The 57,671-nt window shown below is 38.9% G+C and carries 51 protein-coding genes and 3 tRNA genes (2 of these 54 cut by a window edge); 35 read left to right on the top strand and 19 right to left on the bottom strand.

The window, feature by feature from the left end; translation table 11 throughout:
• The 5 genes from B5D29_RS03140 to B5D29_RS08675 all read left to right on the top strand — a co-directional run.
• Positions 1-298 carry the 3' portion of an STAS domain-containing protein gene (locus B5D29_RS03140; protein ID WP_078768125.1) on the top strand. It extends 14 nt beyond the left edge of the window, so only the last 298 of its 312 coding nucleotides appear in the window; its start codon lies beyond the left edge, outside the window; its stop codon occupies positions 296-298.
• 11 nt (positions 299-309) lie between these two features.
• On the top strand, positions 310-747 hold the full coding sequence (gene spoIIAB / locus B5D29_RS03145) for an anti-sigma F factor (protein ID WP_078768126.1): 438 nt from the start codon (positions 310-312) through the stop codon (positions 745-747).
• The gene (locus tag B5D29_RS03150; protein WP_078768127.1) at positions 741-1,397 is read left to right on the top strand and encodes a sigma-70 family RNA polymerase sigma factor; all 657 of its coding nucleotides are present in this window, start codon (positions 741-743) and stop codon (positions 1,395-1,397) included. The genes spoIIAB and B5D29_RS03150 overlap by 7 nt, the downstream gene beginning before the upstream one ends.
• A gap of 116 nt (positions 1,398-1,513) precedes the next feature.
• Positions 1,514-2,965: an alanine/glycine:cation symporter family protein gene (locus B5D29_RS03155; RefSeq protein ID WP_078768185.1), complete on the top strand. Its 1,452-nt coding sequence runs from the start codon at positions 1,514-1,516 to the stop codon at positions 2,963-2,965.
• Positions 2,966-3,100: 135 nt separating this feature from the next.
• Positions 3,101-5,077, top strand: a complete 1,977-nt coding sequence (locus tag B5D29_RS08675) for a leucine-rich repeat domain-containing protein (RefSeq protein WP_078768128.1) — start codon at positions 3,101-3,103, stop codon at positions 5,075-5,077.
• Between the two features lie 166 nt (positions 5,078-5,243).
• Here B5D29_RS08675 and glmS read toward each other — a convergent pair whose 3' ends face one another.
• Positions 5,244-7,058, bottom strand: coding sequence for a glutamine--fructose-6-phosphate transaminase (isomerizing) (gene glmS, locus B5D29_RS03165; RefSeq protein ID WP_078768129.1), 1,815 nt, complete (start codon positions 7,056-7,058; stop codon positions 5,244-5,246).
• Positions 7,059-7,397: 339 nt separating this feature from the next.
• Positions 7,398-8,471 (bottom strand): M24 family metallopeptidase, encoded by a 1,074-nt coding sequence (locus tag B5D29_RS03170; RefSeq protein ID WP_078768130.1) that lies wholly within the window; start codon positions 8,469-8,471, stop codon positions 7,398-7,400.
• A gap of 120 nt (positions 8,472-8,591) precedes the next feature.
• Between B5D29_RS03170 and B5D29_RS03175 the strand changes: the two genes are divergently transcribed.
• From B5D29_RS03175 to B5D29_RS03195, 5 genes are all read left to right on the top strand, one after another.
• Positions 8,592-10,079: an alpha-N-arabinofuranosidase gene (locus B5D29_RS03175; protein ID WP_078768131.1), complete on the top strand. Its 1,488-nt coding sequence runs from the start codon at positions 8,592-8,594 to the stop codon at positions 10,077-10,079.
• A complete protein-coding gene (locus tag B5D29_RS03180; RefSeq protein WP_078768132.1) occupies positions 10,079-10,333 on the top strand; it encodes a DUF6171 family protein in 255 nt (84 codons plus the stop codon). The genes B5D29_RS03175 and B5D29_RS03180 overlap by 1 nt, the downstream gene beginning before the upstream one ends.
• A gap of 15 nt (positions 10,334-10,348) precedes the next feature.
• Entirely contained in the window at positions 10,349-10,858 is a 510-nt protein-coding gene (locus B5D29_RS03185; protein WP_078768133.1) for a dUTP diphosphatase, read from the top strand.
• A gap of 117 nt (positions 10,859-10,975) precedes the next feature.
• Positions 10,976-12,367 carry a Trk system potassium transporter TrkA gene (gene trkA, locus B5D29_RS03190; RefSeq protein ID WP_078768134.1) on the top strand — a complete coding sequence of 464 codons (1,392 nt, stop codon included), beginning with the start codon at positions 10,976-10,978 and terminating at the stop codon, positions 12,365-12,367.
• Between the two features lie 12 nt (positions 12,368-12,379).
• Complete coding sequence (locus B5D29_RS03195) at positions 12,380-13,855, top strand: TrkH family potassium uptake protein (protein WP_078768135.1); 1,476 nt, start codon at positions 12,380-12,382, stop codon at positions 13,853-13,855.
• A gap of 43 nt (positions 13,856-13,898) precedes the next feature.
• Here B5D29_RS03195 and B5D29_RS03200 read toward each other — a convergent pair whose 3' ends face one another.
• Positions 13,899-14,183 carry a hypothetical protein gene (locus tag B5D29_RS03200; RefSeq protein WP_078768136.1) on the bottom strand — a complete coding sequence of 95 codons (285 nt, stop codon included), beginning with the start codon at positions 14,181-14,183 and terminating at the stop codon, positions 13,899-13,901.
• Between the two features lie 129 nt (positions 14,184-14,312).
• Positions 14,313-15,575: a MocR-like pyridoxine biosynthesis transcription factor PdxR gene (gene pdxR, locus B5D29_RS03205; protein WP_078768137.1), complete on the bottom strand. Its 1,263-nt coding sequence runs from the start codon at positions 15,573-15,575 to the stop codon at positions 14,313-14,315.
• 117 nt (positions 15,576-15,692) lie between these two features.
• Between pdxR and B5D29_RS03210 the strand changes: the two genes are divergently transcribed.
• On the top strand, positions 15,693-16,307 hold the full coding sequence (locus B5D29_RS03210; protein WP_078768138.1) for a TatD family nuclease-associated radical SAM protein: 615 nt from the start codon (positions 15,693-15,695) through the stop codon (positions 16,305-16,307).
• Between the two features lie 186 nt (positions 16,308-16,493).
• On the opposite strand, the gene B5D29_RS03215 is transcribed toward B5D29_RS03210, so the two are convergent.
• From B5D29_RS03215 to B5D29_RS03240, 6 genes are all read right to left on the bottom strand, one after another.
• Positions 16,494-17,213, bottom strand: a complete 720-nt coding sequence (locus tag B5D29_RS03215; protein WP_078768139.1) for a hypothetical protein — start codon at positions 17,211-17,213, stop codon at positions 16,494-16,496.
• Positions 17,210-17,665: a hypothetical protein gene (locus tag B5D29_RS03220; protein ID WP_078768140.1), complete on the bottom strand. Its 456-nt coding sequence runs from the start codon at positions 17,663-17,665 to the stop codon at positions 17,210-17,212. Before B5D29_RS03220 ends, B5D29_RS03215 begins: the two co-directional genes overlap by 4 nt.
• 83 nt (positions 17,666-17,748) lie before the next feature.
• A complete protein-coding gene (locus tag B5D29_RS03225; protein WP_078768141.1) occupies positions 17,749-18,471 on the bottom strand; it encodes a hypothetical protein in 723 nt (240 codons plus the stop codon).
• Positions 18,472-18,526: 55 nt separating this feature from the next.
• Positions 18,527-18,733 (bottom strand): hypothetical protein, encoded by a 207-nt coding sequence (locus tag B5D29_RS03230; protein WP_078768142.1) that lies wholly within the window; start codon positions 18,731-18,733, stop codon positions 18,527-18,529.
• 21 nt (positions 18,734-18,754) lie between these two features.
• On the bottom strand, positions 18,755-19,468 hold the full coding sequence (locus B5D29_RS03235; RefSeq protein ID WP_078768143.1) for a hypothetical protein: 714 nt from the start codon (positions 19,466-19,468) through the stop codon (positions 18,755-18,757).
• A gap of 55 nt (positions 19,469-19,523) precedes the next feature.
• Positions 19,524-20,306 (bottom strand): hypothetical protein, encoded by a 783-nt coding sequence (locus B5D29_RS03240; RefSeq protein ID WP_078768144.1) that lies wholly within the window; start codon positions 20,304-20,306, stop codon positions 19,524-19,526.
• A gap of 186 nt (positions 20,307-20,492) precedes the next feature.
• Between B5D29_RS03240 and B5D29_RS03245 the strand changes: the two genes are divergently transcribed.
• Positions 20,493-22,991, top strand: a complete 2,499-nt coding sequence (locus B5D29_RS03245; RefSeq protein WP_078768145.1) for a glycoside hydrolase family 3 C-terminal domain-containing protein — start codon at positions 20,493-20,495, stop codon at positions 22,989-22,991.
• Positions 22,992-23,046: 55 nt separating this feature from the next.
• Here the strand turns inward: B5D29_RS03245 and B5D29_RS03250 are convergent, their stop codons facing one another.
• Positions 23,047-23,391, bottom strand: a complete 345-nt coding sequence (locus B5D29_RS03250; protein ID WP_078768146.1) for a hypothetical protein — start codon at positions 23,389-23,391, stop codon at positions 23,047-23,049.
• A 95-nt stretch (positions 23,392-23,486) separates the two neighbouring features.
• Between B5D29_RS03250 and B5D29_RS03255 the strand changes: the two genes are divergently transcribed.
• A tRNA-Ser gene (locus tag B5D29_RS03255) sits at positions 23,487-23,579 on the top strand.
• 265 nt (positions 23,580-23,844) lie between these two features.
• Here B5D29_RS03255 and B5D29_RS03260 read toward each other — a convergent pair.
• The 3 genes from B5D29_RS03260 to B5D29_RS03270 are packed head-to-tail and all read right to left on the bottom strand — an operon-like array spanning position 23,845 to position 27,210.
• Positions 23,845-24,492 (bottom strand): potassium channel family protein, encoded by a 648-nt coding sequence (locus B5D29_RS03260; RefSeq protein WP_078768147.1) that lies wholly within the window; start codon positions 24,490-24,492, stop codon positions 23,845-23,847.
• Between the two features lie 11 nt (positions 24,493-24,503).
• Positions 24,504-25,841, bottom strand: coding sequence for a TrkH family potassium uptake protein (locus B5D29_RS03265; RefSeq protein WP_078768148.1), 1,338 nt, complete (start codon positions 25,839-25,841; stop codon positions 24,504-24,506).
• A 34-nt stretch (positions 25,842-25,875) separates the two neighbouring features.
• Complete coding sequence (locus B5D29_RS03270; protein ID WP_159443387.1) at positions 25,876-27,210, bottom strand: sialidase family protein; 1,335 nt, start codon at positions 27,208-27,210, stop codon at positions 25,876-25,878.
• A gap of 184 nt (positions 27,211-27,394) precedes the next feature.
• Here B5D29_RS03270 and uvrB point away from each other — a divergent pair, with 184 nt between their 5' ends.
• The 4 genes from uvrB (at position 27,395) to B5D29_RS03290 (ending at position 34,358) form a co-directional block, all read left to right on the top strand.
• Positions 27,395-29,359: an excinuclease ABC subunit UvrB gene (gene uvrB, locus B5D29_RS03275; protein ID WP_078768150.1), complete on the top strand. Its 1,965-nt coding sequence runs from the start codon at positions 27,395-27,397 to the stop codon at positions 29,357-29,359.
• On the top strand, positions 29,356-32,175 hold the full coding sequence (uvrA, locus tag B5D29_RS03280; RefSeq protein ID WP_078768151.1) for an excinuclease ABC subunit UvrA: 2,820 nt from the start codon (positions 29,356-29,358) through the stop codon (positions 32,173-32,175). Before uvrB ends, uvrA begins: the two co-directional genes overlap by 4 nt.
• Before the next feature lie 116 nt (positions 32,176-32,291).
• Positions 32,292-32,924 carry a uracil phosphoribosyltransferase gene (gene upp, locus B5D29_RS03285; RefSeq protein WP_078768152.1) on the top strand — a complete coding sequence of 211 codons (633 nt, stop codon included), beginning with the start codon at positions 32,292-32,294 and terminating at the stop codon, positions 32,922-32,924.
• 36 nt (positions 32,925-32,960) lie between these two features.
• The gene (locus B5D29_RS03290) at positions 32,961-34,358 is read left to right on the top strand and encodes a uracil-xanthine permease family protein (protein ID WP_078768153.1); all 1,398 of its coding nucleotides are present in this window, start codon (positions 32,961-32,963) and stop codon (positions 34,356-34,358) included.
• Positions 34,359-34,422: 64 nt separating this feature from the next.
• On the opposite strand, the gene B5D29_RS03295 is transcribed toward B5D29_RS03290, so the two are convergent.
• The gene (locus B5D29_RS03295; RefSeq protein WP_078768154.1) at positions 34,423-35,157 is read right to left on the bottom strand and encodes a YlmH/Sll1252 family protein; all 735 of its coding nucleotides are present in this window, start codon (positions 35,155-35,157) and stop codon (positions 34,423-34,425) included.
• Positions 35,147-35,824: a tRNA (N6-threonylcarbamoyladenosine(37)-N6)-methyltransferase TrmO gene (gene tsaA, locus B5D29_RS03300; protein ID WP_242941733.1), complete on the bottom strand. Its 678-nt coding sequence runs from the start codon at positions 35,822-35,824 to the stop codon at positions 35,147-35,149. Before tsaA ends, B5D29_RS03295 begins: the two co-directional genes overlap by 11 nt.
• A 130-nt stretch (positions 35,825-35,954) precedes the next feature.
• On the opposite strand from tsaA, the gene B5D29_RS03305 reads away from it, so the two are divergent.
• Positions 35,955-36,890 carry a hypothetical protein gene (locus B5D29_RS03305; protein ID WP_078768156.1) on the top strand — a complete coding sequence of 312 codons (936 nt, stop codon included), beginning with the start codon at positions 35,955-35,957 and terminating at the stop codon, positions 36,888-36,890.
• A gap of 55 nt (positions 36,891-36,945) precedes the next feature.
• Complete coding sequence (locus B5D29_RS03310) at positions 36,946-37,893, top strand: DMT family transporter (protein ID WP_078768157.1); 948 nt, start codon at positions 36,946-36,948, stop codon at positions 37,891-37,893.
• A gap of 22 nt (positions 37,894-37,915) precedes the next feature.
• On the opposite strand, the gene rnhA is transcribed toward B5D29_RS03310, so the two are convergent.
• Positions 37,916-38,353, bottom strand: a complete 438-nt coding sequence (gene rnhA, locus B5D29_RS03315) for a ribonuclease HI (protein WP_078768158.1) — start codon at positions 38,351-38,353, stop codon at positions 37,916-37,918.
• A 151-nt stretch (positions 38,354-38,504) separates the two neighbouring features.
• Between rnhA and B5D29_RS03320 the strand changes: the two genes are divergently transcribed.
• Genes B5D29_RS03320 through ftsH form a run of 5 tightly spaced genes read left to right on the top strand, consistent with a single transcriptional unit; the run spans position 38,505 to position 45,395 of the window.
• Positions 38,505-40,277: a ribonuclease J gene (locus B5D29_RS03320; RefSeq protein WP_242941734.1), complete on the top strand. Its 1,773-nt coding sequence runs from the start codon at positions 38,505-38,507 to the stop codon at positions 40,275-40,277.
• 12 nt (positions 40,278-40,289) lie between these two features.
• Complete coding sequence (gene rplI / locus B5D29_RS03325) at positions 40,290-40,733, top strand: 50S ribosomal protein L9 (protein ID WP_078768160.1); 444 nt, start codon at positions 40,290-40,292, stop codon at positions 40,731-40,733.
• A gap of 18 nt (positions 40,734-40,751) precedes the next feature.
• Positions 40,752-42,119: a replicative DNA helicase gene (gene dnaB, locus B5D29_RS03330; RefSeq protein WP_078768161.1), complete on the top strand. Its 1,368-nt coding sequence runs from the start codon at positions 40,752-40,754 to the stop codon at positions 42,117-42,119.
• On the top strand, positions 42,094-43,410 hold the full coding sequence (tilS, locus tag B5D29_RS03335; RefSeq protein ID WP_078768162.1) for a tRNA lysidine(34) synthetase TilS: 1,317 nt from the start codon (positions 42,094-42,096) through the stop codon (positions 43,408-43,410). Before dnaB ends, tilS begins: the two co-directional genes overlap by 26 nt.
• Positions 43,410-45,395 carry an ATP-dependent zinc metalloprotease FtsH gene (gene ftsH / locus B5D29_RS03340; protein ID WP_078768163.1) on the top strand — a complete coding sequence of 662 codons (1,986 nt, stop codon included), beginning with the start codon at positions 43,410-43,412 and terminating at the stop codon, positions 45,393-45,395. Before tilS ends, ftsH begins: the two co-directional genes overlap by 1 nt.
• A gap of 53 nt (positions 45,396-45,448) precedes the next feature.
• On the opposite strand, the gene B5D29_RS03345 is transcribed toward ftsH, so the two are convergent.
• The gene (locus tag B5D29_RS03345; protein ID WP_078768164.1) at positions 45,449-46,366 is read right to left on the bottom strand and encodes a carbohydrate kinase family protein; all 918 of its coding nucleotides are present in this window, start codon (positions 46,364-46,366) and stop codon (positions 45,449-45,451) included.
• A 160-nt stretch (positions 46,367-46,526) separates the two neighbouring features.
• On the opposite strand from B5D29_RS03345, the gene B5D29_RS03350 reads away from it, so the two are divergent.
• From B5D29_RS03350 to B5D29_RS03400, 11 genes are all read left to right on the top strand, one after another.
• The gene (locus B5D29_RS03350; protein ID WP_078768165.1) at positions 46,527-47,798 is read left to right on the top strand and encodes a dihydroorotase; all 1,272 of its coding nucleotides are present in this window, start codon (positions 46,527-46,529) and stop codon (positions 47,796-47,798) included.
• The gene (gene carA, locus B5D29_RS03355) at positions 47,785-48,873 is read left to right on the top strand and encodes a glutamine-hydrolyzing carbamoyl-phosphate synthase small subunit (protein WP_078768166.1); all 1,089 of its coding nucleotides are present in this window, start codon (positions 47,785-47,787) and stop codon (positions 48,871-48,873) included. The genes B5D29_RS03350 and carA overlap by 14 nt, the downstream gene beginning before the upstream one ends.
• 1 nt (position 48,874) lies before the next feature.
• Positions 48,875-52,060: a carbamoyl-phosphate synthase large subunit gene (gene carB / locus B5D29_RS03360; protein WP_078768167.1), complete on the top strand. Its 3,186-nt coding sequence runs from the start codon at positions 48,875-48,877 to the stop codon at positions 52,058-52,060.
• Between the two features lie 10 nt (positions 52,061-52,070).
• A complete protein-coding gene (locus tag B5D29_RS03365; protein ID WP_078768168.1) occupies positions 52,071-52,802 on the top strand; it encodes a dihydroorotate dehydrogenase electron transfer subunit in 732 nt (243 codons plus the stop codon).
• Complete coding sequence (locus tag B5D29_RS03370) at positions 52,796-53,707, top strand: dihydroorotate dehydrogenase (protein WP_078768169.1); 912 nt, start codon at positions 52,796-52,798, stop codon at positions 53,705-53,707. Before B5D29_RS03365 ends, B5D29_RS03370 begins: the two co-directional genes overlap by 7 nt.
• On the top strand, positions 53,707-54,405 hold the full coding sequence (pyrF, locus tag B5D29_RS03375; protein WP_078768170.1) for an orotidine-5'-phosphate decarboxylase: 699 nt from the start codon (positions 53,707-53,709) through the stop codon (positions 54,403-54,405). Before B5D29_RS03370 ends, pyrF begins: the two co-directional genes overlap by 1 nt.
• Before the next feature lie 18 nt (positions 54,406-54,423).
• On the top strand, positions 54,424-55,080 hold the full coding sequence (pyrE, locus tag B5D29_RS03380) for an orotate phosphoribosyltransferase (RefSeq protein ID WP_078768171.1): 657 nt from the start codon (positions 54,424-54,426) through the stop codon (positions 55,078-55,080).
• A 17-nt stretch (positions 55,081-55,097) separates the two neighbouring features.
• The gene (gene pyrB, locus B5D29_RS03385) at positions 55,098-56,027 is read left to right on the top strand and encodes an aspartate carbamoyltransferase (protein ID WP_078768172.1); all 930 of its coding nucleotides are present in this window, start codon (positions 55,098-55,100) and stop codon (positions 56,025-56,027) included.
• The gene (locus B5D29_RS03390) at positions 56,008-56,427 is read left to right on the top strand and encodes an aspartate carbamoyltransferase regulatory subunit (RefSeq protein ID WP_341465255.1); all 420 of its coding nucleotides are present in this window, start codon (positions 56,008-56,010) and stop codon (positions 56,425-56,427) included. The genes pyrB and B5D29_RS03390 overlap by 20 nt, the downstream gene beginning before the upstream one ends.
• Before the next feature lie 69 nt (positions 56,428-56,496).
• A tRNA-Asp gene (locus B5D29_RS03395) sits at positions 56,497-56,573 on the top strand.
• Between the two features lie 5 nt (positions 56,574-56,578).
• Positions 56,579-56,654: transfer RNA gene (locus tag B5D29_RS03400), tRNA-Thr, on the top strand.
• Between the two features lie 93 nt (positions 56,655-56,747).
• Here B5D29_RS03400 and B5D29_RS03405 read toward each other — a convergent pair.
• Positions 56,748-57,671, bottom strand: partial view of an amidohydrolase gene (locus B5D29_RS03405; RefSeq protein WP_242941735.1) — the 3' portion only. 324 nt of this gene lie beyond the right edge of the window; only the last 924 of its 1,248 coding nucleotides appear in the window; the start codon falls outside the window, past its right edge; it ends in the stop codon at positions 56,748-56,750.

The raw sequence follows: 57,671 nt of genomic DNA on the forward strand, positions 1-57,671 counted from the left end.
CGAATCAAGCGGAAATCTTGTAATTGCATATTTATACGGCGAAATCGACCATCACACCGCTGTTGATATTCGGGACAAGATTGACAACGCATTGAGTTTCATCAAACCACATCATCTTATTTTGGATTTTAAGAATGTGACCTTTATGGATTCCAGCGGAATCGGTCTTGTTATGGGAAGATATAGGTTGTTGATGAATTTTCACGCAAGCCTCGAAATCCGCAATGTCACAAAGCAAACCAAAAAACTTATGGAGCTTGCGGGACTTGGCTCAATTGCAATCATTAAGGAAATATAAGGAGAAAAAGGATGAAAATAAAAAACGAATTTAAGTTGACTGTTGACAGCAAAAGCGTAAACGAGAGTTTTTGCAGGGTAGTGGTTACTGCCTTTGCGTCTGCTCTTGACCCGACAATCGAGGAAATCACCGATTTAAAAACCGCCGTGTCCGAAGCCGTTACCAATTCAATAGTTCACGGCTATGCCGACACTTGCGGAAAGATTTACATAACAGGTCAGCTTTTAGAAAACGATGTGATAAAAATTAAAATCAAGGACAAGGGCAGAGGTATTGCCGATGTCAGCGAAGCAATGACACCGCTTTACACCACAGGCGGAAGTGACAGAGCAGGGCTTGGCTTCACTGTAATGCAGTCGTTTTGCGACAGAGTCAGCGTCACTTCATCACTCGGAATCGGCACAACGGTTGTTTTAACTAAAAAAATCAGCGGTCGTACAAAATGGTAACAAAAAACAGAAATGAAATGATTGAGGACAATATCGGGCTTGTTCATTCTATTGCCAAACGATTTAAGGGCAGAGGAGAGGAATATGACGATTTGTATCAGGCAGGCTGTGTAGGTCTTATCAAAGCGGTTGATAATTTTGATGAATCAAAGGGCTTTCTGTTCTCTACCTATGCCGTTCCCGTCATAATGGGCGAAATTCGGCGTCTTTTTCGTGACGGCGGAGCTGTCAAAGTTTCTCGCTCGTTGAAAGAAAAATCTATCAAGGTGCAGGCTATCAGAGAAAAGTTCATCAAAAAAGAACTTCGAGAGCCGACTCTCAGCGAATTATCCGAACTTTGCGGAATAGAAACGGAAGAATTGTCCGAGGTGCTTAATGTAATCAACCCCGTTGTTTCTTTGAGTTGCACAACAGAGGACGGCGACGAAACAATCGACATTCCTGTTGATGATACGGACAAGTTGTTTGACAGATTATCTGTTCATCACGCAATCAAGGATTTGTCAAATGATGAACTTTTATTGATAAAATATAGGTTTTATGAGGGCAAAACGCAGTGCGAATCAGCCAAACTTTTGGGAATATCACAGGTGCAGGTATCTCGCCGAGAAAAACAGCTCCTTGCAAAATTAAGAACAAGACTTGAATAATATTCATAAATTATATATTGAATATTAAAAAATAATTTGCATTTGTTTTTCATTTATGGTATAATAAATCATTATATTATATTTTTTCGAAGGGAGAACATATGCAAAATATTAATATGGCGTTGTCATTCAATGACCTTGTTGAAAAGGTCGACGGATGGGTGTGGGGATGGCCTCTCATCATTATCATTTTGTGTGCCGGTGTGTGGCTCACAGTCAGAACAGGCTTTGTACAGGTTAAACATCTTGGCAAAGCGCTCAAATTTATGGTTAAAAATGAAGAAAACGGCGAAGGTGAAGTATCATCATTTGCGGCACTTTGTACAGCACTTTCCGCAACTATCGGCACAGGTAACATCGTAGGCGTTGCAACGGCTATTTGCCTCGGCGGTCCGGGCGCACTTTTGTGGATGATTTTAGCCGCATTTTTCGGTATGGCAACCAAGTATTCCGAGGGCTTTCTTGCTATTAAGTACAGAGAGAAAAAAGAAGACGGTCACTATATCGGCGGACCTTTCTATTACATAGAAAAAGGTATGGGCAAAAAATGGAAATGGCTTGCAAAGCTTTTTGCATTTTTCGGTATCTTTGTAGGTCTTATGGGTATTGGTACTTTTACTCAAATCAATGGTATTACTTCCGCTATTCAAAATTTCTTTGACCCTCACAGAGAGCACATTGCCTTTTCAATCGGTGAATACAGCTATTCTTGGGCAGTCGTTATCGGCGGTATCATTGTTACCGTTTGCACAGCTCTTGTTGTCCTCGGCGGTATCAAGAGAATTGCCAAAGTTTCGCAGATTATCGTTCCGTTTATGGCAATCATTTATGTGCTCTTTGCATTGATAATCGTTATTACTCATATCAAGAATATTCCTTCAACGGTTGTTTTGGTATGCAAATCCGCTTTTGCTCCGGAGCCTGTTATCGGTGCTCTCACCGGTATAACAATTAAGGTTGCTATGCAAAAGGGTATAGGCAGAGGTATCTTTTCAAACGAAGCAGGTCTCGGTTCCGCTCCTATCGCAACAGCTGCCGCAAAGACAGATGACACGGTTCGTCAGGGTCTTGTTACAATGACAGGTACATTTATCGACACAATCGTAATTTGTACTCTCACAGGTTTTTCAATTCTCGTTACAGGTGCACAGGACAAGTTCATTGTCGGTGAATTTGAGGGCGTAAAAATCACAACCGAAGCGTGGAAAACAGGTCTTCCGTGGAACGCAAACTTCTCGGCATTCGTTCTTATGATTTGCCTTGCATTCTTTGCGTTCACAACTATTCTCGGTTGGAACTATTACAGCGAGCGTTGCCTTGAATACCTCACAGGCAGCAAAAAACTCATTATTCCTTATAGAATTTTGTACATCGCTTGCGTATTCATCGGCCCGTACCTCACAGTTGCCGCTGTTTGGAACATTGCCGATATATTCAACGGCCTTATGGCTTTTCCAAACCTTATTGCACTCTTTGCCCTCTCCGGAGTTGTCGGCAAAGAAACCCGTGATTATTTCAAAAAGAAAAACCACGAGGACATAAAAGACATCGCAAGGCAAAATAAGTAAATAGCATATAACAAAGACGGCTTTAGTGTAAGTCGTCTTTTTCTTATGCTTATAGTTCTTGCTTTTTAGATATTAGTATGATATAGTAAATTTAATAGACTATGTTATAATTTTATTTTAAAGGGGACTTTAACAATGAAAAAAGTTATTAGTTTATTAATGTCGTTTGTAATGCTTTTTAGCATTATATCCGGAGTTAACCTGAGTGCTTATGCAGAAGAATCCGCAACTTCCGGCAAATGCGGTGACAATGTTTATTGGTCTTATGATATAACAACAAACACTCTCACGATTTCCGGTACAGGTGCAATGTATAATTATAATGGCGATGCATCTTGGGATGAATACTGCGAAGACATTTTGACGGTAAAAATAGAAACCGGTGTAACAACAATTGGAGAGTGTGCATTTGAAGATTGCAGAAGTTTAACAAGCATAACAATTCCAAACAGTGTAACGACAATTGGATGGAGTGCATTTTCACATTGCAGTAGCTTAACAAGTGTGAAAATTCCGGACAGTGTAACAACAATTGGAAAGCGTGCGTTTTCTGATTGCAGTAGCTTAACAAGTGTGACAATACCAGACAGTGTAACAACAATTGTAGAGTGTGCATTTTTTGATTGCAGTAGTTTGACAAGTGTGACAATACCAAACAGTGTAACAAAAATTGGAGATAGCGCATTTAATGGTTGCAGTAGTTTAACAAGTGTGACAATTCCAAACAGTGTAACAACAATTGGAAATTATGCATTTCAATTGTGCTTTAGTTTAATAAGTGTGACAATTCCAAACAGTGTAACGACAATTGGTGAATATGCATTTTATTGTTGCAGTAATTTAACAAGTGTGACAATTCCGGACAGTGTTACAACAATTGGAGAGTGGGTATTTAAAGATTGCAAAAGTTTAACAAGTATTGATGTTGCTTCCGACAATTTAAATTATTCATCAGAAGATGGAGTGTTTTTTGACAAAAACAAGTCAAAATTGATTCAATATCCGGCAGGTAATCAAAGAACAGAATATACAATACCAAACAGTGTAACAACAATTGGAGATAGTGCATTTTGTGATTGCAGTAGCTTAACAAGCATAACAATACCAAACAGTGTAACAACAATTGGAAGTGAAGCATTTTATGATTGCAGAAGTTTAACAAGTGTGACAATACCAAACAGTGTAACAACAATTGGAGTTTGTGCATTTTCGGGTTGCAGTAGTTTAACAAGTATTGATGTTGCTTCCGGCAATTCAAATTATTCATCAAAGGATGGAGTGTTTTTTAATAAGGATAATTCAATATTAATTCAATATCCGGCAGGTAATCAAAGAACAGAATATACTATACCAAACAGTGTTACAACAATTGGAGAGTGGGCATTTTATGATTGCAGAAGTTTAACAAGTGTGACAATTCCAAATAGTGTTACAACAATTGGCGAGTTTGCATTTATTTATTGCAGTAGTTTAACAAGTGTGAAAATTCCAAATAGTGTAACAACAATTGGGAACTATGCATTTGGGGGTTGCAGTAGTTTAAAAGATGTTTATTATTCAGGTTCAGAAGAGCAGTGGAAAAAGATTTCAATTGGCTCTTATAATGATGATTTGTTAAATGCAGAAATTCATTACAATTACTTACTTCCGGATCCACCTGAAACAGGTGGTTCAACAGGAGGCACAACAGGTGGATCAACAGGTGGCGGAGGCGGAGGCTTCGTTCCTGTACCTGCTCCTGAAGAAACAGACAAAAAGGATGACGACAAGAAGCCTGAAACAAAGCCAAACGAAACAACTCCTGCACCAAGCACAATAAAGAAGCCGGCAACAGTTGTTGCAAACAAGCCACAGGCAAAGCAAAAGGCTGTTGTTGTAACATGGAAGCCTGCAAAGAATGTAGATGGATATGAGGTTCAGGTTGCCACAGACAAGAAGTTTAAGAAGAACAAGAAGTCTGTAAAGGTTAACAAGAAAAATGCAAAGAAAAAGACTGTTAAAAAACTTAAGTCAAAGAAAAAATATTATGTTCGTGTAAGAGCATATAAATTAGCTAATGGCAAAAAGGTTTACGGCAAGTGGTCAAAGATTAAGTCTGTAAAAACAAAATAAACCTATTAAGGCTCCTCTTACTTGTAAGGGGAGCTGTCGCACTTTATATGCGACTGAAGGGTTATAAAAGTAAGCGGTGCACCAATATAAAAGAAAAAGCGACATAGTTCAAAAGAACCGTGTTGCTTTTTTGTGCCTTGTTTAATGCGTGATTTTGCAGATAATTTTATTCTACTGTAACAACTTTTGCCAGGTTTCTCGGTTTGTCGACATCAAGTCCCTTGTCAGCCGAAACATAATATGCAAGCAGTTGCATTGCAACAACAGCCGGTATTGCCATAAAGTCGTCATTGAGATTTGGCAAAATAAAATCAGGATTGATGTCTTTTGTCTGAAGTCCGTCTTTTACAAAGCTGATAACCGTTGCTCCTCGTGACTCAACCTCTCTTATGTTCGAGATTTGCTTTGACATCAATTTTTCTTGTGTAAGCAGAGCTATAACAGGAGTTTTTTTGATTATTAACGCAATTGTGCCATGCTTCAATTCGCCCGATGCAAATGCTTCCGAATGAATGTAGCTGATTTCCTTTAGCTTCAATGACGCTTCAAGCAGAGCAGGGTAGTCAAGTCCTCTGCCAATCATAAATGTGTGCTCCGCAGTGAGCAAAGATTGCGACAGATGATGAATTTCGTCCTTGCGTTGAAGTATGTCGTCAACGGCTTGCGGAATTTTTTCAAGTTCGTTTACAAAACTTTTTGTTTCGTCCTCGTTGAAGCAACCACGCAAAAGCGCGGTTTTTGCAGTAATCAAATAGAACACCGCAACTTGAGTTGTGTACGCCTTTGTTGATGCAACAGCAATTTCAGGGCCGGCATTTGTGTAAATGACATTGTCGCTCGTCATTGCTATTGATGAACCTTTGACATTGACAATCGAAAGTGTTTTTGCTCCCTTTGATTTTGCGTATTTCAACGCTTCAAGGGTGTCTATTGTTTCACCGCTTTGCGAAACGCAGATAACAAGCGTTTTGTCGCTTACAATCGGGTCGCAATACATATATTCGCTCGCCATATAAACATTTACAGGAACAGCACAGGCCTTTTCAATCAAATGTTTGCCGATAAGCCCTGCGTGCATAGCCGTGCCACAGGCGATAACCGTGATGTTTTCACATTCCGTAAAAATGCTGTCGTCAACCCCGTCAGCCGAAAAATCAGGCAATCCGTCTTTAATTCTTGAACGGATTGTTTTTTCAATAACTTCCGGTTGCTCGCTGATTTCTTTTTCCATATAAAACGGATAGTGCTTTTTGCTTGAATTGTTGATGTCCCAATCAAGCTCAAGCATCTTCACATCAACCTTGTTGTCCTGAAAATCCCTTACTTCAATACCGTTTTTGCTGATTTCTGCAATAGTCAGTTCAGGCAAAACAAAGTATTCCTTGCTGTATTCGCCGATAGCTGTGATGTCGGACGCAATGTATGCACCGTCATCATTCACACAGCACACAATAGGGCTGACATTTCTGACAGCATATATCACATTGGGAATGTCATCAAACATAATTCCAAGTGCAAATGTGCCCTTGATTTCTCTGACCGCCTTGATAATAGCTTCGCTCGGGTCACTGCCAATGTGATAGTAATTGTCAATCAAAGCGGCAACAACTTCGCTGTCCGTCTGGCTTTTTAGCTTTCCTGCAATACCGAGTTGGTTCTTTATTGAAGCGTAATTCTCAATAATTCCGTTGTGCACAAGTGTTACATTGCCGAATTTGTGCGGATGAGAGTTTGAATCACTCACACCGCCGTGCGTTGCCCATCTTGTGTGCCCAATGCCCGTGTTGCCCTTGATGTCTTTTGATTTTTCATCAAGCCTTTCAACTCTGCCCTCGCATTTTGCAACGATAACCTCGTTGAGCGTGTCGTTGAAAACAGCAATTCCTGCACTGTCGTAGCCTCTGTATTCCAGGGTTTTAAGCCCTTTGATTAATTTACCTCTTGCGTCTGTATATCCTGTGTATCCGATAATTCCACACATAATCATTCCTCATTTCTTATTATAACTGTATGATTAAATCAAAATTTTATACTTAATATTGCTTTGTGAAAAAGGATTTGTTGCTTCGTTGCCGAAGTTTTTGCCTTTTTCTACGCACCAAAGCGTACGAAAGAGCATCCGCCGAATATTTCGATAACTCTTTTCCTCGTCAACCCATAGGGTTCAGGCGCTAACTGTGGCCGAAATTACAGCCGACAGCTTTATATCATCAATAATTAAGTGCAAAATTATCACGCATTAAATTTTCAAGGTACATCCTTGCGGATAAATACTATTTACCACAAAGAAATGTAAATGTCAACCGAATTAACAGTTTGTTTATAGAATTATTAATGATTTGGTAACATTAGAAAGATTTTCTCTGCCTCTCGGAGCAAGATAGCAAACATCTTCAATTCGTATTCCAAACTTGCCCGGAATGTAAATTCCGGGTTCAATTGATGTAACATTACCTACTTCATAAGTGTCTTTGCTTCTCGGTGAAGCGTTGAATCCCTCGTGGATTTCTATTCCCAAGCCGTGACCTAAACCGTGTCTGAAATATTGTGCCATATTCTTTTCGTTAAGGACATCATAAGCCGCCTTGTAAACATCGGCACATTTAACGCCTGCATTGAGTGCCTTTATGCCTGCAAGTTGTGCGTTGAGGACAAGCTCGTACATTTCTTTCATCTCGTCACTTGCACTGCCTACTGCAACGGTTCTTGTCATATCACTGTGGTAGCCTTGGTAGGTTGCGCCAAAGTCAAACAGCACAAACTCACCGCTTTTGATTGTGTTTTCACTCGGAATTCCATGAGGCATAGAAGTTCTTTCACCCGCAAGCAAAATTGTGTCAAAACTCACTCCGTCAGAGCCTTCTTTTGCCATAAGATAGTCAAAATATGCCGCAAGTTCTTTTTCTGTCTTGCCCGGCTTAACATGGTTGAGAAGCTCTATAAATGCCTTTTCTGCAATTTGATTTGCCTTTTTCATCATAACGATTTCTTCGGCATCTTTTCTGTTTCGTTCTCTCATAAGCAGGTCGCCGAGTTCAATCATTTGAGCATTTTTGCAGTGCTTCTTTATATTTTCAAATGCTTTGAGAGAAATTGTGTCGCTTTCGTACACAATGATCTCCGACTTGCTGTTATTTATGATTTTTGCAAGTTCTTCATAATAGCTTGATTTGAACTCAATAACTTTAAGTCCTGTTTTCTTTGCATGATTTTCGGCAGTTTCTGTGTATCTTGAATCAACAAGATGAAATGCGTCACCGTTCTTGAGCACAATAACTATTCCTTCGCTCGGAGAAAATCCGCACAGGTAGTGCATATTTGCTTCATCTAAGAGAACAAGTGCATCTGCTCCCTTTCTTTTGAGTATGTTTACGCATTTTTCGATATTTTGCATTTTTTCACCTCATAAAATATGTGATATTTGTATTATAAAACTTAAAAGATTTTATGTCAATTTATTGACTTTATATTTTTAATATGCTAATTTATTATTATTAGTCTTAAGGAGAAGTATATGGAAAAGTATCTTATTAACCCAAACCAAAAAATTGCAAAAATCAATAAAGATTTGTACGGTCATTTTTCCGAACATCTCGGCAGATGTATTTATGAGGGCATTTTTGTCGGTGAAAATTCAAAAATCCCAAATGTAAACGGTATGAGATGCGACGTTGTAAATGCTCTTAAAGAAATGGGAATACCAGTTCTTCGTTGGCCGGGTGGCTGTTTTGCGGATGAATATCACTGGAAAGACGGAATCGGTGACAAATCACAGAGAAAGAAAATGATTAACACACATTGGGGCGGTGTTGTTGAGGATAACTCTTTTGGTACTCACGAGTATTTTGAACTTTGTCGTCAACTTGGCTGTGATACATATGTCAACGGCAATGTCGGCTCGGGCTCTGTTCAGGAGATGAGTGAATGGATTGAATATATGACATTTGACGGTGTTTCTCCGATGGCAGAACTACGCAGAAAGAACGGAAGCGAAAAGCCGTTCAATCTCAAATATTTTGGCGTTGGCAACGAATCGTGGGGCTGCGGCGGAAATATGGACCCTGAATATTACGGTTGCCTTTTTAAGCGTTATAATACCTATTGCCGTGATTATGATTCAAAGAAGCATATCAGCCGAATTGCGTGCGGACCAAACTCTTGCGATTATAAATGGACAAGAGAGGTTATGGATAAAGTTAAGCATAATGCAAACGGCATTGCACTGCATTATTATACCGTTCCGACAGGCGATTGGGGGCACAAAGGCTCTGCTACTGTTTTTGACAAAAACGAATATGATTCAACTATTTGCAAGGCTTATAAGATGGAAGAACTTATCACAAATCACCTTGCAGTTATGGATAGCGTAAATCCTGAAAAATGGGTTAAGCTCATCGTTGATGAGTGGGGCACTTGGTATGATGTTGAGGAGGGAACAAATCCCGGATTTTTGTATCAGCAAAACACTATGCGTGACGCTATTGTTGCAGGTCTTACTCTCAATATTTTCAACAAGCATGCCGATAGAATTATGATGGCTAATATTGCTCAAACCGTTAATGTACTTCAGTCTGTTATTCTTACAGACGGTGAAAAAATGATTAAAACGCCTACTTATTATGTTTTCAAGATGTACAAAGAGCATCAGGAGAATACTCTTCTCGGCTCATATATCACTACTCCTATGCTCAATTCTGTAAATGATAAAAAAGATTTTCCACAGCTTTGTGAATCTGCTTCTGTTGATGAAAACGGAACTGTTTATTCAACAATTACAAACAATTCATCAACAAAGTCTGCAAAAATCAAGTGTCAGGTTGCCGATACAAAGGTTGAAAGTATAACTGCTGAAATTCTTACGGGCGAATGCCACGAAAAGAATGATTTTGAGGAAACCGAGAATGTAAAAACCGTTCCGTTTACTGATTTCAGAAAACTTAAGGATGGCTTTACGGCAATAATTCCTGCTTGCAGTGTCGTAAAATTTGTTATTAACAAGTGATGGATAATAATTGCAAAAGATGTTTGCTTTTTGAAGCGGGTCAAAATGTGACATATAATCAAATTCAGGATTATATCAAAACAATAGACGCTTCGGAAAAGGTGAACGATGAGGTATATAGTCATCGCTTGTCAATGTGTAAAAAATGCGACAACTTGATTTCGGGTATGTGCCTGAAATGCGGTTGTTATGTAGAGGTTCGTGCAATTTTGAAAAACAAGAATTGTCCGAATTTTGATGATAAAAAATGGTGAAACGAGGAAATAATTATGCAAAGAATTGCAGAATTTGAAAAAGTCAGCTTTGAACAATTTGAAAAGGATTGGCTCAAGGCATATCCTGAAACAGAGGATGTAAAATCAATTTATGACAGCATCAAACTTCCTGTTCGAGCAACAGTCGGCTCGGCTGGTTACGATTTTTTTGCACCTGCCGATATAACAATCAAAACGGGTGAGTCAACTCTTATTCCGACAGGAATTCGTGCAAAAATCAATGAGGGCTGGGTGCTCAGCATTTTTCCTCGTTCGGGTCTTGGCTTCAAGCATAGAATCGGACTTGATAACACAGTCGGCATTATTGATGCCGATTACTACGGCTCATCAAATGAGGGACATATTATGGTCAAACTTTCGTGCACTGCTCACGATGACGGTCACAGCGTTACCGTAAATGCAGGTGATGGCTTTTCACAGGGCATATTCACTCAATTCGGTATCACAATGTCTGATTCTGTTGACGAAATTCGTGACGGTGGTTTTGGCTCAACAACAAAGTAAATAAACATTTAATGTAATTTATTTGTTTTTGTTGTAGTGTTATAATATATTACTTGTATTTATTTTGCTTTAGTGGTATATTACCATTTGAATTATTTGTAAATTAAAGGTGAAGTAATGGGATTTTTAGGAAAAAGATTTAAGGAAGCAACAGGACTGAATATAATAATTGTTGGTTGCGGAGTTGTCGGAACTGCTCTTGTTGAACAGCTTGTGGTTGAAAATCACGACATCACTGTTGTTGACACATCGCCTCAAAAGGTGCAGAAAATCACTGATACATATGATGTTATGGGTGTTGTGGGCAATGGTGCGTCTTTTAGTGTTCAAAAAGAAGCCGGCATTGTTGACGCTGATCTTATCATTGCCGTAACCGATTCGGATGAACTTAATTTGCTTTGCTGTACTGTTGCATCTCGTGTCGGTCATTGCTCAACAATTGCCAAGGTGCGTAATCCTGAATATTCACATGAACTTAATCATATCAAGGATAGACTCGGTCTTGCAATGATTGTTAATCCCGAATATGAAGCATCTCGAGAAATATACAAAATTCTTTGCTTGCCTACTGCACTTGAGGCAACCTCGTTTGCTCACGGCAAGGCTGACCTTGTAAAAATCAGAATTCCTCATGGCAATATCCTTGACGGTATGACTATTGCACAGCTTGGCAAAAGCACAAATGATGTGCTTGTTTGCGGTGTTGAAAGAAATAATCAAATCTATATTCCAACAGGTGATTTTGAACTAAAAGCCGGTGATATGCTTTCGTTTGTTGCGCCTGCGAAAAAGGTTTCTGATTTCCTGAAGCAAATCGGTTTTAAAACAAATAAGGTTAAAAACACTATGATTATCGGTGGCGGTGACGCAGGATATTATCTTGCAAAACGATTGTCCGATAACGGAATTGATGTTTGCCTTATTGATAAAGACAAAGAGCGTTGTGAGGAAATTGCAACATTGCTTCCAAAAGTTGTTGTAATCAATGGAAACGGTGTTGATGAGGACTTGCTCAACGAAGAGGGACTTCAAAGCGCCGAATCATTCGTCACTCTTACAGGTTCCGATGAGGAAAATATCCTTCTCACTGTTCATGCAAAGCAGTTTTCTAACGCAAAACTTGTTACAAAGATTAACAGAATCAGATTTAAAGATGCAATAAATACCCTTGATATCGGTTCTGTAATTTATCCTCGTTATATAACAAGTGAGGCAATTATTGCTTATGTAAGAGCAAAGAGTGCTTCCAAAGGCTCAAATGTTGAAACCTTGTATCATTTGTTTGACCATAGAGTTGAAGCTGTAGAGTTCAAGATTGACAAGGAATCAAAGGTTACCAATGTTCCTATTATGAAACTTAAACTTAAAGATAATCTTCTTATTTGCTTCATTTTCAGAAGGGGCAAGGTTATCATCCCGTCAGGTCAGGACTGTATTTTGCCGGGTGACAGCGTTATGATTGTTACAACTCATACAGGTTTTAATGATATTAGTAATATTCTTGCTTAAGGATAGTTATTTATGAACGGTTCAATTATAAGAAAAATTCTCGGCTATGTCCTTGTTTTGGAGGGCGTGCTCTTGCTTATGCCGGGCCTTGTGGGTTTGTATTATCACGAGGAGGAATATAAGACTTATCTTATATGTGCAACAGTTACTTTTGCTATAGGAGCTGTTGTTGCCTTTAAGAAAACTAAAAATAATGTGTTCTATCTTAAAGAGGGATGCACGGCAACGGCACTCAGCTGGATTGTGCTTTCTGTGTTCGGTGCTGTTCCGTTTGTTTTAACAGGGGAGATACCGCATTTTGTTGACGCCTTGTTTGAGACTGTTTCAGGTTTCACCACAACCGGTGCAAGTATTCTCACGGATGTTGAGGCTCTTTCACATGCTTCTCTGTTTTGGCGTAGTTTTACTCACTGGATAGGCGGTATGGGTGTTCTTGTTTTCTTGCTTGCCGTTGTTCAAATGACAGGCGGTTCAAATATGAACCTTATGCGTGCAGAGAGTCCGGGTCCTTCGGTTGGTAAACTTGTTCCGAAAATGCGCTATACTGCAAGAATTTTGTATGCTTTGTACTTTATTCTTACTATTGTTGAAATTGTGTTTCTTGTTTGCGGTGATATGCCGGTTTTTGATGCTGTTACCGCTTCACTCGGTACAGCCGGTACAGGTGGCTTCGGTATCAAAAATGATTCCATGGCAAGTTATTCGCCATATATTCAATGGGTTATCACAATTTTTATGGCACTTTTTGGCGTTAATTTTAATTTCTATTATTTCCTTGTGCTTCGTCAACTTGGCAAGGCACTCAAAATGGAAGAAGTCAGAGCGTACTTTGCTGTTATTATTACTTCAATTGTTGTAATTTGCGTAAATACAGCAGACCTTTATACAAACATTGCCGATAATATTCGCACATCTGCATTTCAGGTTTCTTCAATCATCACAACGACGGGTTATTCAACCATAGATTTTGATACTTGGCCGTCACTTTCAAAGGCGATATTGGTGCTTTTGATGTTTGTCGGTGCTTGCGCAGGAAGCACAGGCGGTGGTATCAAGGTGTCACGATTTGTTGTTGTTATTAAAACAATCAGCAAGGAAATTCAATCATATCTTCACCCAAAGAATATAAAGAAGATTACGCTTGACGGTAAAATTGTTGAGCACGAAACCTTGCGTTCAACAAATGTATTTATAATCACATATTTTATAATTTTTGTTGTAAGTATGCTTTGCGTTTCGCTTGAAGATTACGACTTGGTAACTAACTTCACTGCAATTGCCGCAACGCTAAACAATATCGGACCGGGTCTTGAACTTGTCGGTCCGGCACAAAACTTTTCGCAGTTTTCCGATTTGTCAAAAATTGTGCTTGTTTTCGATATGCTTGCAGGCAGATTGGAATTGTTCCCGATTCTTCTTTTGTTCAGTCCTCGCCTTTGGCTTGATACTATAAAAAGAAAAACCGCTCGTAAAATCAGAAAAAAATAATAAAAAATCGCAGAAGCCTCAACACTTCTGCGATTTAGTTTTGTTATGCTGCAACATCATACCAATTTTGTTGCACATCTTTTATTTTTCTTGCACGCTCTTTGTGGCGTGCTTTTTCCTTTTTTGCTTGCTTTTCTTTGCTTTCCTGAACAAGCAGAAATATACTGCCAATCACCAAATAAATGCAAAGTTCAATGATGAAAAATATTCTTTGTCCGTCTTTTGAAACCGATAAAAACAGATTGAACGGAACTATCATAGCCACATATCCTGCAACAAGTGTTATTATTGAAATCAAAACGCCTTTTAATATATCTTTTTTGTTCATAACTAAATCTCCTTTTTCATTTTGCAATGTGTATTTTTTGTCTACATTTGTATTGTAAAACAAAGAAGATTCAATTACAATAGGGTAGATAGTAAGAGTCCTGATTTTGGTACTTATAATACAAAAGTTCTATAAAATTATTGACTTTATTTTTTCAACTGCTGACGGAATATCGGAGATTTTTACTGCTGACGGCACAAATACAATTCTTAATGCTCCGTTTTCGTTTGAGACAATGTTTGCACTTATTCCGTTTTGTTCAAATATTGATGTTTCTTTTTTGAATGGTATTTCTGCCTTGACTTGCAATCCGTTTTCGCTCAATTCAATTTTTGAATCGGGCAAAACTCTTTGAAGTTCATCACAAAAATATTTTGCTTTCGCTGTGTATAACCTGCGGACTTTTCGTGCTTGCGAGTTGATGTGCCCGTCACGGATGTATTGGCACAATGCAATTTGCTCGGTCTTGCTTGCGGTTTGCGAAAACCTGTTCTTGCATTTTTGAAATTCGTTTGCAAGCTCTTCGGTAAGCACCATAAAGCTGATTCTGATACCCGGTATAAGCACATTTGAAAAACTGCCCATATAGATTATGTTCTGTGCATTAGACAAGGCAAAAAGGGAGGGGATAGGCTTTGTTTGATACAAAAAGTCGCTGTCAAAATCGTCCTCAATTACAAGACTGCCACGCTCCTTGCTGTATTCAACAAGTTCAAGTCGTCTTTTGATTGGCATAACATTTCCGTACGATGTCATATGTGATGGTGAAACATAAATTATGTCGGCGTCCTTGTTCCTTGTTTTGACTTCAAATCCGTAATCTGCAAATAAATTCATCCCCTGCACAAAACTTTTGTCAGGAAAAGATACAGTGCCTTTGTTCTTGATAAGCGAACACAGAATATACAAAAGAGATTGAACGCCTGCACCGACAACAATTCTGTCAGATGATGCCGAAACATTTCTCTTTGCTCGGATATAGTCGGACAAAACTTCTCTCAAATCGGTTTCGCCCTGAACATCACCGTAAGATAACAATCGTTCTTCCTGTCGGAGTGCACTTTTTATATATCGTTGCCATAGTTTAACATCAAAACTTTCCTCGTCTGCATCACCGCTTTTCAGGTCGTATAATATCTTACTGTTTTCCTTGGTGTGTGATGTTGCTTTTGGAACAATGTTTTTTTGCTCGGTGACATAATATCCGCTTTTTGGGGAAGCTATAACATATCCGTCAGCTTGTAATTCAAAATAAGCATTTTGGATTGTTGTTTTGCTCACGGGCAAAAGCTGTGTAGCGGCTCTAACCGAGGGGAGTTTGTCACCCGCTTTGAGTTGATTTGTCAGTATGAGTTTTTTGTAATAATTATAAATCTCTATGTATTTTTTCATATCTGTACCTTAAATTATTTGCATATTTGCCTATATGATTAATGCCAAAAATATTATATAATATATAGAATAAAATTTCAATAAGGAGATAGTGTTTATTGCACTTTGTGTATAATTATGGCTGATATTATTTATACGCTTTGCGGCGGAACATACATTAATATAACAAACAAATGCCCTTGCAGATGCACTTTTTGCATCCGTTCACAGGGCAATGCGGTTGGCGATGCGGAAAATCTTTGGTTTTACGGCAACGAGCCAAGCCTTGACGAAATAAAAAAAGCTGTTGATGCATACGGATTTGAGAAGATTGATTCTGTTTGTTTCTGCGGATATGGCGAGCCTACCGAACGCCTTGATGTTTTGATTGCAACTGCAAATTATTTGAGAACAATCAATCCGTCAATCAAAATCCGTATCAACACTAACGGTCTTTCGGATTTGATTAACGGCAGAAGCACCGCCAAAGAAATCGGCGAAGCGTTCGACATTGTTTCTGTTTCACTTAACGACCCTGATTCCGACAGCTACGATGCCGTTACAAGAAATATTTATCCGACAAAGGCTTTTCCTGCACTTCTCGAATTCACCAAGGAATGTGCAAAGTATTGCCCTGAGGTTCATATGAGCGTTGTTGATGTTATCGGTGAAGAAAACATCGAAAAGTCAAGAAAACTTGCCGAATCCCTCGGTGCCAAATTCATTTGCCGTTCATTTGATGAGGGCAGATAAATCACCAAACATAAGACTGCAATCTTTTCAGTAGGATTGCAGTCTGTTTTTGTTTATGTATAAAAATTTGTTTGATTTGAGTAATCAAAACATTGTTTTCCGATTATTTTTAATTCTTTTCTAATATAATTTGTCATTTGCAGTTTTTGCATCATAATAATAACTTGAAAAGTTGCTTTTTCATTATCATTCTCCTTTTATATTATAGTCTGGTTCTGCATAGCTTCTCCATTGAATAAATTTAAAGCATTCAAAATGTTTTTTAGGTGTGTTGGTTACATAATAAAAGCTAGGAATATAATCGGCTTTTAATGTGCTGTTGAATTTCATGCTTAGTTTATCTATATACATATCGTCATATGTATATTCTTTATCATAAAAATAAAAACGTGCAACATCGTTTTCAAAGCATTTTAAAAATTGCTTTGAATCATCTTTTGAAATTATATATTTGTAATCAAGATTATTTTTATCGTAGTAGTTTATTATATTCTCCGTGTCAAGGTAAATCCCGATAATTCTTTGGTCAACATTTTTTTGCAACCATTCTGTGCACCAATTTTGGATATCGTCAAATTGATAATCGTCATAATAACCTTTTTTATTTTTGCTCACAATAAAATGTCTGTTGTTATATTCATATTCAAACGAAAAATCAATCCAAACCGTTTTTGTTAAAAAGATTTCATATTCTTCCTGTACAGAATGGGCTTGGTTGTATTTAATTAATTTAAACTCTTGCGGATTTGCGTTGTATTTCTCGCAAAGATATTCCAAGGATTGTTCTTTTGCAGAATCAACATCAGTTTTGCGCATGTGTTGTTCAATCAAAAAAATTCCCAATATCAACATTACAACGGCAAACAAAACAGCAAAGATAATTATTATTTTATTCTTTTTAGTCATATAATCACTCCTTTTTCCATTGTAGCAATCCAACCTTCACCGCCAAAAGTAATATTTGCTTTTCCGCTAAATGGATAAACAGTAATTGTTGCATTTGAATTGTATTTAATTCCAAATACCCAAGTTGTTTTAAATTCACAATAGCATTCAAAATAATTTCCAAAATATTTTATTGTTCCCGATACATCATCGTCAAAATTAACAGCTCCGCTATCATCTTTTACTTGCAAGTGTCCTTCAAAATTTATTTTATTCGTTGAATAAATTTCAAATTTTATTTTGTCATTACTGCTTTCCCCGTTACTATATTGATATATAATATAGTGATTTTGAACATTTTTTGTATTAGCTTTTACTTGTAATATATTGACTGTAAAATTAGAAAATAATAAAACAATAGACAGCGTCAATGATAAAAGTTTAACATTAATATTTGTAAAATGCTTTTTCATAATTTTTTTCTCCTTCTTTTTGTTATTTGAGTTTTGGCTGTGTTATTTAATTTGTTTTTTTCTTATTAATAATTATTTCATAGTTATTTTTGTAAATAAAATGTATCCCAAACGCTATATACATATTTATTTCGGTTATGTTTTAGATTTTTGTATAAATAGAACGAAGATAATCTATCGTTTTTTATACCGATTATTTTTAATTCTTTTCTGATAGAATTATCAATAATATCGCATTCGTTTTCTTGTTTGGAATAGTCATTTCTTTTTATAGATTCATCATAAAACAACGCAAAGTTATTTATTCCTAAATTACCTGAAAAATAATCATATAGAAATGTTTTGATTTCGTTTTTTGTCAAAACATTATTCTTGTATGATTTTTGAAACCTTATTAATTCATAGCTATCTAATGGGATCCCTACTATTCTCTTATCAATATTTTTTTGTAGCCATTCGGTACTCCAATTTTCAATATCCTCTAATTGATAGTCATCATAGAACCTGCCCTTGTCCCTGTTGACAAAAAAGAGTCTGTCGTTATATTTGTATTCGAATGAAAAATCAACCCATTTCGGTTTCATAAAAAATACTTCATACTCTTTACTTCTCACATATGATTGATTGTGATCAACAAGCTCAAACTTTGTAGGCGACTCTTTGTATTTTAAAGATAAATATATTTTTGCCTGCGCAACGACAACAGGATAAGCAAACAGATTTGCAAGAGTCAGCAAAATTATCGCTAAAAAAATGATTTTTATTGATTTTCTTTTTTTATTATTTTTGATAATTTCTTCAGCCATGCAATCACTCCTTACGATTTGTTATCGTTACAATAACTGTAATGATTTTCCTTTTTTATTCTCCTATACTATTTAATACCTTGTACCAGCTCATCCATGAATAGTTGCTGCTTTTGTTGTTAACATATTGATAAATTATATAATTGTTTTTAAATGTTTGCATTTTAGCACTTGCGTTATATGGAATAAATATAAAATTTAGAATAAATATAAAATTTAAAAAAATTATAATTGATAATAAATAACATATTTTGTTTTTCATTTTTTATCCTCCTCATATGTTTTAATGATAGTATGTTGTCCATGCATCAATTCCTTTAATGTGTTTATATTCTTTGTGCTTCTTTTGAGATAAATATATTATGTTTGTATGAGTCATTCCAATTATTTTTAATTTTTTTATAATTGCATTACTTAATTTTTTCTTTTCTGATTTTATATCATCATCTTGAATTAATGATTCGTCATAAAAAGAAGCCATACAATAATAATCATCATTATAAGGATATAGAAAGAAATAATTTAAAAATTCTTTTGTATCATTTTCAATTAATTTTCTATTATTAAATTCTTTTTGATATTTTCTAATATGGTCACTATCTAAATCTATTCCTATAATTCTTTCATCAACATTTTCTTTGAGCCATTCTGTGCACCAGTTTTCAATATCCTCTAATTGATAGTCATCATAGAACCTGCCCTTGTCCCTGTTGACAAAGAAGAGTCTGTCGTTATATTTGTATTCGAATGAAAAATCAATCCACACAGGTTGCGTAAAAAACACTGCATATTCTTTGCTTCTTACATGCGATTGATTGTGGTCAACAAGCTCAAATTTTGTGGGCGACTCTTTGTATTTTAAAGATAAATATATTTTTGCCTGCGCAGCGACAACAGGATAAGCAAACAAATTTGCAAGAGTCAGCAAAATTATCGCTAAAAAAATTATCTTTATTGATTTTCTTTTTTTATTGTTTTTGGAAATTTTTTCAGCCATGCAATCACTCCTTACGATTTGTTATCGTTACAACCACTGCAATAACTTTCCTTTTTCATTCTCCTATACTATTTAATACCTTGTACCAGCTCATCCATGAATAGTTGCTGCTTTTATCAATTTTCTTTATTGCTGATTCTTTTGAAAATTGGGCGGAACATTTTGCTATACTTCCGATTTTTAATTTGATTTGTTTACCAAGATTTTCGTCGACACCGTAAAATGTTGACCCGTTTATGTCATAATAATAGAAAACTTTTGTTTCGTTTTCTTTATAATTAATTAAAAAATCGTATGTTTCATTTTTGGAAATCACATGATTGTAACCGGTTTTTGTTGCAGACAAATAATTCAAAATATCGTGTGTGCTTATTTCAACTCCGGTAATGCGATTATCAACATTTTCTTGTAACCATTCGGTGCACCATTTTTCAATGTCATCAAGCTGATAATCGTCATAAATCGCACCTTTATTTCTGCAAGCTACAAATCGTCTGCCTTTATATTCAAATTCAAATGAAAAGTCCAACCATTTCGGCGTTTGAGTAAAAACTCCGGTATCATACCATTCAAGATGTGCTTGGTTGTAATCTTTCATCTTAAATTCATTAGGCTTTGCATTATATTTTTCGCAAAGATATGAAACTGTTTGTGCTTTCGCAATGGGATAAAATACTTTGTCGGCAATTTTAAATCCAATTGCGCCTACACCAAAGAATACAATAAATATCAGTAAAATCAACGCTTTGTTTGGTTTGTTCACAAAATCACCATCCTTTTGAATTTTTATATGTTTTATCTCTAATTTCTTAATATCATAAACTGTTCTTTGTGTCAATCCAAAACACCAAAAGTTAACATTCTGTTTATTATCTGGGCAGAATTATATATAAATTTATACATACATATAATTAACTATTTTAAAATTAAAATATTATAAAAAATATTACCAAAAGTTAGTGACAAACGGTGTTATTTATTGTATAATAGTTCAGTAAATTTATAAATTTGAAAGGAGTTTTTTATGAAACACTCTGAAATCGTCGGAAAAATGAGCCTTGAGCAAAAGGCAACATTTGTTTCCGGTTATGACTATTGGCATCTTGAGGAAGCTCCGGAACTCGGACTCCCTAAGATTTGCATTACAGACGGCCCTCACGGCTTGCGTAAGGCAAAGGGTAAGGACTATGTTCCTGAAGAAGGCGAAGCAAAGTCATCTGGCGGTATCGGTCTTGGCAACTCTGTGCCTACAACTTGCTTTCCGCCTGCCGCAACTTCATCTTGCTCTTGGGATGATGATTTGCTCTTTGAAGAGGGTGCGGCTATGGGTGAAGAATGCCTTAAAGAAAAGGTTTCCGTTATTCTCGGCCCGGGTACAAATATCAAGCGTGCTCCAACATGCGGCAGAAACTTTGAGTATTTTTCAGAAGATCCGCTTCTTGCAGGTAAGTGCTCAGCCGCCATCATCAACGGCGTTCAGTCAAAGGGTGTAGGTACATCGCTTAAGCACTTTGCTTGTAATTCACAGGAAGCATTCCGTATGGTTCTCAACGAAGTTATTGATGAGCGCACAATGCGTGAGATTTATTTCCCGGCATTTGAAATTGCCGTTAAAGAGGCTCAGCCTTGGACTGTTATGAATTCATATAACCGTATTAACGGTGTTTATGCTTCACAAAACGAATGGATGCAACAGCAGGTTCTCCGTAAGGAATGGGGCTTTAAGGGTCTTATCGTAACAGACTGGGGTGCATCTGTTGACCGTGTTGACGGCGTTAAGGCAGGTACAGACCTTGAAATGCCTACATCCGGTAAGCTTAATGCTAAAAAAATTGTTGCCGCTGTAAACGACGGTACTCTTGAAGAATCAATTCTTGACGAAAGAGTAGACGCTGTTGTTGACCTCATCTTGAAGTCAAAGCCGGCTCTTGAAAAGACACATACATATGACAAAAAGGCTCACCACAAGATTGCTCAAAAGATTGCAGAAGGCTCAATGGTTCTTCTTAAGAACGATGACAGCATTCTTCCTCTTCAGGCAGGTCAAAAGGTAGCTGTTATCGGTGAGATGGCAAAAGCTCCTCGTTTCCAGGGTGCAGGTTCTTCTGTTATCAATCCTACAATGCTTTCAAACGCTTATGATGAACTTGTAGAACTCGGCGTAGATGTTACTTATGCACAGGGCTATTACAAGTCGGCAGGCACTAAGAAAGAGCAAAAGACAAGAATGACTGAGGCACAGCTTACGGCAGAGGCTGTTAATGCTGCAAAGAATGCCGATGTTGCTATCGTGTTCGCAGGTCTTACAGAGGACTTCGAGGGCGAGGGCTACGACAGAGAAACAATCAATATGCCTCCAAATCACAACAAACTTATTTCGGATGTTGCCGCTGCAAATCCAAATACCGTTGTTGTTCTCGCAGGCGGTTCTGTTGTACTTATGCCATGGCTTTCAGAAGTTAAGGGTCTTCTTAATTCAGGACTCGGCGGTCAGGCAGGCGGTGCCGCAGTTGCAAATATCCTTACAGGTAAAGTTAATCCTTCAGGTAAAACTTCGGAAACATATCCTGTTTCATTTGAAGCAAATCCTACATTCGGTAATTATCCGGGCGGTCCTGTAACTTCAGAACATAAAGAAAGCGTTTACATCGGTTACAGATATTACGATTCTGCTAACGAAGATGTTGTGTTCCCGTTCGGTTACGGTCTTTCTTATACAACATTTGAATACAGCGACATTAAGCTTTCAGCTGATTCTATTAAAGATACAGACACCCTTACCGTATCCTTCAAGGTTAAGAATACAGGCAGCGTAGCCGGTGCGGAAATTGCTCAGGTTTATGTAGCAGATAAGGAATCAACGATCTTCCGTCCTGCAAAGGAACTTAAAGGCTACAAAAAGGTATTCCTTAATGCCGGTGAAGAAAAGGAAGTTTCTGTTGAACTTTCAAAGAGAGCGTTTGCTTTCTATAATGTTAAAATCGGTGATTGGTGTGTTGAGTCCGGTGACTTTGATATTATGGTTGCCGCTTCATCAAGAGATGTTAAACTCACCGCTACCGTAAATGTAGAAGCTCCTGCTTGTGAAATCCCTAATTATCATACAACTGCTCCTGCTTACTACAATGATGTTAAAAACATCACTCGTGATGATTTTGCCGCAGTTTACGGTGAGCTTCCAAATCCTCAAATTGATACTTCAAAGAGAATTGATAAGTACTCATGCCTTAACGATGCAAGACATACAAAGTGGGGCGGCAGACTTTGCAGACTCATCTCAAAGGTTATGTCGGGTATGGGTTCAGCTGAAAACGGTGACGGTAAGATGCTTGCCGCTATGGCAACACAGATTCCTGTTCGTAACTTCGTACAGATGTCTATGGGTGCATTCAGCGAATACCAGGCTGAGGGACTTCTTATGATGCTTAATGATGACCAATCTTCATTCATTGGCTTCAGCAAAATTTTCTGGACTCTCGGCGGAACACTCGCAAGACTTCCAAAGCTTCTTTCAGCTATCTAATTGAATAATAAATAAAAGGAGGTGCAGTGCATCTCCTTTTTTTATGATATATTGTTTATTCTTGCTTTTTTGTTTCGTTCTCAATTTCACTTGCTTTGACTACATTGAGATATAGTAAAACGAGCATTACAACAAGTGCAACATAAAGCAAAATTGAAATTGCAAAGAATTTTTTGAAGTTGTTTTTGTATTCGTCTGCTTGCTTTTTAGCCGAATCTGTTTGAGCAGACAAACTTACACCGCCAAGTTTGAATTCTGATTTTTGGTATAGTTTGTACGCCGCAACTGTTCCTTTGTAGTCGTTACCCGACTTGATTGCAACACCGGTTGTGATTCCTGCAATGACAAAAAGAATGATTGCAAAAACAGCAAAAAGCACTGTCGATTTTTTGTTTTTCATAATGATTACCTCCCAAATATATTTTTATTATAACATATAATATTTTTACTTGCAATTTTTATTTTAATAGGTTATAATATGCAGGTAATTTATTTGGAGAGTTGTCCGAGCTGGCCGAAGGAGCACGATTGGAAATCGTGTAACGGGCTATAACCTGTTCGAGGGTTCGAATCCCTTGCTCTCCGCCAAAAATAACAAGCAACACCATAGCGTGTTGCTTGTTGTTTTTTATATGAAACGAGTAAGGGATTCGAACAAGGAGGGAGCGAAGCGGAAGAAAACAGGCCGGTAGACTGTTTTTGCCGACGTGCCAACGAGCAAAGCGAGGCGAGAGAGGCGACAGCCTCGGAAAAGTCCCTTGCTCTCGGATGATAGAGGGATTCGAACAAGGAGGGAGCGAATATCCTTGACAAAAAACGGACTCGTCTTTGTGGGGGAATCCGTTTTGTTTTATTATAGCTTAAAGCATTTTTGGAGTGATTTGTAATCACCGAGGACAAGCAGGGTGATGCTGCTTGAAAGGACGGTGTCAGGCGTTATTGCCATATTCAGGTTGCCGTATTCTTTAAGAGCCAAAATGTTGATGTTGTACTTTTTACGAATGTCAATTTTTCCGATTGATTTGCCAATCCAATTGTCCGGCACTTGCACTTCAAAAATCGCATATGAATCGTCAACTTCAATGTAGTCAAGTATGTGGTCGGAAGTGTACCTGATTGCAGTCCATTTTGCCATTTGTTTTTCCGGATAAACAACCTTGTCGGCACCGTTGCGAAGCAAGAATTTTTCCTGGACATCTCTTTTGGCTGCCGAAACAACAAATTCTGCACCCAATTCTTTGAGCAATGATGTTGTTTCAAGTGAATTTTGGAAATTGCCCGACATTGTTACAATGCAAACATCGAAATTTCTGATTCCGAGCGATTCCAAAAAGTCGGAATCTGTGCTGTCGCCGATTTGAGCGCTTGTAACATATGGCAAAACATCATTGACTTTTTCTTCATTTTCGTCAACTGCCATAATCTCGTGACCCAATTGATTAAGTTCCATTGCAATGTGCTTGCCGAAGTGTCCAAGGCCGATAAGTAATATATTTTTCATTTTGTGCTCCTTTAACCTACTGTGATTTTATCAAGTGGCATTTTTGCATTGATATGTTTTTTGACCGATAATGTTGCGTAAATGAGGGTTAAGCCTCCGACTCTGCCGAGATACATCAGTATTATGAGAATAATTTGCGACGCTAAACTTAATTTTGGTGTAATTCCCAAAGTCAATCCTACTGTTCCGATTGCAGAAGCGGTTTCAAACAGGCTTGCAACCAACGGCAATTTTTCGATAGTGCAAATTGAAACACCGCCGATGAAGAAAAGTGTGATGTACATCATAACAATTGTTGCCGCACTTTTTATAACGCTGTCGTCAATTCTTCTGCCAAATGCACAAACATGTTCTTTTCGCTTAAAACAAGCAAAGGCATTGAGAATCAGCACAGCCATTGTTGTTGTTTTAAGACCGCCTGCTGTTGAACCCGGTGAACCGCCGACCAGCATAAGAAAAATCATAATCGCCTGTGACGGTCGAGTTAACTTTGTCAAATCAGTTGTGTTAAAACCTGCCGTTCTTGTTGTGACCGATTGGAACAGGGAAGCGAGCAATCGGTTGCCGATGCTGTAATCGGAATAGTCAAAAATGAAGAAATATATAGCCGGCAGTAAAATCAAAATAAGTGATGTAACAAGAATAATCTTGCTTTGCATACGGTATTTCTTAATCTTGAACTTATTGTTATATATGTCGTCCCAAGTCAAAAATCCGATACCGCCGATTACAATAAGAAGCATAACGGTTATGTTGATAACAGGGTTCGATGTGTATGAAGTCAACGAGCAGAATTGATTGCCCTTTGTGCCTAAAATGTCAAATCCTGCGTTGCAAAATGCGGAAATTGAATGGAAGATTGACATCCAAATTCCCTTTGCACCAAAGTTCTTGCAGAAAACAGGCATCATAGAAACAGCGCCGACAGCCTCTATAATAAATGTGCCTGTGATGATGAACTTTGTCAGTTTGACTATTCCGCCAACTTTTGGAGCGGAAATTGCATCTTGCATTGTACTTCGTTGCATAAGCGAAATTCTTCTGCCTGCAAGCATAGAAAATGATGCGGCAATTGTGACAACTCCGAGTCCGCCGATTTGAATAAGCGTAATGATTATCGCTTGACCGAAAGCAGACCAATAACTGCCTGTGTCTTTAACAACAAGTCCGGTTACACAAACGGCGGAAGTTGATGTAAACAACGCTTCGTTGAACGGAGTGACAACTCTCTCTGCCGATGAAATAGGCAACATCAAAAGCAGAGCGCCGAGCAATATCACTCCTGCAAAGCCAAGTAATATAATCTGAAAGGTTGAAAGTCGTTTTTTTATGTTTGATTTTTTCGGCATAATAAATGTAAACTCCTTTGCCGATTTTGATTAATCATAGTTTGATTGTTTCAAAAACAATGTGTGAGCTTGGTTGATCTTCATAGAGAATACCGATTGTGTTGTTGTCAATCTTTGTCATACAACTGTATGCAAAGAAGCCTTCGTTAATCTTGATGTCCTCTTTAGACCATTTGATGCCCTTGCACTTGCCTTTTTTGTCGTATTCAAAAGTACCTGTTGAGATAACTCCGTCATTTCTGCCTTTCTTTGATGGGTGAGAAACATATACTTTTTCGCCGTCAATAAAGCAGTTCTTTTGGCATTTTGGTGCTTTGAATTTAGCATTCTTTGTTTTAACCCAGCTGATACCGTTATCGTAAGAAATTGCGGCAGGTGTTGTCTTGTAGCCTCTTGCTCTTGAGAAAGAGTAAAGATTTCCGTCAGGACCTTCTGCAAGTGTCCATTCGTCAATGTTTGGAGTGAATGGCACAGCCTCGTTTCTTCTCCAAGTGTTGCCGTTGTCATCGGAATAAATACAAACAGAGCCTTTGAGTGTGTAAAGAGGGAATACCAATCTGCCACTCTTTGTTGTGATTGCGTTACCCGGAGCAATTCCAAGGAAGAAACCGTCTCTGTTTTGATTGAGAATGTCGCCGGTGATGTCAACAGGCTTTGACCATGTTGCACCCTTGTCTGATGAACGGAGCATAAAAACATAGCTTCTCTTAACAGCTTTGAGTGGTGCACCGTATGTTGTGCCCTCTGTTGCGTTGTCCTTGCTCTTTGCACCGTTGAGGAAGATGTTGCCCACATATTTGTCATTTTCGTAAAGTTCACCGTCAGCAAAGTTAACCTTGTACGCAGTGGCTTTCTTTGATTTGTCAAGAACTTTTCCGCTTTCAAGAACATAGTAGAAATTGCCGTCTCTGTCATAAATGAGCGGAACAGTTTTTCCGTCAAAACTTGCATAAGCAACTTTGTTCTTGTCCATCATCTTTTTGTTGAAAAGACCTTTTGATTCCGGATAATATGTAACAAGAAGCACGATGTCGCCGTTTGGTGCAACAGCCATACAAGGGTCAATGTAAAATGCGGTTGCCGTGTTTTCCTTGTCAGAATTGATAACTCTTGCAGGCGGTGTGGCAATAGTTTTGATGTCGCTCCAGTTCTTGCCGCCGTCTGTGCTTGTTCTGACAGCGATTTCAATAAAGCCCCAATCCGTAGGCACATGAGCCTTGTCGATAGCAGCAACAAGTGTACCGTCAACATTCACTAAACTCGGAATACGGAAGGCAACACCGCTGTTAGCCTCGTTTGCTTCCTTTACGAGTTCTGCGGATAAAAAATCTGTGTTAGTTCCGCAAAACAATGTTTGTTTGTTAGCCATCATAATCACCCTTTAATATTTAAATTTATATCCTATATTATATCAAACTTCTATCTGCACTTCAATACACAAAATATTAAATATAGATGAACTAAATACCAAATACTTGCTATTGAATAATTGAAACATTTGTTGTATAATATAGTGATTATAGATTTTTAGCAAAAAATAGTGAGTTGATGATATGGACAAATTTAAATTAGTCAGCAAATTTAAGCCGACAGGCGACCAGCCTCAAGCTATCGAAAAGCTTGCAGAGGGTGTTTTGCGAGGCGACAAAGAGCAAACTCTTATGGGTGTTACGGGTTCGGGCAAGACTTTTACAATGGCAAATATCATTGAAAAGGTCAATAGACCTACCCTTGTTTTGGCTCATAACAAAACACTTGCGGCACAGCTTTGTTCTGAATTTAAGGAGTTTTTCCCTGAAAACGCAGTTGAATATTTCGTATCTTATTATGACTATTATCAACCGGAGGCTTATGTGCCGACAACCGATACTTATATTGAAAAAGACAGTGCTATAAATGACGAAATCGACAAACTTCGTCACAGTGCAACTGCTGCTTTGTCGGAGCGTAGAGATGTTATTATCGTTGCTTCCGTATCATGTATTTATTCAATCGGAGACCCGCTTGATTATAAAAAAATGGTAATCTCTTTGCGACCGGGTATGCAAAAAGAGCGTGATGAGCTTATTCATAAACTTGTTGAAATTCAATACGAACGCAATGATATTAATTTTGTTCGTAATAAGTTCAGAGTAAGAGGAGATACGGTTGAAATTTATCCTGCCGGAAGCTCGGGAAATGCTGTTAGAGTTGAATTTTTCGGCGATGAAATTGACCGAATTTGCGAGATTAACCCTCTTACGGGTAAGGTTGAGGGCATACTGAGTTCATGCGTTATTTATCCTGCGTCTCACTATGTTGTCAGCCACGAAAAACTCAAAAAGGCACTCAACGAGATTTACAATGAAATGGTGGAACGAGTTGCGTATTTTGAGGCTAACGGCAAACTCCTTGAAGCACAGCGCATCAAGGAACGCACTATGAATGATATTGAAATGCTTGAAGAAACGGGCTTTTGCAAAGGCATCGAAAACTATTCACGAATTATGAGCGACAGAAAACCGGGTGAAGCACCGTTTACACTCATTGATTATTTTCCTGATGATTTTCTTATGTTTGTTGATGAAAGCCATGTTATGCTTCCGCAGGTGCGTGGAATGTACGGCGGTGACCGTTCAAGAAAGGGAAGCCTTATTGATTACGGTTTCAGACTTCCGTCTGCTTTTGATAACCGTCCGCTGACTTTTGATGAGTTTTACGGCAAAATCAATCAGGTTATATTTACTTCGGCAACTCCGGGCGAGTTTGAAAAAGAAAATTCTACGCAGATTGTTGAACAGGTAATAAGACCTACGGGATTGCTCGACCCAATCATCACTGTTAAACCGACTGATGACCAAATGGACGACTTACTGTCCGAAATCAATATCAGAATTGAACGCAAGGAAAGAGTGCTTGTTACTACTCTTACAAAGAAGATGGCAGAGGATTTGACCGCTTATCTTGAGGGCTTTGACATCAAAGTTAGATATATGCACCACGATGTTGACACCATTGAAAGAATGGAGATTATCCGAGATTTGCGACTTGGTAAATTTGATGTTTTGGTTGGCATTAACCTGCTTCGTGAGGGACTTGATATTCCCGAAGTATCGCTTGTTGCAATTCTTGATGCAGACAAGGAAGGTTTTCTGCGTTCCGAAACTTCGCTTGTCCAGACAATCGGCAGAGCGGCGAGAAACGAAAACGGCGAAGTTATTATGTATGCCGACAGCGTCACTCCGTCTATGGAACGAGCAATTACCGAAACCGTGCGACGCAGAGAAATTCAAGAGCAGTACAACAATGAGCATAACATTACTCCGAAAACCATCAAAAAAGATGTTCGTGATGTTATTGAAATCACTACTAAAGAAGCATTTGACGAACATAATAAACGAATGACGGCAAAGGAACGCAGGGTAATGATTGAAAAACTCACACGAGAAATGAAAGAAGCTGCCAAAATGCTTGAATTTGAGCATGCTGCATTTCTTCGTGATAAGATAAAAGAATTAACTGATGAGGAAAAGTTATGATAAAAAACATTGTAGTTAAAGGTGCAAGAGAGCACAATTTGAAAAATATTGATATAGAAATACCGAGAGACAAACTTGTTGTGTTTACGGGTCTTTCGGGTTCAGGCAAATCCTCATTGGCATTTGATACTATTTATGCAGAGGGTCAAAGACGGTATGTAGAGTCGTTGTCGTCATATGCAAGAATGTTCCTCGGTCAAATGGACAAGCCCGATGTTGATTATATTGAGGGACTTTCTCCTGCAATTTCTATTGACCAAAAAACCACTTCGAAAAATCCACGCTCAACTGTCGGAACAGTAACCGAAATTTACGATTATCTTCGACTTTTGTGGGCGAGAATCGGTATACCTCATTGTCCTGTGTGCGGCAGAGAAATCAGTCAACAAACCGTTGACCAAATTGTTGATAAACTTCTTGAATTGCCTGAACGCACAAAAATTCAAGTGTTAGCACCGATTGCAAGAGGCAAAAAAGGTGAATTTGTAAAAGAAATCAACGACATTCGCAAGCAGGGATTTGTTCGTTGCAGAATTGATGGGGAAATTGTTGATTTACAGGATGAAATAAAACTGTCTAAAACAAAAAAACACAATATAGAAGTTGTTGTTGACCGACTTGTAATTAAAGACGGCATTCAATCTCGAATAACCGACAGCGTGGAAACCGCTACAAAAATAGGCAACGGCTTGCTTATTATTGATATAATCGGTGAAAAAGAGGAGCTGTTCTCACTCAATTATGCTTGTCCGGAACACGGTGTGTCAATTGAAGAAATGAGCCCAAGGATGTTTTCATTCAACAATCCGTTTGGTGCTTGCAAAAAGTGTGACGGACTCGGAACATTTAAAGAAATTGACCCTGATTTGATTATTCCCGACAAAAAGATGTCGATTAATCAAGGTGCAATCAAAGCGAGCGGTTGGAATGTTGCAGAGGGTAGTTCTATCGCAAGAATGTACATGGATGCACTTGCAAAGGAATATAACTTCTCTCTTGATATGCCTGTCGAAATGATTAATGATGAGGGCTTGAATGCTATTCTTTATGGTACAGACGGCAAAAAACTGAAAATGAAGCGTGTTACTTCATACGGAAGCGGAACATATTTGAGCGAATTTGAGGGTATTATAAATAATCTCAAACGCAGATATGCCGAAACCACTTCTGATTATGCAAGAACCGCTATTGAAGAAGTTATGCAAGAATGTATTTGTGGTGAGTGCAAAGGTTCAAGATTAAAGCCAGAGGCTATGGCTGTTACTGTTGGCGGTAAGAATATATATGAATTTTGTTCAATGTCCGTGTCAGAAGAACTTGATTTTGTCAATAATCTTGAATTGACTGAAAAAGAGCAAATGATTGGCAATCTTGTTATTAAAGAGATTAAAGAACGACTTACATTTCTTAATTCCGTTGGTTTGGACTATCTTTCACTTGCAAGAGAATCGGGCACTTTGTCAGGCGGTGAGGCTCAAAGAATCAGGCTTGCAACTCAAATTGGTTCGTCTCTTATGGGTGTGCTGTATATTCTTGATGAACCGTCAATAGGACTTCATCAAAGAGATAACGAAAAATTGCTTGAAACTCTCCGACATCTCCGTGATTTGGGGAATACATTGATTGTTGTTGAACACGATGAGGACACGATGCGTGCGGCAGATTTTCTTGTTGATATCGGTCCGGGTGCTGGTATACACGGTGGTGAACTTATTGCAGCAGGCACACCTGAAGAAGTTATGGCTTGTGAAAAGAGCATAACGGGTCAGTATTTGAGCGGTAAGAGAAGTATTCCCGTTCCGACAAAAAGACGAGAGGGTAATGGTAAAAAACTCACTGTTTTCGGTGCAAAGGAGAATAACCTTAAAAATATTGATGTCGAAATTCCGCTTGGTAAATTTGTTGCTGTAACAGGTGTTTCGGGTTCGGGCAAATCCTCGTTTGTTAATGAGATTGTATATAAGCATCTTTGCAATGTTCTCAATCACGCAAAAAAGCATACCGGTAAGTTTTCGTCTTTTAAGGGAATTGACGCTCTTGACAAGGTAATTGATATTGACCAATCGCCTATTGGCAGAACCCCTCGTTCAAACCCTGCAACATACACAGGTGTGTTTAATGATATCAGAGATTTGTATGCTTCAACAAATGACGCAAAAGCAAAGGGCTACGGTCCAAATAGATTTTCATTCAATGTCAAAGGTGGCAGATGCGAGGCTTGTCAGGGTGACGGTATTGTAAAAATTGAAATGCACTTTCTTGCGGATGTCTATGTTCCGTGCGAAGTTTGCGGAGGAAAAAGATATAACAGAGAAACGCTTGATGTAAAGTTCAAAGGCAAGAGCATTTATGATGTGCTTGAAATGACTGTTGATGAAGCACTCGAATTTTTCTCAACTCACACAAAGATTGCAAGAAAACTTCAAACCTTGTCTGATGTCGGTCTTGGATATGTCAAATTAGGACAGCCTGCAACAACTCTTTCGGGTGGCGAAGCACAGAGAGTTAAACTTGCAACGGAACTTGCAAAGCGTTCAACAGGCAAGACAATTTATATCCTTGATGAGCCGACAACGGGACTTCATACTGCCGATGTTTCCAAGCTACTCGATGTTCTTAATAAACTTGTTGACACAGGCAACACGGTTCTTGTTATCGAACATAATCTTGATGTAATAAAATGTGCCGACCATATAATTGACCTCGGTCCCGAGGGCGGAAAAGGCGGAGGAAAAATCGTTGCAGAGGGAACACCTGAACAGGTTTCCAAGGTAAAAAAATCATATACAGGACAGTATCTCAAAAAGATTCTTTAAAATTCTTTAATTATTACAATCGTGTAACTATCCTTGATAACGATAGTCTGTTTTGCTATTATAGTAAGGATAAAATATGTCATTTTATGTCATAATTGTTTAAAAGGAGTAACTTTATGGAAAGAAAAGTTGTCATTTTCGATCATCCGCTTATTCAACATAAGCTAAGTATTCTTCGAAATGTAGAAACAAGCACAAAGGATTTTAGAGAACTTGTTAATGAGATTTCTATGCTTATGATGTTTGAAGCTACAAGAGATTTGCCTATGGAAACCGTTAAGGTTGAAACGCCGTGCGGTATTGCCGAATGTAAGCAGCTTGCAGGCCGTAAACTTGCATTTGTTCCGATTTTGCGTGCAGGTCTCGGTATGGTAGACGGTTGCCTTAAGATGGTGCCAAGTGCAAGAGTAGGCCACATTGGTCTTTATCGTGACGAAACTACTCACACGCCTGTTGAGTATTATTGCAAATTGCCAAAGGATATTGACAAGAGGGATGTTTATGTTGTTGACCCAATGCTTGCAACAGGCGGTTCGGCAGTAGACGCTATTTCTCAAATCAAGCTCAGAAATCCTCGCAAGATTTGCTTTATGTGTATGATTGCCGCTCCGGAAGGACTTGAGGTACTTAAAAAAGCGCATCCTGATGTTGATATCTATTGCGCAGCTCTTGATGAAAAGTTAAACGAAGATTGCTACATCATCCCCGGTCTTGGCGATGCCGGTGACAGAATTTTCGGTACAAAATAATTTTGGAGTTTAACTTATCAAACGGAGGAAAAAACAATGGCTAAAACAAAATCAAAAATTAAAATAGGTAAGGATGGCATTTATGATGCCCGTCAACTTGGCACACCAAAGATGCTTCTCCTCGGCTTCCAGCATATGTTCGCTATGTTTGGAGCAACAGTAACAGTTCCGCTCTTAACAGGACTTTCAATTTCAACAACTCTTTTGTTCGCAGGTCTTGGAACACTTTTGTTCCACTGCCTTACAAAGTTTAAAGTTCCTGCATTTCTTGGTTCATCATTCGCATTCATCGGTGGTTATCTCGCAGTCGCACCGCTTAATGAAGACGGAAGCGGCAACAAAGAAATGCTTCCGTATGCGTGCCTCGGTGTTGCGTGTGCAGGACTTGTTTATCTCATCGTTGCAGCATTTATTAAGGCTGTCGGCGTAAACAGAGTTATGAAACTCTTCCCACCTGTTGTTACAGGTCCAATCATTATGGCAATCGGTCTCGGTCTTGCTCCTTCTGCTGTTAACAATTGCAGCAGTAACTGGTGGCTTGCAATCGTTGCACTTGCACTTGTTATCATTTTCAACATCTTCGGTAAGGGTATGATTAAGATTATCCCAATTCTTTTGGGTATCATTGGTGCTTACCTTGTTGCTGTATTAGTCGGCAATGTTGGCGGTGTTGAAAACTTTGCTATCGATTTTTCAGCAGTAAAGGCTGCTCCTTGGATCGGCAACCCTGTTGAATGGTCATCAACTGTATTCGGCGGTGTTTCGGATAAGTCAAAGGCTATTTCTGCAATCATTGCAATCGTTCCAATCGCAATTGCTACCATGATGGAGCACATCGGCGATATTTCAGCTATTTCAGCTACTTGCAACAAGAACTTCATCAACGACCCGGGTCTTAACAGAACACTTCTTGGTGACGGTCTTGCAACAACTCTTGCATCACTTTTCGGTGCACCTGCAAACACAACATACGGCGAAAATACCGGCGTTCTTGCTCTTTCAAAGGTGTATGACCCAAGAGTAATCAGAATCGCTGCTTACTTCGCAATCTTCTTCAGCCTTTCACCAAAGTTTGCCGCTCTTATTGAGTCAATCCCTATGGCTGTTGTTGGCGGTATTTCATTCGTTCTTTACGGTATGATTTCTGCAATCGGTGTTCGTAATGTTGTTGAAGCAAAAGTTGATTTTTCAAAGGCTCGTAACACAATCATTGCTGCTGTAATCCTTGTTGTAGCACTCGGCTTGTCAGGTGGTATCACATTCACAGTCGGTTCAGTTACAATCACACTTTCATCACTTGCTTGTGCATCAATCGCAGGTATTGTCTTGAATATCATCTTCCCTGAAAAGGACTTTGATCCGGATAAGGCTTTCCAGTCTGACACAGTTTCGGCTCAGGTTAATGTTAAGTCTGATTACGGTAAAAACAAATAATAATTTGTTGATTAAAATAATTAAGCACGAAGTTCCACGCTTCGTGCTTTTTCTTGTGTTTTTGTTATCTGTATAATCTTATCGCAACAACCATTTTGTGTTTGCGAGTTTCGTTGACCGTTTGAGAATAAATAAATTTTCCATAGCCTCGAACCGACACCACATCGCCCTCTTTGAGCTGTATAGAGTCTTTGTAGACCGTTTTTGAATTTATGAATATCTTTTCTTGATTGATTAGTTGCGAAGCCGAATTTCGTGACATTTTGAACACGGCAGAAACTACGGTATCAATTCTCAATGACGAAACAATGTATTCCTCCTCGTCAGGGATTTGATTGAATAATTCGGGGATGTCATCAATGATTTTGCACTTCACGGAGGTGTGCTTAATTGACGAAAGATTGTCAACAATGTATTGGCTGATTTTGTCAAGGCAAAACAAATACCCCTCGTTGTTGAGAATTTTAATGTCACCGAGCATTTCTCGTTCAATGCCCAAATTCATAAGCGCACCGAGAAAATCTCTGTGGGTGAGCTTGTCGGAAAATTTTTGTTGTAAAGGCTCAATCTTAATACATACAATGGGGTAGGAGTATACCTCATCATTGCTGAATGAAGCGACGCATCTGTCGGCATTTTCGTATCCACCAAATAAATTGTACTTGCTGTCTAATTTCAGCGATTTTAATATGCTGATTTCCTGCAAATTTAAAAAGGTTGAATAGGTTGTGTAACTTCTCTCAAACGCTCTGTGTGATAACTCTGCAAGCCTCTTTTTGAGTAATGTTTCATTTTCCATCTGAAATCTCCGTTACCGTCAAAATATTATTGTTGACCTTAAATTTTATTTCTTTGCCTGCAAATCTAAAACCGTATTGCCGTCCGTCCTCGTGATATGCCGGTCGTGGGTCGTCTGCTAAAATCTTTTTTAATGTGTGTTGCTTGTCTGCCTCAATATTATGTAATAATTCATCATCAATTTCAACATTTAGTTTTGCACCGTTTTTTTCTTCTGCAAATCCGCTGATTGCATCCGGATGACAGTCGCTGAAAGTGATATATGGTTTTATATCATATATAGGCGTGCCCGAAACCAAATCAGCACCGCTGACAATAAGAATTATTTTTCCGCTTTCGTCTTTTTCTACTGCTTCAAGTTTTACACTTGACAGTCCGAGAGGGTTTGGTCTGAAAGGGGAGCGTGTTGCAAAAACGCCGACCTTTTCATTTCCGCCAAGTCTTGGAGGTCTGACAGTTAATGAATTTGATGGGTGAGAATTAAGGCTAAATCCCCAAATCAACCACAAATGGCTAAATTCTTCAATTCTTTTAAAAGCAGATTCGTCTGCATATTCTTTTTCAAAAACAATAGTGGATTTTATGTCGTTAACAAGCCCGCTTTGCCGTGGTACAGCGAATTTGCTGTCGTAGTCATTGATGATTTTTGCAATAGGTTTTATATCCATTTTGACCTCCGCTTTAGTCATTTTTAACAGTATTATAACACATATTTTTGAAAATTTAAAAAAATATGTTGAATTTGTGATTGTTTTAATGTATTATATAGTAGAAATATCTTGTAAGGAGAAAATTTAAATGGCTAAAGTAAAAGATAAGTCAGTACTTGCAAAGTTCAACAGATTCCTTTCTGTTGTCCTAATTCTATTGGTAATAGCAACTGCTATAATTGTAATCGTGTCACCTGCTAAGGTTGCACAGCAACAGGAAGCAGGCTCAAACGAGTTTGTAGATGAACCTGTTATTGATGAACTCAAACCGGGTACATACGGCGGTGTTGATTTTAAAACAACCGATGATGTTGTTAACTATTATGTTGAATGTTACAACAACACAAAGACTATGACAGTTGACGGTACATATGACGGAAGCCCTATCAAAGCATATAAGCTTCTCGGCGATGAAAATCTTGAAGTTAAAAATCTTCTTGTTGAAGGTAAATCAAATGATACCATCAACAAACTTGTTCCGGGTATTGTAGGCGGTCTTTTCTCAGGTGGCGTAAAGAGCTTGTCACCTGGTAACTCTCTTGAACCAAAGAATGACTGGCAAGAAGCAAGCAGTGGTAAGATTGACAGAACTGTTTCACACCTTACTGCAGATGATGTTCTTGCATGCAATGTTACAGACAACGGCGACGGCACAATCACAATGGTCATTCAGCCAAAAGCACAGCTTCTTGCTATGCCCGGTGAGGACTCACAGGGTCGTTTCTTCAATGTACTCGGTGACATTTCAGGTGTTGTTAGCAGTATCAGCGTTCTTTCATTCTCTGAAGGCACTATTGATGAGAACTTCGTTGTTAACTATGCAGGTGGTACAGGTACAATTAAGATAAATGTTGCTAACAAGGAAATTGTAGAAGCTGATTATGACATGCATGTTCATATTGATGTAAAGCACGCTAATGTTGCAATCATCAAGGATAAGAATGCGTCACTTGATATAGAGTATAAAAACCACTTCCCGGCTTCTGACCAATATCTCAAGGATCACCTTGTAACAATTAAATAATAAATTCTATAAAGATTTAAAGGTAGCTTCGTGCTACCTTTATTTTTGCGATAATATGAAAGATTCAAGTAAAAAACTTCAAAATATTTTTATCGTTTGGGGAATAGCGGCAATTTGCTGTTGCCTTTGGGGCAGTGCATTTCCCGTAATTAAAATTGGATATAACCTTTTTAACATCAATTCATCAGATACTGCGTCGATAATTTTGTTTGCAGGTATTCGTTTTATTCTTTCAGGTGTTTTGACAGTTGCAATATTCAGTGCAGTTAATAAAAAATTCGTTAAGCCTAAAAAGACTTCAATCGGCAAAGTTTGTGTTTTGGCACTGTTCCAAACAGTTTTGCAATATTTGTTTTTCTATATCGGACTTGCCCACACAACAGGAGTGAAGTCAAGCATCATTGACGGTTCAAGCACATTTTTTGCAATATTCATTTCTGTTTTTATTTTTAAGCAGGAAAAGTTTACCGTGTCAAAAATCATTGGCAGTTTGCTTGGCTTTTCAGGTGTTGTGCTTGCAGGAATTTCGGGAAGTAGACAAGGAGTTTCGTTTCAGTTTGGCGACATTATGCTCTTGATTTCGGCAATTTCATATTCTTGCTCATCTGTTTTTATGAAGAAATACAGCAATGATGATGAACCGGCTGTGCTTTCAGGCTATCAATTTGTGCTTGGCGGTGCAGTTATGACGGTTGTCGGCTTGGTTATGGGCGGAAAAGTGTCAACCGATAGTATAAAAGGTGTTCTTGTTCTTTTATATCTTGGATTCATTTCCGCAATTGCTTATTCACTTTGGGGACTTTTGCTCAAATATAACGATGTTTCAAGAGTGACTGTTTGCGGCTCTATGACCCCTATTTTCGGCTTTACTCTTTCGTATCTTCTCCTTGGTGAAGATAACGGCAAGTTAGTTTATAAACTTATCGGTTTGCTTTGTGTTGTAGGCGGAATGGTTATCGTTAATCTTAAATTTAATAAAAATAAAAAAGAAAAATCGTTGTGAATCACAGCGATTTTTCTTTATGTTATAAGTATTTTTGATATTCTTCAACAGCCAATTTGTCGCATATTTCGTTGTATTTGTGACCGTTATGACCCTTGACCCAAACAAATTCGACTTCGTGAATGTCAAGCTGTTTTAGCATTTCTTCCCACAAATCCACATTGAGTGCAGGCTTTTTGTCAGATTTTTTCCAATTGTTCTTTTTCCAAGAATAAACCCAACCTTTGTTTATTGCATCGCAAACATATTTGCTGTCTGTTGTGAGGGTAACCTTGCACGGCTCTTTGAGTGCTTTTAGCGCTTCAATAACAGCAGTCATTTCCATACGGTTGTTGGTTGTGTTTTTATCACTGCCGGAAAGCTGTTTTTCATTTTCCTTGTAAACGAGCACTGCGCCCCATCCTCCCGGTCCGGGATTTCCGCTGCACGCACCGTCTGTATAAATGTTTATTTCTTTCATTTTTATCACCGAGGTATATTTTATCATTAATTTTGATAATAATCAATATGGATTATATTTTAATATTCCTTGACAACAGCGTTATAATAATTTAAAATATATTTAATTGTTTATGTACGGAAAAAATATATTTAAGGAGGATTTTTATTTAATGACAAATCAAAAAAAGGTGCTGACAGGTGACGAAAGAAAACGGAATTCTAAGCGTCGCTATTACACAAAAAAGAGAGCACCGAAGAAAGCGGCATCTCTCCCGCCTGTTGAGCAGGAGAAAGTACGCATTTCTTTTTTAGGCGGTATGAATGAAATCGGAAAGAATATGACGCTTTACGAATATAAAAGCGATATGTTCATTGTTGACTGCGGTCTTGCGTTTCCAACAGCAGAACTTCCTGGTGTTGATCTTGTTATTCCTGATTTTACTCATGTAATCAATAACCAAGAAAGAATAAGAGGCATAATTGTAACTCACGGACACGAGGACCATATCGGCGGTCTTGCATATCTTTTGAAGCAGGTTAATATTCCTGTTTATGCAACAAAACTCACAATCGGTCTTATCAAAGGTAAACTTGAGGAACACGGACTTCTTAACAAGGTTAAACTCGTTGAGATTAAGCCGAGAGATAATATTACACTCGGTTCGTTTAATATTGAATTAATCCATGTAAACCACTCAATTCCTGACGCAGTCGGTCTCGCAATCAGATGTCCTGCCGGAATTATCATTCAAACAGGCGACTTTAAGATTGACACAACTCCTGTTGATGGTGATATGATTGACCTACCTCGTTTTGCAGAATACGGCAAAAAAGGCGTTCTTGCGCTTCTTTCGGATTCAACCAATGCAGAGCGTCCGGGCTGTACTATGAGCGAAAAGAATGTCGGCGAAAGTTTTGAACTTCTTTTCCGCAAAGCAAAGAACAAGAGAATTATCGTTGCAACCTTTGCTTCGAACATTCACAGAGTTCAGCAGATTATTGATGTTGCAAATGCAAGAGGCAGAAAAGTTGCCGTTATAGGCAGAAGCCTTGAAAATCTTGTTAAGGTCGGCGAGGAATTAGGCTACCTCAATGTGCCAAAGAATATTCTTATCCCAATTGACACCATCAAAAATTATCCTGACGATAAACTTGTTATTATCACAACAGGTTCACAGGGCGAGCCTATGTCTGCTTTGACAAAAATGGCTTTCGGTGAACATAGGAAGGTCACAATTACTCCCAACGACTATGTTATTATTTCTGCAACCCCAATTCCGGGCAATGAAAAAATGGTAGGTGGCGTTGTGAATGCTCTTATGAAGCGTGGTGTAGAGGTTATCTATGAAAAGATGTATGAAGTTCACGCATCGGGTCACGCTTGTCAAGAAGATTTGAAATTGATGATAGGACTTGTAAAGCCTAAATATTTCATCCCTGTTCACGGTGAGCAAAAGCATTTGATGAAGCATGCACAGCTTGCCGGTGCAATGGGCATTGACGAAAAGAATATTTATATTGCAGAAATCGGCGAAACTATTGAATTGACCGATTCGTATATTAAAAAAGTCGGCACTGTTCCGTCAGGCGATGTTTATGTTGACGGTCTTGGTGTAGGTGATGTCGGAAATGTCGTTCTCAACGACCGTAAACGACTTTCGCAGGATGGTTTGATTATCGTTGTTGCAACTATTGATGCACACGGCGGTTATGTTGTTTCAGGTCCTGACATTGTTTCTCGTGGATTTGTTTATGTAAAAGATAATGAGGAACTTATGAATGCTGCCCGCGACCTTGCTTGCAGAGTTATTGATGAGCAGTACGACAGCAAGTATCACGACTGGAATTCGGTTAAAACAAAGGTGCGTGACGAAATTTCTCGTCTTATGTATGAAAAAACAAAGCGCTCACCTATGATACTTCCAATTTTTATGGAAATATAAAGGAGAATTGATATGAAAGTAATTTTAAAGGCAGATGTAAAATCACTCGGTAAAAAAGGTGATTTGGTAAATGCAAGTGACGGATACGCAAGAAACTTTCTTTTACCAAAGGGTCTTGCTGTTGAAGCAAATGCAACTGCAATGAATGAATTTAACAACAAAGAGCAGTCAAAGAAATTCCACAAGGCAGAGGAAATCAAGGCTGCTGAAGAAGTTAAGGCTCAAATTGACGGCAAAACTTTTGCTCTCAAGGCAAAGGCAGGAGCAAACGGCAAACTTTTCGGTTCTGTAACCGCAAAGGATGTTGCCGCTAAAATCAAAGAAGAAATGAATATTGATATTGATAAGAGAAAAATCTCAATGACAGACATCAAGGCTTTTGGCACAGTTAAAGCCGAAGTTAAGGTTTATCAGGGCGTTGTTGCAACAATCAGCGTTCAAGTTACGGAATTATAATTTATAGGGTAATTTAAAATGGCAGAATTAAATGTTACATTACCATATAATCTCGAAGCGGAGCAAAGTGTTCTCGGCAGTATTTTGATTGACAATAAGTGTATGGCTGATGCAAACCTTTATTTGCGTGCGGATTATTTCTATCTTCCACAGCATAAGGCTATATTCAGCGCAATGGACTATCAGTTCATGAATAACGGCGGTGCTATTGACCCTGTTATTATTGCCGATGCTCTTACAAAAGACGGCACATATGATTTGGCAGGCGGTAAAGAATATCTTATGCAACTTGCAAATGTCGTTCCGTCAACCGCTAATATAGAAAAATACGCCAAAATTGTTCAAGAACAGTACTATTTGCGTAATCTTATTCAGGTTTCGCAGAGTATTATTGAAGATGCAACAAGTGGTGCCGGTACTGCAAACAATATTCTTGACAGTGCGGAACAAAGAATTTATGACATCCGTGAGGGCAAAATAGGTAAAGGTCCTGAAAAAATCGCTGATGTCATTATGAATAAGGTCTATCCTGAACTTAAAAACAGAACAGGCGAAAACAAGGACGATTATCTTGGTATTTCAACAGGATTCGGCTTGCTTGATAAGTACATTACAGGTCTTAATAAATCCGACTTCATTCTTATCGGTGCCCGTCCTGCTATGGGTAAAACTTCGTTTGCTCTTAACCTTGCACAGAATATCACTATGGGTGCAAGAAAGCGTTGCGTTTTCTTCTCACTTGAAATGACAAAGGAACAGCTTGCAGAAAGATTGCTCGCTTCTCAAGCAGGTATTGAATCGCAAAAGTTCAGAACAGGTGAACTTTCAAATGATGAGTGGATAAGACTCGGTAACGCACTTTCGGCATTCCACGATGTTGAACTATATCTTGATGATACAGCGGCAATTACTGTTCCCGAAATAAAATCTATCGTTCGTCGTCTTAAACATGTTGATTGTGTTTTGATTGACTACCTTGGACTTATTCAGTCTGCCGTACATAAGGAAAACCGTGTACAAGAGGTGTCCGAAATCACAAGAAACCTCAAAATGATGGCAAAGGATTTGAACATTCCTGTTATCTGCTGTGCACAGCTTTCCCGTGGTACAGAAGGCAGAGGCAAAACACATACACCGCAGTTATCGGACCTTCGTGAATCGGGCTCTATCGAGCAGGATGCTGATATTGTTATGTTCCTGTATCGTCCCGATTATTACAGAAACGAACTTTCCGAAGAAGAGCGTGATGAGGTTGATGAAAATCTTACAGAGCTTATTGTAGCCAAAAACCGTCATGGCGGTGTCGGCACAATTCAGCTAACCTTTGATAAGGAGTTCACAAGATTTAGAAGTATAGACAATGTTAGAGATTACAGCCAAAGCTGATTTGCTTGTTAAAAAATATAATATGCTGTCACACGGCGATTTTGTTGTTGTCGGTGTTTCGGGCGGTCCTGATTCAATGGCACTTTTATGCTATCTTCTTTCAAAAAGGGAAGAACTTGATTTGCGTATTTTGGTTGCAAATGTCGAGCACGGCATAAGGGGTAAAGAATCTGTTGCAGACACAGAGTTTGTAAAGCAATTTTGCAAAAGCAAAGATGTTGAATTCGCAACAATTTCTATAAACGCTGTTGATGAAGCAAAGCAAAATTCATTGGGTGTTGAGGAATATTCAAGAATTAAAAGATATGAATTCTTCAATTCGTTTAATCCCGATAAAATCGCAACTGCACATAATCTTTCCGATAATGTCGAAACCGTGCTTTTTCGTATGTCGAGAGGCACTTCGGCAAAGGGCTTGTGCGGTATCCCGCCTGTAAGAGATAATATTATCCGACCGCTTCTTACCTGTACGGGTGAAGAAATCAGACAGGCTTGTAAAAACAGCGGTATTCCTTTTAGAACCGACAGCACAAATTTTGATGATGCTTACAGTCGGAATCACATCAGGCAAAACATTGTTCCTCTTTTCAAGAGGCTCAATCCGTCTTTTGAAACAACGGTTTCAAGAATGATTGAAAGCATAAACGAGGATGAAAGTTTTATTAAATCCGTGGTTGATGATTGCTATGAACAGTGCTTTGATAACAGCTCTTTGAATACTTCGTTGCTCAATTCTTATGATGTTGCTGTTGCAAAGCGAGTTGTTATCAAATATTTGTCTTCATACGGTGTGGCTGTTGATGATTATCATCTTGGCGGAATTGTTGAATTAATCAAGTCAAACGGCAAGTTCCAAATCGCAAACGACAATTTTGTTGTTTGCGAAAAGGGAAGATTGCGATATGCAAAAATGAACCAAACCGTTGATTTTGACAATCTGTTTGTGAATAAACAAATAATAACTAACGAGGAATTTTTAACTAACTGTAAATTATGGCGTGAAAAATTTGACTTCTTTTGCGACTGTGATAAAATAAGTGGTAATATTTATGTTAGAGGCAGAACGGAAAATGACAAAATTTCACCTGCCGGCAGAGGATGCACAAAGACACTTAAAAAGCTTTTCAATGAGCTTGGCATAAATATTGAAAAAAGAGCCTGTGTTCCGATTATATGCGATGATAAAGGCATTGTTGGAGTTTACGGCTATTGTGTTGACGAAAGGGTAAAGCCTGATTCGTCAACAAAAAATATTCTTCTTTTAAAGATTCTTTTGGAGGACAAAATTTAATGCGAAAAAATCTTTCTCAAAATTGGAAATCAATAATATTTTATATTTTGATTCCGATTATGCTCATCGGTGCAATATTTTTGTTTTCTGGTCAAAACAGAAATGCTGTCACAACAAATTACAGCGAAATTGTAAATTTGTTCCGCACCGATAAGGTAAGTGAGTATGAACTTGATTTGAGTTCGGGTCAGTTGACCTATACACTCACTACCGACAAAAAAGGAACTATCAACAAATATACAGTTCCGAGTGTGTCATATTTTCTTGATGACATTAGCGACTATGTTAAAGATTACAATGACGCTCATCCTGATAAGCCTATAACTTATAACTACAAAAAAGGCTCAACCAATACTTGGTGGATGAGTATGTTGCCTACTTTTATCTTTACGATTATTATCGTGCTGATGTTTGTATGGCTTATGAGGAAAATGACAGGCTCAATTTCGAGCGAAACCAATCGGACTTTGGGCTTTGGCAAGATAAAATCAAAAACACAGTCGGGCGAGGAATCCGACAAAAAGTTTGAAGATGTTGCAGGCTGTGAAGAGGAAAAAGCAGAACTTGAAGAACTTGTTGATTTCCTTAAAAACAGCGAAAAATATACCGAACTTGGTGCAAGAATTCCTAAAGGCGTGCTTCTTGTAGGCCCTCCGGGCACAGGTAAAACCTTGCTTGCAAAGGCTGTTGCAGGCGAAGCAGGTGCACCTTTCTTGAGTATTTCGGGCTCTGACTTTGTTGAAATGTATGTCGGTGTCGGTGCGTCTCGTGTTCGTGACTTGTTTGAACAAGCAAAGAAAAAAGCACCTTGCATCGTGTTTATTGATGAAATTGATGCAGTAGGTCGTCATCGTGGCACAGGTATGGGCGGCGGTAACGACGAAAGAGAGCAAACCCTTAACCAACTTCTTGTTGAGATGGACGGCTTTGGCTCAAATTCAGGCGTTATTGTTATTGCGGCTACAAACAGACCTGATGTTCTTGACCCTGCACTTCTCCGTCCGGGCAGATTTGACAGACAGATTACCGTTAACCGTCCTGATGCACAGGGCAGAGAGGATATTCTTAAGGTTCACTCAAAGGGAAAGCCTCTTGCTCCCGATGTTGATTTGCACGAAATTGCAAAGGATACAATCGGATTTACAGGTGCAGACCTTGAAAATCTTATGAACGAAGCCGCACTTCTTGCTGTAAGAAGAAAGAAAAAGGCTATCACTCTTCAAGATATTATTGATGCCACATCAAGGGTTGAACTCGGCACAGAAAAGAAATCTCACAAGTTTTCAGAAAAAGCAAAGAAACTCACTGCTTTCCACGAAGCAGGTCACGCTGTTGCATCTTTCTATACAGAAGGTCACGACCCTGTAAGAGAAATCTCGATTGTTCCTCGTGGACTTGGTGCAGGTGGTTACACTTGGTACACTCCGCAGGAAGAAAATTACAATTCCCGCAAGGAAATGCTCGACAATCTTGTTTCAATGTTTGGCGGTCGTGTTGCAGAAGCACTTGCGCTTGATGATATTTCAACAGGTGCATCAAACGATCTTCAGCGTGCAACCGAAATTGTTCGTGATATGGTAATCAAATACGGTATGAGTGAAAATATCGGTCCTGTTGTTTATGACAGCGGTAACGGCGAGGTCTTCCTCGGCAAGGACTACGGCCATGTAAACAATTATTCCGAGGCTACTTCGGCTCGTATTGATGCAGAGGTTGAAAAGATTATGCGTGAAGCATACGAAAAAACCGTTGCAATTCTCAAAGAGCATTATGACAAGCTTGAACTTGTTGCAAACACTCTTCTTGAAAAAGAAAAGATTTCAGGCGAAGTATTTGAGTCTTTGATGAAGTTCGGTACACTCCCGACTTCAGAAGAAACATCTTCAACCGATGATGCTCCTGCAGAAATTGAAACTGTTGCAGAAGCACAAAGTGAAGTGGTTGAAACTGCACAAGCAACTCAAACCGAAAATACGGAAGAATAAACAAAACGGCGTAGCATCGGTTACGCCGTTTTATTTATGCACATTTTAATTATTTATTCTATAAATGATTTGTATTTTTCAAAATAATTGAGCAACTCTTGCTCCGTATTGTATGCAGAAAGAGCGCCGACTTTTGTTACAGCCTTGCCGCCTGTAATGTTGCCGAGGAGTACACATTCTTTGAGCGGCTTGTCATAGAAAAGTCCGTACATAAACCCTGAAAGAAAAGCGTCACCGGCACCTGTTGAATCAACATTTTTGAATTCGTCAATACTCGGTACAAAGAAACTGCCGTTTTCGTCAATTCCGATACAACCGTCTTTGTCAACTTTTACAACAACTTTATCAAAATATTTTGTAAGTGCTTGTGCGGCTTCTTCGGGAGTTGATGTGTTGCTTATCTTTTTTGCTTCTTTTTGGTTTGGTGTGTAATAATCGGCAATTTCAAGATAGTCTGCGTATTTTTCAAAGCTCATATCGTCATCCCATCCCGTATCAAGTACAAGCTTTGTTCCGCCTTCATGAAGTTTTTTATACACATCCAAAAATCCGCCAAGTTGCATCATTGTGATTTTGCTGCCTTTGGCTATTTGAAAAAACTTTTCTTTTGCATTATCGTCAGTTTCAATAGAACCTTTGCCGTATGTAAAAAATGTTCTGTCCTTAGGTAATATAATTGCCGATGTGATATTGAGCGGAATTTTATCGCCCTCATAAAGATTTGTCGGTTCAACGCCGTTTTGTAAAAATTTGTCCTTGGCAAATTCCGAAAAGATGTCAGTTCCGAGTTCCGTAGCGATTTTGGTTTCAATTCCGAGTCTGCCGAGGTTAATAAGTGTAGCCGGTAAACCGCCACCGAGTTGTAAGTCAAAATCCTTGCAGTAAAGTTCTTCACCTACATCCGGTATTCTTTCCATTCCCTGATAGAGCAGGTCAACATTTGTTGCACCCGCACCTGCTATAAAAGCCATAGCGTATCTCCTTCATATGAATAAATTATAATTTAATTATATTGTTTCAAACTTTTTATGTCAACAAATCCGGTGTATAAAAATATTTATTTTATTTCTTAATTTTCGGTTGACTATTTTGCCGATTTATTATATAATTAAATTCCGAAAGAGGTGCGATATGACAACACTAATTAAGGGCGCTTTCGTATATATGGGAGCGGGATTTTCAAAACTTGATGTTCTGATTACAGATGGTAAAATCAATACCCTTGGTACCTCCATTTCTACAAATGGAGTTGACGCTGTTTTTTTTGCACAGGATAAGTATTTAATTCCGGGTTTCGTGGATGTTCATATACATCTCAGAGAGCCCGGTTTTTCTTATAAAGAGACGATTAGGACAGGCACTCTTGCAGCTGCCAAGGGCGGATATACAGGTGTTTGCCCAATGCCTAATATCAATCCTGTTCCTGACAGTGTCGAGAATATCGGTATTGAACTTGATTTAATCAAAAAAGATGCAGTAATCAACACCTATCCGTTTGCTTCAATTACAAAGGGAAGAAAAGGCAGAGGAGAGCTTGTTGATTTTGATGCGTTAAAGGAACTTGCCGTTGGCTTTAGTGACGACGGAACAGGCGTTCAGGATGAGCAGGATATGAGGCTTGCAATGGAGCAATGTGCAAAAATCGGCAAGGTTATTTCAGCCCATTGTGAGGTTAATGATTTGCTTCACGGCGGATATATTCACGATGGTGAATATTGCAAGGCTCACGGACATAAGGGCATTTGCTCCGCTTCGGAATATGAGCAGATTGAACGAGATTGCAATCTTGCAGAAGAAACAGGCGTTCGCTATCATGTTTGCCATATTTCAACCAAAGAAAGCGTTGATATAATCCGTAAAGCAAAGGCACGAGGAGTTAATGTCACCTGCGAAACAGGACCGCATTATCTCACGATGTGCGACAAGGACTTGCAAGAGGACGGAAGATTTAAGATGAATCCTCCGCTTCGCAGCGAAGAAGATAAACAAGCGTTGCTTAAAGGAATTCTTGACGGCACTATTGATGTTATAGCAACCGACCATGCACCGCATTCGGCTGAAGAAAAGTCAAAAGGACTTGCAGGTTCGGCAATGGGCGTTGTCGGTCTTGAAACTTCGTTTGCAGTTCTTTATACAAAACTTGTAAAATCCGGCTTTATCACTCTTGAAAAGCTCATTGAGCTTATGAGTGTTAATCCGAGAAAAATATTTGATTTGCCGGGTGGCGAAATCAAGGAGGGCGAGGTTGCCGATTTGGCATTGCTCGATCTTGATGCAAAATGGAGTGTTGACCCTGATGACTTTTTGTCTATGGGCAGAGCAACTCCGTTTGAAGGTTGGCAACTTCAAGGTAAAAATATAATGACAATGTGTGGAGGGAAAGTAGTTTATGAAGCCTTATGATAAAAAAATAATTCTTGAAAACGGTATGGAATTTTATGGATATGGCTTTGGCTCAAATAAGCAAGCTATAAACGAAATCGTTTTCAATACTTCTATGGTCGGTTATCAGGAAATTATTTCCGACCCGTCATACACTGATCAAATGGTTTGTATGACATATCCTCTTATCGGCAACTATGGTATGACCGATGATGACTACGAAACAAGAATCCCGACTATGGGCGGTTTGATTGTCAGAGAGTACAACGATTTGCCATCAAACTTCAGATATACCAAAACACTTTCGGAAGTTCTTGATGAATATGACATTCCGGGTATCAGCGGTGTTGACACAAGAATGATTACCCGTATTATCCGCAACGAGGGTAGCCAAAAGGTTATGATTTGCGATGCCGATAAACCATATGATGAGGCGTATGCAGAGCTTAAGGCATATGTTATTCCAACCGATATGGTTTCAAGAGTTTCTTGCAAAAAGCGTTGGTATTCACGCACACCAAATCATAAATATGATGTTGTTGCAATCGACTGCGGTATCAAACTCAATATCGTCAGAAAACTTAATGAAAAAGGATGCAATGTAACAGTTGTTCCGTTTGACACTCCTGCAGAGGAAATTCTCAAACTTCGTCCGGACGGATTGTTTCTTTCAAACGGTCCCGGTGACCCTGAATATGTACAACCTGTTATCAATCTTGTAAGAGAACTTCACGGCAAACTTCCAATCTTTGGTATTTGCCTTGGACACCAAATGATTTCTCTTGCTCTCGGAGCAAAGACTTTCAAAATGAAGTTTGGCCACAGAGGCGGAAATCATCCTGTTGTTAATCTTGAAACAGGCAAGATTGAAATTACATCACAAAACCATTCATATGCTGTTGATGTTGACAGCCTTGAAAACACACCGCTTACATTGACACATAAAAATTTGCTTGATAATACAGCAGAGGGTGTTGAATCAAAGGACGACAAGTTGTTCTCTGTTCAGTATCACCCTGAATCTGCACCGGGTCCACAGGACAGTGCATATTTGTTTGACAAATTTATTGATTTAATGGCAAAGGAGGCTGAATAATATGCCAAAGCGTACAGATATACATAAGGTATTGGTAATAGGTTCAGGTCCTATTGTTATCGGACAAGCTGCCGAATTTGACTATTCGGGCACACAGGCTTGCCTTGCACTTCGTGAAGAGGGCTACGAGGTTGTGCTCATCAACTCAAACCCTGCAACAATTATGACCGACACCGATATTGCCGACAAGGTTTATATGGAGCCTCTCAATCTTGAATATGTTGCAAGAATTATCCGTCACGAAAGACCGGATGCAATTCTTCCGTCGCTCGGCGGTCAAACAGGTCTTAATCTTGCCGTTCAGCTTGCTAAAAAGGGTGTTCTTCAAGAATGTGATGTAGAAATTCTCGGTACAAGTTTTGAAGCTATTGAAAGAGCAGAGGACAGAGAATTGTTCAAGGACTTGTGCGAAAGCCTTGGCGAACCTGTTCTTCCGTCAGAAATTGCAAACACTCTTGAGGAGGGCTTGCAGGCAGCTCGTGATATCGGATATCCTGTTGTTCTTCGTCCTGCGTTTACCCTTGGCGGTACAGGTGGTGGCTTTGCCGATGATGAGAAAGAATGTGAACTTATGCTTAAAAATGCACTTGCACTTTCTCCTGTTCATCAGGTTCTTGTTGAAAAGTCAATCAAGGGCTACAAGGAAATTGAGTATGAAGTAATGCGTGATGCAAACGACACTGCTATCACAATTTGTAATATGGAAAACATTGACCCTGTCGGTATTCACACAGGCGACAGTGTTGTTGTTGCTCCGTCACAAACACTCACCAACAAAGAGTATCATATGCTTCGTGACAGTGCACTCAAAATTATCAGAGAACTTAAAATTGAGGGCGGTTGCAATGTTCAGTTTGCACTTGACCCGCTTTCGTTCCAATATTATTTGATTGAAGTTAACCCAAGAGTTTCCCGTTCTTCAGCACTTGCATCAAAGGCATCCGGCTATCCTATTGCAAGAGTTTCTGCAAAAATTTCAGTCGGTATGCACCTTGATGAAATTCAAATCGCTAACACTCCTGCATCATTTGAGCCTACTCTTGATTATGTTGTAACCAAGATTGCTCGCTTCCCGTTTGATAAGTTTGCTGATGCAAATAACTCACTCAACACTCAAATGAAGGCAACCGGTGAAGTAATGGCTATCGGCAGAACAATGGAGGAATCACTCCTCAAAGCTATTCGTTCACTCGAAACAGGTGTTTGCCATCTTTATAACAAAAAGTTTGATTCATATACAGCTGACGAACTTTTGGAATATATCAAAATCGGCACAGATGATAGACTTTTTGCAATTGCTCAACTTATCCGTCTTGGCGTTGACCTTAATATGATTTATAACGACACCAAAATTGATATGTTCTTCCTTGATAAGTTCAAGAACATTACAGATTTTGAACAGACCCTTAAGAGCAATGTCGGTGATGTTGAAACTCTTAAGGATGCAAAGAAGATGGGCGTTTCCGATAAATATATCGGTCAGGTTTGGGGTATGACAGAAGCCGAAGTATTTAATCTTCGTAAGGCTAACAAAATTTTCCCTGTATACAAAATGATTGATACCTGTGCATCGGAGTTCGACAGCTATGTTCCGTATTTCTACTCAACATATGAGCAGGAGAATGAGTCCGTTGTCAGCGACAAAAAGAAGATTATCGTTCTCGGTTCGGGTCCTATCCGTATCGGTCAGGGTGTAGAATTTGACTACTCAACCGTTCACGCAATTTGGTCAATCAGAGATGCAGGTTATGAGGCTATTATTATCAATAACAATCCTGAAACTGTTTCAACCGACTATACAACATCAGACAAACTCTATTTTGAGCCACTCACAGTTGAAGATGTTATGAATGTTATCGAGCTTGAAAAGCCACTCGGAATCGTTGTTTCTCTCGGCGGACAGACGGCTATTAACCTTGCTCCACCGCTTGACGCTCTCGGTGTTCCGATTATCGGCACAGATGTTGAAGCAATCGACAGAGCAGAAAACAGAGATTCGTTTGAAAAGGTTATGAACGACCTCGGTATTCCTCAACCAAAGGGTGAGGCGGTTACAGATATTGAAGAGGGAGTAAGAGTTGCCGAAAAGATTGGCTATCCTGTTCTTGTTCGTCCGTCATTCGTTCTTGGCGGTCGTGCAATGCAAATCGTTGCAAATGAAGAATCACTTCGTCATTATCTCCAAACTGCTGTAGAAATCAATACAGAACAGCCTGTGCTTGTTGACAAGTACATTATGGGTAGGGAACTCGAAATTGATGCTATCTGTGATGGTGAGGATGTATTCATTCCGGGCATTATGGAGCATGTTGAGAGAACAGGCGTTCACTCAGGCGACAGTATTTCAGTTTACCCAACATTTACAGCAAGCCAAAAGGTTAAAGATACAATTATTGACTATACCGTTAAACTCGGCAAGGCAATCGGTATTGTCGGACTTTATAATATTCAGTTTATCGCTGATGAAAACGATGATGTATTTGTAATCGAGGTTAACCCTCGTTCATCTCGTACAGTTCCGTTCCTTTCAAAGGCAACAAGCGTACCTATGGCTCACATTGCCACACAGGTTATACTTGGTCACAGCCTTAAAGAGCAGGGCTACACAAATGTTTATCAGCCTGAAAAGAAGCGTTGGTATGTTAAGGCTCCTGCTTTCTCATTCAGCAAACTTAAGGGTATGGACACATATCTTTCACCTGAAATGAAGTCAACAGGTGAAGCAATCGGTTATGATAAGTCGCTTACAAGAGCACTTTATAAGGCTATTCAGGCTTCAGGAATGAATGTTGCAAACTACGGTACAGTTTTGGTAACAATTGCTGACCAAGACAAACCGGCAGCTTTGCCACTCATCAAGAGATTTTACGACCTTGGTTTCAATATTGAAGCAACAGAAGGTACTGCAAAGTATCTTAAGGAGCACGGTATCAGAACAAGAGTTCGTCAAAAGCTCACCGCAGACGAAAGTGATGAAATTCTTAAGGCTCTCCGTCAGGGACATATTGCATATGTTATCAACACAATTGATATCAATGCAGGCGATAGCCATTCAGACGGTTCTGAAATCAGAAGAGCAGCAGTAGACAACAATGTAACAATGTTTACTTCTCTTGATACTGTAAAGGTTCTTCTTGATGTACTTGAAGAAATTACACTCGGCGTATCAACTATTGACGCAGAATAAAGGATTATTTATGTATAAGCAGAATAAATATAAAATTTTATCAAATGATGCTTTGACAGAGAATATATGCAAAATGGTTCTCGGCGGTGATACTCAATATATCACTGCTCCGGGACAGTTCATCAACATTCAGCTTGACGGCAAATTCTTGCGCAGACCTATTTCTGTTTGTGATTATAGCGATGATACAATCACAATTATCTATAAGGTTGTAGGCGAGGGAACAGAGCAAATGAAAAACCTTGCTGTTGGTGAAGTGCTTGATGTTCTCACAGGGCTTGGCAACGGTTATGATATTTCAAAGTCAAAAAAGCCGCTTCTTATAGGTGGCGGAGTTGGTGTTCCGCCTATGTACAATCTTGCAAAAGCATTGATTAATGACGGTCAAAAAGTGTCTGTCGTTTTGGGCTTTAACACTGCAAAAGAGATTTTTTATGAAGACGAATTCAAGGCTCTCGGCTGTGATGTTTTTGTTACAACTGTTGACGGTTCTTATGGTATTAAAGGCTTTGTTACCGACGCAATGAAAGATATAGATTACGATTATTTCTATACTTGCGGTCCGCTTCCGATGTTTAAGGCAATTTACAATGCAACCGAAACTTCGGGTCAGTTTAGCTTCGAAGAGCGTATGGGTTGTGGCTTCGGTGCTTGTATGGGTTGCTCATGCAAAACAAAGTATGGCAATAAGCGAATTTGTAAGGATGGTCCTGTTCTTGTTAAGGAGGAGATTATATGGTAGATTTATCGGTTAACCTTGCAGGAATGGAAATGGATAATCCTGTTGTTCCGGCATCGGGAACATTCGGTTTCGGCAACGAGTTCAAAGATTTTTACGATATTAATATTCTCGGTTCATTCTCATTTAAGGGAACAACAAAGGATGCACGATTTGGAAATCCTACTCCAAGAATTGCAGAATGTAAAAATGGAATGATTAACGCTGTCGGTCTTCAAAATCCGGGTGTTCATCATGTTATTGAGTACGAACTTCCTGAAATGAAAAAATACTTCCACAAGCCTGTTATAGCAAATGTTTCGGGTTTCAGCGTGGAAGATTATGCATATACATGTGAGCTTCTCGACAAAGAAGAGCAGGTCGGTATTTTAGAGGTCAATGTTTCTTGCCCTAATGTTCACGGCGGAGGAATGTCGTTTGGCACATCTCCTGAAGCTGCGGCAGAGGTTACAAAGGCGGTTAAAGCAGTTACAACAAAGCCTGTATTTATCAAACTTTCACCAAATGTAACAGACATTGTTTCAATTGCAAAGGCTTGCGAGGAAGCAGGTGCAGACGGCATTTGCCTTATCAACACTATGCTTGGTATGAGAGTTGATATCAAACGCAGACAACCTGTTATCGCTAACACAATGGGCGGTTTCAGCGGTGACGCAATTTTTCCTGTTGCGGTCAGAATGGTTTATCAGGTTTCAAAGGCTTGCAATGTTCCGGTTATGGGATGTGGCGGTGTCAGCACTGCAAAGGATGTCATCGAGATGATGATGGCCGGTGCAACCGCTGTTCAGGTCGGTGCTGCAAATCTTGTCAATCCGTATGCTTGCAAGGATATTATTGAAGCATTGCCGATTGAATGTGAAAAATTAGGAATTAATAAATTAAGTGATATTATAGGAGTGGTTGATTAATGGGAAAAGATGTTATTATCGCTTGCGACTTTGCAAGTGCAAAAGATACCTTTGATTTTCTTGACAAATTCACAGAAGAAAAGACTTTTGTAAAAATCGGTATGGAACTTTTCTATGCCGAAGGTCCTGAAATTGTCAGAGAAATTAAGCGCAGAGGCCATAAGATTTTTCTTGATTTAAAGCTTCACGATATTCCAAATACAGTAAAAAAATCAATGGCTGTTTTGTCAAAACTTGATGTTGATATGACAAATCTTCACGCTGCAGGCACAATTGATATGATGAAAGCCGCTCTTGAGGGTCTTACTCGTGAGGATGGTACTCGTCCTATTTTGATTGCCGTAACACAGCTTACTTCAACAAGTGAGGAGCGTATGCAAAACGAACTTCTCATCAATGCGTCAATCAATGACACAATCGTAAAATATGCACAAAATGCCAAGGAGGCAGGTCTTGACGGTGTTGTTTGTTCACCGCTTGAGGCAGGAATGGTTAAGGATGCTTGCTCATCTGATTTCATCACCGTAACTCCGGGCGTTAGATTTGCCGACGGTGAAGTTGGCGACCAAGTTCGTGTTACAACACCTGAAAAGGCAAAGGAAATCGGTTCTGACTATATCGTTGTGGGAAGACCTATTACTCAGGCAGATGACCCTGTTTCAGCATACAGAAGATGCTGTGCTGAATTTATTGGCTAATATATTTAGGAGGGCATTATGGAAAGCTACAAAAGAGAATTTATTCAGTTTTTGGAAAGTGCCGGTGTGTTGAAATTCGGTGATTTTACAGCAAAAAGCGGCAGAAAAATCCCGTATTTTATCAATGCAGGCGAAATTAAAACAGGCGAGCAGATTTCAAAACTCGGCGAGTTTTATGCAAAGGCTTATTTTGATAAAGTAGGCAACAAAAAAACTGTTCTTTACGGTCCGGCATATAAAGGTATTCCGATTGCGGTTTCGGTTGCTGTTGCTCTTGCAAAGCAAGGACTTGATGTTCCGTTCTTTTTCAACAGAAAAGAAGAAAAGGATCACGGCGAGGGCGGTGTGTTTGTTGGATACAAGCCACAATTAGGTGAAGAAATCGTTATCGTTGAGGATGTTGTAACTGCCGGTACTGCCATCAGAGAAAGTATGGCTATTCTCTCAAAGATTGAGGGCACAAAGGTTGCCGCAACTTTCGTTATGGTTGACCGCAAGGAAAAAGGTCAAACCGACAAATCTGCAATCGCAGAGGTCGGAGAAGAATATGGCTTCCCTGTATACAGCGTTGTTGATGTTTATGATATTATCGAATATCTTGAAGAAGATGAAAAGAATGCCGAGAATGTTGCAAGAATTAAGGCATATCTTGAAATCAACGGTGCAAAGGCATAATAACGGAGGTACAATAAATGCGTCATTTATTAGATACAACCGATTTAACACTTGAAGAAATAGATGATATGATTGCTCTTGCAACAGACATCATTGAAAATAAGCAAAAATACGCTCATGTGTGCGACGGCAAAAAACTTGCAACTTTGTTCTTTGAGCCGAGCACCCGTACCCGTCTTTCGTTTGAAGCGGCTATGTACGAGCTTGGCGGAAATGTTCTTGGATTTTCTTCTGCGGATTCTACCTCTGCTTCAAAAGGCGAAACTGTTGAAGATACTGTTCGTATGGTGTCAAATTATGCGGATATTATTGCTATGCGTCATCCTCTTGAGGGTGCACCGAGAGTTGCAACAACAAGAACTCTTGTTCCGATTATCAACGCAGGTGACGGCGGTCACGCACATCCGACTCAAACGCTTACCGACCTTTTAACTATTTACAGAGAAAAAGGAAAACTCGGTGATATTACAATCGGTCTTTGTGGCGATTTAAAGTTCGGCAGAACCGTTCATTCCCTTATTAAAGCTATGTGCAGATATAAGAATGTAAAGTTTGTACTTATTGCACCTAAAGAACTGCAAGTTCCGGATTATATTATCTCCGATGTGCTTATTCCAAGCGGTGCCGAATATGTTCAGGTGGAATCTCTTGAAGATGTTATGCCTACTCTTGATGTTCTATATATGACAAGAATTCAAAGAGAACGCTTTTTCTCCGAAGAAGAATACTTGAAACACAAGGACGCTTATATCCTTGATTTGAAAAAGCTTGACAATGCTAAAAAGGATTTGACTATTATGCATCCGCTTCCAAGAGTTAACGAAATTTCAACGGATGTCGACGATGACCCAAGAGCAAAGTATTTTGAACAAGCACTCAACGGAAAATACATCCGTATGGCACTTATTATGACTTTATTGAAATGGGGTGGCAATCTTGAATATTGATTCAATCGAAAACGGATATGTTATTGACCATATCCCGGCAGGTAAGGGAATGCAAATTTATAATGTTCTTTCTCTTGATAAACTCAACTGTCAGGTCGCCATTATCACAAATGCAAAGTCGCAAAAAAATGATGTAAAAGATATTATCAAAATTAATGAGCTTGTTGAGCTTGATTTGGATATTATTGCTTTTATTGCTCCTGAAGCAACTGTGAATGTTATTAAAGACAGCCAAAGAATTGACAAAAAACTTCTTTCTCTTCCAAAGGAAATAAAGAATATTGTCAAGTGTCCAAATCCTCGTTGCATTTCAAATAATGAGGATATAGACCATATTTTCAAACTTACTGACAATAAGGGAACATATCGTTGCCTTTATTGTGAAACTATGGCACTTTAATTTAAAAAAAGTAAAAATAATTCTTGACATTGCCTGCCTATTCTGTTATTATCTATAGGCAGGATAAATGGCCCGGTAGTTCAGTTGGTTAGAACGCCAGCCTGTCACGCTGGAGGTCGACGGTTCGAGCCCGTTCCGGGTCGCCATTTTTGCTGATATAGCTCAGTCGGTAGAGTGCATCCTTGGTAAGGATGAGGTCACCGGTTCAAATCCGGTTATCAGCTCCACCGAAGCCTTAGAAAACCTTGAAATTTTTGTTTTCAAGGCTTTTTTTATTTAAAAAAACTACACCTCCTAATTTTAAGGAAGTGTAGTTTTTCTTATCTTATTCTGTCAATAACGGCTTGTGCATTTGCATAAACCTTTTCAATGTCGATATTTTTGAATTCACCGTCATCATAAAGGATTTTGCCGTTTATCATTGTCATTTTGACAACATCTTTGCCACCGCTGTAAACAAGATTTTTTGTTATGTTGTTGATAGGTTGCATACTCGGTCTGTGCATATCAATTACAATCAAATCAGCCTTTTTGCCAACATCTATAACATCACAATCGTTTAGTCCCATACATCTTGCCGAACCAACGGTAGATGCTTTGAGAATATCGTTTGCATCCGTTGACGAAGCGTCTTTGTCATTGAGCTTTTGAGTTGCACAAATGGTGTACATTTCTCTAAACATATCAAGTGCGTTGTTACTGCTTGCTCCGTCTGTGCCTACTGCGATTTTAATGCCGCTTTTAAGCAACTTTGACACGGGAGCAATACCTGATGCCAACTTTGCGTTTGAACAAGCGTTTATTACTGCCCAAATACCTTTTTCTTTGTAGATTTCAATATCTTCATCGTCAATCCAAACGCTGTGGTAAGCTCCGCCACCGTAGTTGAATATCCCAAGCTCGTTTAGATATTTGGTAGGGGACATACCGTTTCGATTGATACAGTCCTCAACCTCTGATTTTGTTTCACTTGCGTGAGTGAAAACAGGTGCTTGATATTTTTCTGCAAGTTTTGCAAGCCCTTTGATAAGCTCTTTATCTGTTGTGTATTCGGCGTGAAAGCCAAGCTTGTAGCTTACAAGATTGTCATAATTGTTGAATTCGTTATAATAGTTTTCTACCGCCTCAAGACTTTCCTTGAAGTTGTTAAGACCGCTTGTCATAACAGTTCTGAATCCAAAATCAACGCTTGCCTTTGCCATCATTTCTGGGAAGTAATACATATCAAAGCAGGCTGTTGTGCC

Source organism: Eubacterium coprostanoligenes (assembly GCF_900167205.1).
GTDB classification, from domain to species: Bacteria; Bacillota; Clostridia; order Oscillospirales; family Acutalibacteraceae; genus Eubacterium_R; species Eubacterium_R coprostanoligenes.

Bases quoted from the DNA above. Each gene is read 5' to 3' on its own strand.
- pyrE (WP_078768171.1), top strand. From the start codon at position 54,424: ATGGAAAGCTACAAAAGAGAATTTATTCAGTTTTTGGAAAGTGCCGGT.
- B5D29_RS03350 (WP_078768165.1), top strand. From the start codon at position 46,527: ATGACAACACTAATTAAGGGCGCTTTCGTATATATGGGAGCGGGATTT.
- dnaB (WP_078768161.1), top strand. From the start codon at position 40,752: ATGGCAGAATTAAATGTTACATTACCATATAATCTCGAAGCGGAGCAA.
- rplI (WP_078768160.1), top strand. From the start codon at position 40,290: ATGAAAGTAATTTTAAAGGCAGATGTAAAATCACTCGGTAAAAAAGGT.
- rnhA (WP_078768158.1), bottom strand. From the start codon at position 38,353: ATGAAAGAAATAAACATTTATACAGACGGTGCGTGCAGCGGAAATCCC.
- B5D29_RS03180 (WP_078768132.1), top strand. From the start codon at position 10,079: ATGGATAATAATTGCAAAAGATGTTTGCTTTTTGAAGCGGGTCAAAAT.
- B5D29_RS03260 (WP_078768147.1), bottom strand. From the start codon at position 24,492: ATGAAAAATATATTACTTATCGGCCTTGGACACTTCGGCAAGCACATT.
- B5D29_RS03215 (WP_078768139.1), bottom strand. From the start codon at position 17,213: ATGACTAAAAAGAATAAAATAATAATTATCTTTGCTGTTTTGTTTGCC.
- B5D29_RS03150 (WP_078768127.1), top strand. From the start codon at position 741: ATGGTAACAAAAAACAGAAATGAAATGATTGAGGACAATATCGGGCTT.
- uvrB (WP_078768150.1), top strand. From the start codon at position 27,395: ATGGACAAATTTAAATTAGTCAGCAAATTTAAGCCGACAGGCGACCAG.
- B5D29_RS03235 (WP_078768143.1), bottom strand. From the start codon at position 19,468: ATGGCTGAAAAAATTTCCAAAAACAATAAAAAAAGAAAATCAATAAAG.
- B5D29_RS03210 (WP_078768138.1), top strand. From the start codon at position 15,693: ATGGCTGATATTATTTATACGCTTTGCGGCGGAACATACATTAATATA.
- tsaA (WP_242941733.1), bottom strand. From the start codon at position 35,824: ATGGATATAAAACCTATTGCAAAAATCATCAATGACTACGACAGCAAA.
- B5D29_RS03155 (WP_078768185.1), top strand. From the start codon at position 1,514: ATGGCGTTGTCATTCAATGACCTTGTTGAAAAGGTCGACGGATGGGTG.
- trkA (WP_078768134.1), top strand. From the start codon at position 10,976: ATGGGATTTTTAGGAAAAAGATTTAAGGAAGCAACAGGACTGAATATA.
- carA (WP_078768166.1), top strand. From the start codon at position 47,785: ATGAAGCCTTATGATAAAAAAATAATTCTTGAAAACGGTATGGAATTT.
- pyrB (WP_078768172.1), top strand. From the start codon at position 55,098: ATGCGTCATTTATTAGATACAACCGATTTAACACTTGAAGAAATAGAT.
- B5D29_RS03270 (WP_159443387.1), bottom strand. From the start codon at position 27,210: ATGGCTAACAAACAAACATTGTTTTGCGGAACTAACACAGATTTTTTA.
- pdxR (WP_078768137.1), bottom strand. From the start codon at position 15,575: ATGAAAAAATACATAGAGATTTATAATTATTACAAAAAACTCATACTG.
- B5D29_RS03170 (WP_078768130.1), bottom strand. From the start codon at position 8,471: ATGCAAAATATCGAAAAATGCGTAAACATACTCAAAAGAAAGGGAGCA.
- B5D29_RS03370 (WP_078768169.1), top strand. From the start codon at position 52,796: ATGGTAGATTTATCGGTTAACCTTGCAGGAATGGAAATGGATAATCCT.
- B5D29_RS03305 (WP_078768156.1), top strand. From the start codon at position 35,955: ATGGCTAAAGTAAAAGATAAGTCAGTACTTGCAAAGTTCAACAGATTC.
- B5D29_RS03185 (WP_078768133.1), top strand. From the start codon at position 10,349: ATGCAAAGAATTGCAGAATTTGAAAAAGTCAGCTTTGAACAATTTGAA.
- B5D29_RS03230 (WP_078768142.1), bottom strand. From the start codon at position 18,733: ATGAAAAACAAAATATGTTATTTATTATCAATTATAATTTTTTTAAAT.
- B5D29_RS03365 (WP_078768168.1), top strand. From the start codon at position 52,071: ATGTATAAGCAGAATAAATATAAAATTTTATCAAATGATGCTTTGACA.
- B5D29_RS03245 (WP_078768145.1), top strand. From the start codon at position 20,493: ATGAAACACTCTGAAATCGTCGGAAAAATGAGCCTTGAGCAAAAGGCA.
- B5D29_RS03345 (WP_078768164.1), bottom strand. From the start codon at position 46,366: ATGGCTTTTATAGCAGGTGCGGGTGCAACAAATGTTGACCTGCTCTAT.
- B5D29_RS03310 (WP_078768157.1), top strand. From the start codon at position 36,946: ATGAAAGATTCAAGTAAAAAACTTCAAAATATTTTTATCGTTTGGGGA.
- B5D29_RS08675 (WP_078768128.1), top strand. From the start codon at position 3,101: ATGAAAAAAGTTATTAGTTTATTAATGTCGTTTGTAATGCTTTTTAGC.
- uvrA (WP_078768151.1), top strand. From the start codon at position 29,356: ATGATAAAAAACATTGTAGTTAAAGGTGCAAGAGAGCACAATTTGAAA.
- B5D29_RS03195 (WP_078768135.1), top strand. From the start codon at position 12,380: ATGAACGGTTCAATTATAAGAAAAATTCTCGGCTATGTCCTTGTTTTG.
- B5D29_RS03225 (WP_078768141.1), bottom strand. From the start codon at position 18,471: ATGGCTGAAGAAATTATCAAAAATAATAAAAAAAGAAAATCAATAAAA.
- B5D29_RS03175 (WP_078768131.1), top strand. From the start codon at position 8,592: ATGGAAAAGTATCTTATTAACCCAAACCAAAAAATTGCAAAAATCAAT.
- glmS (WP_078768129.1), bottom strand. From the start codon at position 7,058: ATGTGTGGAATTATCGGATACACAGGATATACAGACGCAAGAGGTAAA.
- B5D29_RS03320 (WP_242941734.1), top strand. From the start codon at position 38,505: ATGACAAATCAAAAAAAGGTGCTGACAGGTGACGAAAGAAAACGGAAT.
- carB (WP_078768167.1), top strand. From the start codon at position 48,875: ATGCCAAAGCGTACAGATATACATAAGGTATTGGTAATAGGTTCAGGT.
- B5D29_RS03290 (WP_078768153.1), top strand. From the start codon at position 32,961: ATGGCTAAAACAAAATCAAAAATTAAAATAGGTAAGGATGGCATTTAT.
- B5D29_RS03295 (WP_078768154.1), bottom strand. From the start codon at position 35,157: ATGGAAAATGAAACATTACTCAAAAAGAGGCTTGCAGAGTTATCACAC.
- upp (WP_078768152.1), top strand. From the start codon at position 32,292: ATGGAAAGAAAAGTTGTCATTTTCGATCATCCGCTTATTCAACATAAG.
- ftsH (WP_078768163.1), top strand. From the start codon at position 43,410: ATGCGAAAAAATCTTTCTCAAAATTGGAAATCAATAATATTTTATATT.
- B5D29_RS03200 (WP_078768136.1), bottom strand. From the start codon at position 14,183: ATGAACAAAAAAGATATATTAAAAGGCGTTTTGATTTCAATAATAACA.
- B5D29_RS03265 (WP_078768148.1), bottom strand. From the start codon at position 25,841: ATGCCGAAAAAATCAAACATAAAAAAACGACTTTCAACCTTTCAGATT.
- B5D29_RS03250 (WP_078768146.1), bottom strand. From the start codon at position 23,391: ATGAAAAACAAAAAATCGACAGTGCTTTTTGCTGTTTTTGCAATCATT.
- tilS (WP_078768162.1), top strand. From the start codon at position 42,094: ATGTTAGAGATTACAGCCAAAGCTGATTTGCTTGTTAAAAAATATAAT.
- spoIIAB (WP_078768126.1), top strand. From the start codon at position 310: ATGAAAATAAAAAACGAATTTAAGTTGACTGTTGACAGCAAAAGCGTA.
- pyrF (WP_078768170.1), top strand. From the start codon at position 53,707: ATGGGAAAAGATGTTATTATCGCTTGCGACTTTGCAAGTGCAAAAGAT.
- B5D29_RS03220 (WP_078768140.1), bottom strand. From the start codon at position 17,665: ATGAAAAAGCATTTTACAAATATTAATGTTAAACTTTTATCATTGACG.